This is a genomic window from Streptomyces venezuelae, from assembly GCF_008642275.1.
GTDB classification, from domain to species: domain Bacteria; phylum Actinomycetota; class Actinomycetes; order Streptomycetales; family Streptomycetaceae; genus Streptomyces; species Streptomyces venezuelae_E.
Map to the genome: position 1 here is coordinate 6,306,549 of NZ_CP029189.1, position 57,671 is coordinate 6,364,219.

A 57,671-nucleotide genomic window follows, 5' to 3' on the forward strand; every position below is an offset into this window, starting at 1 on the left:
GATCACGACGTTCCCGTGCTGCAGGTGCCAGCGCAGCACCACCTGAGCGGCGCTGCGGCCGTGCGCGGCGGCGACGGCGGCCACCTCCGGGAGCGTCAGCAGCTCCTTGCCCTGGCCCAGCGGGGACCAGGCCTCGGTGGCGATCCCGCGCTCGGCGTGCACGGCGCGCAGCTCGGCCTGCGGGAAGAGCGGGTGCAGCTCGACCTGGTTCACGGCGGGGACGAGCTCGCTCTCGGCGGCGATCCGCTCCAGGTCGGCGGGGCGGAAGTTCGACACGCCGACCGCCTTGGCGCGGCCGCTCGCCGCGATCTCCTCGAAGGTCTTCCAGATGGCGACGAAGTCGTCGCGCATGGGGCGCGGCCAGTGGATCAGGTACAGGTCGACGTAGTCGAGGCGCAGCTTGGCCAGGGAGTCGTCGAAGGCGCGCAGCACCTGGTCCCGGCCCCACTTCTGCTTCGGGCCGTTCCACAGCTTGGTGGTGACGAACAGCTCCTCGCGGGCCAGCCCGGAAGCCGCGACCGCCTTGCCGGTACCCGCCTCGTTGCCGTAGACGGCGGCCGTGTCGACGCTGCGGTAGCCGGCCTCCAGCGCCGTCCCGACGGCGTGCTCCGCCTCGGAGTCCGGCACCTGCCAGACGCCGTAGCCGAGCTGGGGCATGTGCGTGCCGTTGTTGAGCTTGATGGCGGGGACCTGGTTCACGTCTGGTCGTTCCCTCACGTCGGTGCGGTGGTGGTGGAGCGTCGTACGAGGGGCGACAACCCGCCACCCGTACGACGTATTCCCGCCATCGGCTGCATGTGCGCCGTCATGCGGTCCCGAGGTACGCCTCCCGCACCAGCGGGTTCGCCCGTACCTCGGCCGCCGTGCCCTCGGCGAGCACCGTTCCGAGGTCCAGTACGACGACCCGCGCGCACAGCTCCATCACGAAGGCCACGTTGTGCTCGACCAGCAGCACCGCAGAGCCCTCCCGCTCCGCCAGCCGCCGAACGACCTCCGCGAGCCGGTCGCGCTCGTGAGCGGACATGCCGGAAGCCGGTTCGTCCAGCAGCAGCACGCGCGGCGGATCGGCCACCGCGCGGGCCAGCTCCACCATCCGGGCCCGTCCGACCGGCAGCCCGCCGGCGTACGAGGCCCCCAGCGCGCCGATCCCGCAGTCGGCCAGCACCCGCTCGCCCCGGGCCCGCCGCTCGCGCTCCCGGGCCCGCCGGGCCGGCAGGGCGAGGAGATCGGCGGCCGGCCCGCCCCCGCCGCCCCGCCACTCCTGCGCCACCAGCAGGTGGTCGGCCACGCTGAGCTGCCCGAACAGCTGCTGCCGCTGGAAGGTCCGGCGGATCCCGTGCCGGGCCCGCCACACGGGGGAGCGGCGGGTGACGTCCGTGCCGTCCAACAGCATCCGCCCCTGGTCGGGGCGGCGGATCCCGGACAGCACGTCGAACAGCGTGGTCTTCCCGGCGCCGTTCGGCCCGATGAGCCCGCACACCTCGCCCGCGCGGACCCCGAGATCCACCCCCGTCAGTGCCCGGACACCGCCGAAGCGCACGCCGACCCCACGGGCCTCCAGCACGTACCCGCCCGCGCTCATGTCGCCATCCCCAGGTAGGCCTCCGTGAGCCGGTCCGCCTCCACCTCGGCCCGGGGGCCGCACCAGGAGACCCGGCCCTGCGAGAGGTAGGCCACGGTGTCGGCGACGCCGAGGATCCCGGCCGCCTTCTCCTCCACCAGGAGCAGCGCCGTCCCGGCGTCGCGGAGCTCGGTGAGCAGCGCGTACACCTCCTCCACCACGCGCGGGGCGAGGCCGAGGGAGGGTTCGTCGGCGATCAGCACCGCGGGCGGCCGCTGGAGCAGCGGAGCCAGCGCGAGCATCTGCTGCTCGCCGCCCGAGAGAGCACCGGCGGGGACCGCGCGCCGCTCGGCGAGCCGCGGGAAGCGGGCGTAGACGCCGGCCCTGGCTGCGGCGTCCGGGAGGTACAGGGCCAGGTTCTCCTCGATGGTGAGCGCGGGGAAGATCCCGCGCCCTTCGGGGGCGAGCAGCACCCCGGCCCGCGACCGGCGGACGGCCCCGTCCCGGGTCGCGTCCCGCCCGCCCACGTACACCGCCCCGGCCGAGGCGGGCAGCAGCCCGGCGGCGACCCGGCAGGCGGTGCTCTTCCCGGCCCCGTTGGGCCCCAGTACGGCGAGGATCTCGCCCGCGCGGACGGTGAGGTCGACCCCGTGCAGCACGAGCCCCCCGTCGTACCCGGCGGTGACCCCGCGCAGTTCGAGTGCGCAGGCGGCTTCGCCGGGCAGGTCCGTCCCCGCCGGCGATCGGGGCGCGGGGTCCGGGGCGGAGCCCCGGGAGACGACGGCGCGCGGTGCCGCCGGCCCGGGCCCAGCGGGGATCCGGGCCGGTCGTCCGGCGGCGCGCCGCCGTGCGAGCCGCACCGGAACAGCCGCGCAGTACCCGTCGGGATCGTTGGCCAGGGCCAGTCCCGCCAGCCCGAACAGGATCACCGGCAGGTGTGCGGACCCGGTCACGTGGTCCGCCAGCAGCCGCGGGGCCACGGCGAACACCAGCCCCGCCACCACCGCGTACTGAGGTCTGCGCACACCCGCCGCCACGACCACCGCCAGCCACACCAGCCCGGTCATCGCCGTGAAGTCCGTCGCCGTGATGCGGGTGTTGTACGACGCGTACAGCACACCCCCGAACCCGGCCAGCCCCGCCGACAGCGTGAACAGCAGCAGCTTCGTGCGCAGGACGGAGACCCCCGAGGCGACCGCCGCGGCCGGCGCCGACCGGACCGCGAGCATCGCCCGCCCCGACGGGGAGTTCCGCAGCGCGGTCAGCCCGGCCGCCACCAGCGCGACCAGGACCACCAGGGCCACCCCCAGCGCCCGGTCGTCGGACAGGTCCACCGGTCCGAACACCGGCCGCGGGACCGGCCACCCGGCGTCGCCGTTGCGCAGCCAGCGCATCTGGAACAGCACCTGATCGGCGAGGAAGGCCAGCGCCAGGGTGGCCAGCGCCAGCGACCTGCCGCCCAGCCGCAGCGCCGGGAGCGCGACGAGCGCACCCAGCAGGGCGGCCACGCACGTGCCCACCGCCAGCGCGGCCGCGAACGGCCAGCCCCGGCTCATGAGCAGCCCGGCGACGAGCGCGGCGCCGGTCACGAACGTGCCCTGCGCCAGCGACACCATGGCCCCGAGCCCGGTCACCACCGTGAACGACATGAACACGAGCGCGATGGCCAGTCCCTGCGCGAGCAGGCCGCTCCAGAAGGGGGTGGTCACGGTGTAGAACGCCACGCACAGCGCCGCCGCGCCCGCGGCCCACACCCCCCACCGCCGCCCCCACGAGGCCCCGGCCAGGTGGTCGACCGGCGGCGCGTCCACGGCCGCGACCCCCGCCGTCCGCGCCGTGCGCGTCAGCACCAGCAGCCCGCCGAACAGGATCAGGAACGGCACGGCCGTGCGGAAGCCGGTGACGGACTCGGCGAAGGACGCGTACCCGGCCACCAGGTTCTGCAGCACCCCGAGCCCGAGGCCGCCCGCGAAGGCGAGCGGCACGGAGGCGAACCGTCCGATGACCGCCGCCGTGGCCGACACGAACAGGAACAGGGTGAAGTCGTGCGCCGACAGCCCCAGCAGCGGGGTCGCCAGCACCCCCGCGAGGCCCGCCAGGCCCGACGCGATCATCCAGGCCACCGACGACAGCCGGTCGGCACTGATGCCGCGCAGCTCGGTCAGCGAGCGGTTGTCGACGGCGGCCCGCAGCCGCAGCCCCAGCCGCGTGTGCCGCATCAGCACCCACAGAGCCACCGCCACCAGCGCCGTCACCACCCAGGTGATCAGCTGGTCGGAGTCGATGCCGACACCCTCCGCGAGCTGCCAGGACACCGCGGGGCTGGGCCCCACTCCCGGCAGCCCGAACTGGTTCTCCGCCGGCTTCACCGGCGCGCCCGCCTCCGCCAGCAGTTCCACCAGCCACAGCCCCGCGGCCGGCAGCGCCACCAGCAGCCCGATGGTGGCCACGATCTGCGCGGTCTCGCCGACGCGGGCGAGCTGCCGGAACATCAGCCGGTCCAGCCCCCAGCCGAGACCGGGGGCCAGGACGAGGACCACCAGCAGGGCGGCCGGGACGGCGGGCCAGCCCAGCCCCGAGTGCAGCTCGTAGAAGGTGAGCGCGCACAGGTAGGCGGTGGCCCCGTGCGCGAAGTTGAACAGTCCGGACGCCGAGTACGACAGCACCAGCCCGGTCGCGAGCAGTGCGTACAGGGCGCCGGAGACCAGGCCGCTCAGGACGAAGACGAGCAGATCCCCCATGCCGCGGCCCTACTTGAAGGGGACGGGTTCGTGGCACTTGAACGGGACCGAGACCTCGTAGGCACCGTTCTTCAGCTGTACGAGGGCCCCGCAGCCGAAGCTGTCCTTCTGCCCCTTGGGCTCCGCGCGGTCGCCGACGAGCGTGCCGGTGTCGGAGAAGCCCTGCGCGGCGGCCTGGAAGGACTCGACGGTCAGGTCCTTGCCGGCTTTCTGCGCGATGGAGAGGAAGAGGTCGGCCGACATGTATCCGGTGAGCATGTGCATGTTGAGCGGGACCTCCTGGCCGCCCGCGGCCGCCTTGATGTCGGCCTTGAACTGCGCCATCTTCGGGTCGTCCGACTCGAAGGGCTGGAACTGCAGCAGCACGTGCACCCCGTCGAGGGCCTGCTTGGTGGCGTCCTTGGCGAGCAGCCCGGGGTCGTAGTCGGTCGGGTCGGAGAGCAGCCCCTGGTAGCCGCTGCGCTTGAGGGCGGTGAACAGCCCGATGTTGTTCGGGGTCTGCATGACGGAGACGACGGCGTCCGGGGCCTTGCCGTCGCTGCCCGCGAGGATCTCCTTCACGTACGCGGACCAGTCGCTCGGGACGGCGGTGGCGGGCACGGAGGCCTTGGCGTAGGAGACCGTGAACCCGGCGCTGGCGAAGCCCTGCTGGAAGGTCCGGATGCCGAACTTGCCGGCGTCGCTGTCGTTGGCGATGATCGCGACCGATTTGCCCCGGGCCCCGCCGAGGATCGTGCCGATGCCCTCGGGCCAGGTCTGGTTGAGCGTGCCGCCGGGGGTGGGGACCAGGCAGCCGTTGAAACCGTAGATGTGCTTGGGCCCGCAGAAGGCGGGCAGGGTGCCCCAGCCGAAGGTGGGGACCTTCTCCTGCTCCAGGAAGTCCGCGCCGGAGAAGGTCACCGAGCTCATGGGGGAGACGGCGAAGACCTTGTCCTGCTGGACGAGTTTGCGGGCGGCCGCCAGGTTCTTGGCGGGGTCCTGGCCGTCGTCCTCCGCACCGAGGTAGTCGATCCTGCGTCCGTTGATCCCGCCCTCGGCGTTGGCCCGCAGATAGCGGGCCCTGGCGCCGAGGTCGGTGTCCTTCTTGCTGTAGCCACTGGCGCTGGTCATGGACACGATTCCGCCGACCTTGACCGCATCGGCGCTCACGCCCCGGGAGTTGCCCAGCGCGTCGCCCGGTTTTCCCGGAGAGGTTCCGTTGGTGGAGGCGGAGTTGCAGGCGGAGACGAGTGCGAGGGCTGCCGCGGCGGCGGCCAGGGTGCGGATCGGTCGCAACATGTCGGGAATCCCCTCCGTTGGAATGCCCGCATTCTGTGCGCGACCTGACGGATCGTCAATATTGCTGACACGTGGAAGTGACGATCCGTCAGTTCTGCTTCCCGGCAGCCGGGATACCGCGCGGGGCGCCCCGTCGTCGCATCCCCGGCCGGGCCCGTCTCACGAGGAGTACAGGGCCGCGACCTCCTTCGCGTACGCCTTCTCGATCGCCCGGCGCTTGAGCTTCAGGGAGGGGGTCAGCAGCCCCCGCTCCTCCGTGAACTGCTCACCCAGCACCCGGAACGTGCGGATCGCCTCCGCCTGCGAGACCAGGGTGTTGGCGGCCACCACCGCCCGGCGCACCTCCGCCGTCAGCTCGGGGTCGCCCACCAGCTGCGCCGCCGGCAGCTGCGGCCGGCCGCGCATCGACAGCCAGTGCGCGATCCCGTCCATGTCCAGCGTGAGCAGCGCCGCGATGTACGGCCGGTCGTTGCCCACCAGCACGCACTGCGACACCAGCGGATGCGAACGGACCCGCTCCTCCAGCGCGGCGGGCGCGACGCTCTTGCCGTTGGAGGTCACCAGGATGTCCTTCTTGCGCCCGGTGATGGTCAGGTACCCGTCCGCGTCCAGCCGGCCCAGGTCCCCGGTGGCCAGCCAGCCGCCGCGCAGCACCGCCTCCGTGGCGCGCGGGTCGTTGAGGTACCCGGAGAAGATGTGGCCGCCGTGCAGCCAGACCTCCCCGTCCTCGGCGATGTGCACCGTACTGCCCGGGATCGGCCGTCCCACCGTCCCGTACTTGGTCGCGCCGGGCGGGTTCGCGGTGGCCGCCGCGCACGACTCGGTCAGCCCGTACCCCTCGAACACCGTGATCCCGGCTCCGTCGAGGAACAGTCCCAGGCGGCGCGACATCGCCGACCCGCCCGACATGGCGTGCCGCACCCGGCCGCCCATCGCCTCGCGGACCTTCCCGTAGACGAGCCGGTCGAAGAGCTGGTGCTCCATGCGCAGGGCGGCCGAGGGGCCCGGCCCGGTGCCGAAGGCCTTGCGTTCACGCGCCTCCGCGTACCGTACGGCCGTCTCCACCGCCCGGTCGAAGGGGCCCGTACGCCCCTCCGCCTCCGCCTTGCGGCGGGCGGCCGCGAAGATCTTCTCGAAGACGTACGGGACGCCCAGCACGAACGTCGGCCGGAAGGCCGCGAGGTCCGGCAGCAACTCGGCCGCCGCCAGGACCGGCTGGTGGCCCAGCTTCACCCGCGCCCGGACGGCGGCCACCTCCACCATCCGCCCGAACACGTGCGCCAGCGGCAGGAACAGCAGGGTGGACGGCGCCTCGCCCTCCCGGGCCTGGAAGACCGACTCCCAGCGGCTGACCAGGGTGTCGCTCTCGTACATGAAGTTGGCGTGCGTGAGCACGCAGCCCTTCGGCCGGCCCGTCGTCCCGGAGGTGTAGATCACGGTCGCGGTCGCGTCGGGGGTCACGGCGCTCCGGTGGCGGTGCACGACGTCCTCGGCGACCCCGCGGCCGTCGGCGACGAGCCCGTCCACGGCACCGGCGTCGAGCTGCCACAGCCGGAGCAGGCGGGGGAGCCGGTCGATCACCGACCCCACCGTCATGGCCTGGTTCTCGTCCTCGACGACACAGGCCGTGCAGTCGGAGTCGAAGAGGATCCAGTGCACCTGCTCGGCGGAGGACGTCGGATACACCGGGACCGGCTGCGCGCCGATCGCCCACAGCGCGAAGTCGAAGAGGGTCCACTCGTACCGGGTGCGGGACATGACGGCGACCCGGTCACCGAAGCGCACCCCCTGGGCCAGCAGTCCCCGGGCGAGCGCGAGCACCTCGCAGGCCAGCTCCCCGGACGTCACGTCCCGCCAGACCCCGTCGGTCTTCCGGCCGAGAACCACCCGCTCCGGCTCCTCGCGAGCGTGCTGGAAAACGATGTCGGCAAGGCCGCCGACGGGTGTACCCGTGACGACGGGTGGGACGGTGATCTCGCGCAAGCCCCGCTCCTCTCCGCGCGCCGCGGTGAACGTACCGCACGGTCAACAGGGGGTGACCGGCCATCCGATACCTCCACAAGACCTCCCCAGTGATCACCGTGTTCACGCCGTTGACGTGCGACTGAGCCGGTCCGCGCCGGAGAGCACGGCCGCGGCCAGGGCCTCGGCCGCGGCCGGCGGACGCGGGCCGCGGAGCAGGGCGAACTCCACCGGCCCCAGCTCCGGCAGCCCGCCGACCCGCACCAGCCCCGGCGGGATCAGCCCCCGGACGTGCGCCATCACGCCGAGCCCGGCCCGGGCCGCCGCGATCAGGCCGCTCAGGCTGCCGCTCGTGCACGCGATCCGCCAGGCCCGCCCCTCCCGCTCCAGCACCTCCAGAGCCCGGGCCCGGGTGATGCCCGGAGGTGGGAAGACGATCAGCGGAACAGGGCGCTCCGGGTCCACCCGCAGCCCGTCCGCGCCGATCCACACCATGCGGTCCCGCCAGACGAGCCGGCCCCGCTCGTCCCCGGGCCCCCGCCGCTTCGCCAGCACCAGGTCCAGGCGCCCCGCGTCCAGCCGCTCGTGCAGGGTCCCGGACAGCTCCACCGACAGCTCCAGGTCCACCTCGGGGTGCTCGTGCCGGAAGCTTTCGAGGATCTCCGGGAGCCGCGTCAGCACGAAGTCCTCCGAGGCCCCGAACCGCAGCCGCCCGCGCAGCCGCGTCCCCGCGAAGAAGGCCGCCGCCCGCTCGTTCGCCTCCAGGATCGTCCGCGCGAAACCGAGCAGCGCCTCGCCGTCCTCCGTCAGCCCCACGCTGTGCGTGTCACGGACGAACAGCGGCCGTCCCGTCGCCTCCTCCAGCCGCCGCACGTGCTGGCTGACCGTGGACTGACCCACGCCGAGCCGCCCGGCGGCCTGCGTGAAGCTGAGCGTCTGGGCCACGGTGAGGAAGGTCCGCAACTGGACGGGGTCGTACATACCGCCACGTTAGCCGCTCATCGTGGATCGCGATGGCAGTGAGTGCGGTGTGCGGGTTTCCCGATGAACAGCCACCCCCGACCATGGAGGAAGCACCCCGAGCACCCCGGTCCCCGGGCACCTCGAACACCCCGATGACTCCGAACACCCCGCTCCCCGCGCATCCCGCCCCGGGCGAGCCGGAAAAGCCCCGACAGCAAGTGAGCACCCCGTATGCGCCGCCCGCACCTCCCCGCCCGGCTGCCCCTGGACCCGTACGTCCTGGCCCTGCTCGCCACCGTGGGCCTCGCCGCCCTGCTGCCCGCCCGCGGCCCGGCCGCCACCGCCACCGACCTCGCCTCCACCGCGGCCGTGGCCCTGCTGTTCTTCCTCTACGGCGCCCGGCTCTCCACCCGCGAGGCCCTCGACGGCCTGCGCCACTGGCGGCTCCACCTCACCGTGCTCGCCTGCACCTTCGTGCTCTTCCCGCTCCTCGGCCTCGCCGCCCGCGCCCTGGTCCCCGGCCTGCTCACCGCCCCGCTCTACGGCGGCCTGCTCTTCCTCTGCCTGGTCCCCTCGACCGTGCAGTCCTCCATCGCCTTCACCTCGATCGCCCGCGGCAACGTCCCCGCCGCCATCTGCGCGGGCTCCTTCTCCAGCCTGGCCGGCATCGTCCTCACCCCCCTCCTCGCCGCCGCCCTGCTCGGTGGCGACGCGGGCGGCTTCTCCCCCGACTCCCTCCTCAAGATCACCCTCCAGCTCCTGCTGCCCTTCCTCCTCGGCCAGGTCCTGCGGGCCAGGGTCGGCGGCTTCCTCGTCCGCCACAAGCAGGTCATCGGCCGCGTCGACCGCGGCTCGATCCTGCTCGTCGTCTACGCCGCCTTCAGCGCGGGCGTGGTCGCGGGCATCTGGCACCAGGTGAGCCTCCCGAGGCTCGCCGCCCTGATGCTGGTGGAGGCCGTACTCCTCGCCGTCATGCTCCTCGCCACCTGGTACGGCGCGGCCCGCCTCGGGTTCGCCCGCGAGGACCGCATCGCCATCCAGTTCGCCGGGTCGAAGAAGAGCCTGGCCGCCGGACTCCCCATGGCCGGCGTGCTGTTCGGGCCGCACGCCGCGCTCGCCGTGCTCCCGCTGATGCTCTTCCACCAGATGCAGCTGATGGTCTGCGCGGTCATCGCCCGGCGCCGCGCCCAGGACCCGGTGCCCGAACTCCCGCGCGCCCGTGTGGCGGAGGTCTCCCGCCCGGTCCCGCAGGGGGCCGCCCGGGCCCGCTAACGTTCGGTGGTGACCTGGATACGCCCGCTCGGCGCCCACGCCGAACGCCCCTGCACCCTGGTGGTCTGCCGCGGCTGCTGCTGCGGTGACCCCCGCAAGAACCCCGGCACCGACCACGCCGGCCAGCTCGCCCGGCTGCGCGAGGCCGCCGCCGCCTCCGGGGGCCGGCTGGCCGTCCGTACGAGCGAGTGCCTCGGCCCCTGCGCCCAGGCCAACGTCATCGTGGTCCAGCCCACCACCGAGGCCCGCCGCCGGGGCGCCCGCGCGACCTGGTTCGGCTGGGCCCTCGACGACACCGCGACCGACGAGATCATCGCCTGGGCCGTGTCCGGCGGCCCGGGCACCACCCCGCTCCCGCCCACCCTGGACCTCCACCGCATCGACCCCCCGGCCCCGAAGCCGGCCAAGTCCGCCTCCCGCCGGGGCCGCAGAGCCTGATGTCCGGCGGTGCGCGGGAGTCGCGCGAACCGGCCACGCCGGCCGGGTCCGACCGGTAACGTCACCACCAGTTGTTGCCGACGGGCCGACTCGCTCGCGCCTGATCGGCGTCTCTCGGGGTGCGGGCGTGGGGGTACGGATGCCGGACGTCAACGAATCAGCGGCGGACACTGCGGGGAACGGGAACGGGGACGGGGGCACGGAGACGGCCCGGGCGACCGAGGCGGCCCGGGCGATGGACGCCGTCGAACTGATAGACCAGGTCGTGCAGGTGCTGTCGCGGGCCCAGGACCTGGAACTCTCCTGGAGCGGGCACGTGGACGGCGAAGCGGGCGCCGTGGCCGCCATGCGCCAGGAATGGGAGGCCGTGCGCGGCGGGGAGCTCCGCATGTCGGTGGTCGCCCCCATGAAGGCCGGAAAGTCGACACTGGTCAACGCCATCGCCGGTTACGAGCTCCTGCCCGCCCGCGCGGCCGCGATGACCACGCTCCCCACACGGATCGTGCTCGACCGCTGCCTGACCGAGACGGAGCTCGCGGAGCAGGGCGCCGACGCGTTCCGGCCCGTACTGAAACTGCGCGAGCAGGACGCGGTCCGGTTCGACCTGCTGGTGAAGGCGATCCGCACCCACCTGGCCCCGTCCCAGGCCGAGCAGGAACAGGACCGCTATCCGCACCTCGTGCCCCTCATCCAGGACGTCCTCGCCGAGCGGTTAGCGCCGACGCGGGCCCGCTACGAGGGGCGCGCCGAGGTCCAGGAGGCCCTGACGCGGCTCAACGACCTGATGCGGCTGGCCGGCCGGGTCCTGCCCTCCGGGTGGCGGATCGAACTCTCGGACGTGCCCGTCGTGCACACCCCCTACTGGGCGCCCGCCGCGGGTGAGGACGACGGTCCGGGGCGCCTGGTCGTCGTGGACACGCCGGGCCCGGACGAACACGAGCTGTCGGAGATGCTCGGGAACGTCGTCAGCAGGCAGCTCAGCGAGAGCCACATCGTGCTGGTCGTCCTCGACTACACGAAGATGGGCGGACAGTCCGACGCGCGGATCCGCCAGCTGATGGAGCCCCTGCTGGCCGTCATCGGCCCCGACAAGCTCTTCGCGGTCGTCAACAAGATCGACCAGAAGCGCCACGAGACGGACCTCGGCAACGAGGGCATCGTCCGGTCGGTCACCGCCAACCTCGGACTGTCCGACGCCACCGCCGGCGAACGCATCTACACCACGTCGGCCGAGTGGGCGCTCGCCTCCGTCCGGACGCTGACCTCCCTCAAGGCCGCGCAGCACAACTTCCTCCCCGCCTCCGACGAGTCCGCAGCCCGGCTGCTCAAGCTCGTGTACCCGATGCACTGGGAGGAGGAACTGGAGGACATCCGGACCGAGACACTGACCCGGGTGGCCCAGCGGGCCTGGAAGTTCAGCCAGATCGAGCAGTTCCTCACCTCCGCCGTCGCCCACCTGCGCCACAGCGCCCTGAGCTTCGCCATCGGAGCGGCCCTCACCAAGGCCGTCTCCGAACTCGCGGATCTGGAGATCGCCACCGCGTCACGCCGGGACCTGATCGGCCGCAGGTCCCACGACCTGGCACGGGCGGTGGAACAGATCTCCGACGAGATGGCCGAGATCGCCGGATTCCGCAGCCGGGTCACCGAACCCGCGAAACTGGCCGGGCGTCTCGCCGCCGACATGCACAAGCAGCTGAAGAGCGCCAGGGACGAGGGGGACAAGGTCGTCAAGAGGTTCCACGGCGACCTTCAGGCGGCTGCGCGCTCCGGAGGCACCGGACTGATCGACCGGGCGCTGAAGACCGTCTTCCGCAAGGACGAGGACGCCCTGGAGTTCACCAGCGCCGAAGACGCCTGGGACTACATCCGCCTCCGGACCCTGGAGCCGAAACCACGCCTGGACGCCATCCTGGAGCGCAGCCGCAAGCGGATCGAATCGTCCATCGGGTCTTCCGCGCGGCGCCTGGTGCAGCAGGAGAGCGAGCTCGTACGGCCCGTCGTGGAGCGGGCCGCGGCCAGGGTCAAGGACGACTTCGACCTCGCCTTCACGGTGCCCGAACTGGACCTGGGCGGTTCCGGGTTGGCGGAGAGTCCGATCGTCCCGCAGGCCGAGACCCGGCAGACGACCGTCGAGGTCGAACGTGAGGTCTACGGACGCTCCTGGCGGACCCTGTGGATGTGGCGCACCACCTACTCCAGGACCGTCGAGGAAGTGACCGAGGAGCATGCGTACGTCGTCTCCGTGGACGCCCTCGCCGACAGCGTCCGGCAGTCCTTCCACACGTGCCTCCACGAGATCGAGGAGGCCCTGAGCAGCCACGTCAAGGAGATGGTCACCGTGCAGGTCGACCACTACTACGACGGGGTCGAGGCCTTCCTCCAGCGGTACCGGGGGATCCTCCAGCAGTCCGCCGAGGACAACGAGCTCGAAGAGCTGAAGCAGAACGAGCTGCGGGAGAACCTCAACGTCTTCCTGGCCGCGGTACGGGACCTCCGGGCCGAGGTGGAGCACGTCCGTGCCGTCTAGCAGGACCCCGGCCAGGACCCGTCCCGTACCGGCCCCCCTGCCGCAGCCCCTGTGCCGGATGCTCAGCGGGCTCAGCGCGGCAGCCGTACGCGCCCTCGGCACCCACGACCGCCGCCGCCCGGCGCTGCCCGAACCGACGGCGGGAGGGCTGAGGGCCCTGCTGCCCGACCTGTCCGAGGCGCCTTCGGGGCGCCTCGACTACCGGATCCCCCTCATCGCCCCGATGAAAGCAGGCAAATCCACCCTGCTCAACGCGATCGTCTGCCAGGAACTGCTGCCCTCGCGCGGCCCCGCGATGACGGTCCTGCCCACGCGTGTCGTCCCCGTCGCCCACCACGCCGCGCCCGGGCCGGTCCTCAGCCTCGCGCCCGAAACCGCCGCCCGCATCGACGGCCTCGCCGCCCGGCTCCGCGCCCCCGGGCGGCGCGCGGCGGTGGCCGCGGCGGTGAACCGCCATCCCCAGCTCGCCTCCGTCGCCCGGGACAGGCCCGGCCCGCCCGCCACCGGCGAGGTGGGCCACGAGGGAACGGCCACCGTCCGCAGGGCCCTCGCCGGCCTGAACGACCTGCTGCGGCTCGCGCTCCTGGCACTCCCCGAGGAGGTCGCGCTGCGCGAGGTGCTCGCCCTGCGCGCCCCCGAGGCCGTCGTTCCCGTGCCGTGGCTGGCCTCGGCCCCCGAAGGCGGCCGGCTGGTCCTCGTGGACACCCCCGGCCCGGACGAGGAGCTGCTGCCCGGCGTCCTCAACCACTTCGTGGCGCGCGAGGTCCACCACGCCCACGAGGTCCTCGTGGTCCGTGACGCGACGCGCCGCGGCAGCACGGCCGAGGCGTGCGTCGACCGGCTCCTCGCCGCAGCGGCCCCCGGCACCGGAGCCGCCCCCGCCTTCACGGTGCTGAACAGGGCGGACCTGGTCTCCGCCGACCAGGTCGCACAGGTCTCCGGCCCCGTGTCCGCCGCCGACGGCGCGCCGGGCCGTACCGGCCGAACCGCCGCCCGCCAGGCGCTCGCCGCGGCATCCGTGCTGTGGCCGCGGGCGGACAGCGGGCACGGCGACACGGCGCAGCACGCCGCGGTCGTCGAACTCCTGAGGGGCCTGTTCCCCCTCGACTGGAAGGACCGGGTGGACACCATGCTCACCCGCCAGACCCACGCGGTCGCCCGACGGGCCTGGGACCGCTCCGGCGTGCCCTCGGTGATGTCCTCGTTCGTCCACGACCGGGGCCGCGCCCCGGGCGGATGGGCGCTGGCCCGGCTGCTGGCCCGGCTCGCCCCGCTCACGGGTCCACCCCCGCCGACCGGGCGGTCCGCCGGCCCCCGCGCGCCCCTGGACGACCTGGCGGTCCTGGCCGACCGCCGCCAACGCGTGGCGGACGCAGCCCGGAGCCACTTCGCCGGCCTGGCGATCGAATGGAGGTGACACGGTGCCGGACGACCTGCGCAGCCTCGCCCTCGACGTACCGCTGCTGACCGACCGGGTGCTGCTCGAACTTGCCAACAGCCTGGTGGTGGCCGAGGACCTCACGACGTACCGGCGTGAACAGTCCTTCTCCGCCACCCTGCTCGCCCGGATCGTCGGCCGGGAACGGCAGCGCGAGCTGCTGACGACCCGGGCACTGGTCGACGGGCAGCGTTCCCTGGTCGACTGGGCCACGGAACTCTCCGGCCAGGCCCGCATATCCGACCTGGCACTGGCGCGGGTCGCCGCATGCCTGGGCGAGACACGACGCCGGGTCGAGGAGGTCGGCGGACAGTCGGCGGCGCGGCTGTCCGAACTCGCCGACGTGGTGGCCCGGATAGCCGAGGCGTGCGAGACCAGGTTCACGGAGGCGGAGAGCCGCCTCGCCGCCCTGGAGGAGCAGCAGGCGGCCACGGAGCTGGGGCTCCAGGCCGAGGACGCCCTCGCGATCTCGGTGGGGCGCTGGACGGCCGGCCAGTCGTACAGCGGACTCCCCTGGCCGGTGCAGGTGGTGATGCTGTCGGCCGAGATCGCCGCCGGCCCTGCCGGCGCCCACAGCTTCCGCTCGGGCCGCGACGCCTACGTCGAGCGGCTGATCCACGCCGTCATGAACGTCGTCCGACCGGGCACCCCGCAGGGCCGCTTCATCCTCGTGGACCTGCTCGACGAGGGCTGCTCCACGACGGCGCCGGACCGGCTGCGGCTGGCCGCCGAGATCCTGGGCAGCGGTCTGGCACCCTCCCTCGTCGCACCGGCCGGCCCGCTCAGCGCCGTCGCCGCAACGGCCGTCGAGCTCTGGACCCTGCCGGGCACCGCCCGCCCACCGCGCCCGACCGAGACCGCCGCCGCGCTCGTCCGGCGGCGGCACGGGTGGTGGACCCCGCGCACCGGTACGGCCGGACACTTCGTCGAACGGGTCGTCAAGGAGCAGGCCGCAGCCGCCCGCACCCTGCGCCAACGGGCGGCCCGCGCGGCCACCGAGCCGGTGCCGGCCGCGTACGCACCCGGGGCGGGCACCAGCCACGGCCCGGCCACGACACCTCAGGCACGGGCATGACCGGCCTCACGGACCTCGCGGCCGCCGCACGGCGGGCGGCGGCCGCCGGTCCGGACACCGGCCGGGCCGCCGACAGCGCGCCGAAGCGGGCGACGGCACCCGGCCGGGCCCCCGCGGAGGACCGGGCCCCCGCCCAACTGCCCAGGATCGGCCTGGTGCTGTCCGGCGGCGGCGCCAAGGGCGCCTACCACGTGGGGGTGGTGGAGTACCTGGCGTCGGTCGGCACCAGCGTCCACGCCATCGCCGGTGCCAGCATCGGAGCCCTCAACGGGGCGATCCTCGCCGCCGCCGGCACCCCCGCCGCAGGAGCGGCCGCGCTCACCGCCGTGTGGGAGGAGGTGGCGTGGCAGGCCGGATCCGCCCCACCGGCCGACGGGGCGGGCGGACCGCCCCCGGAGGAGACGACGTGGGAGCGGCTCGCCCGGATCCTGCCACGACTGTCCGCACCCGCCCTCCAGCCGGCGGCCCTGGAACAGCTCGTCGCCGACCACGTGGACCCGGACCGGCTCGGCTCCGGGATCCCGCTGTGGGTCTCCGCGTTCCCGGCACTGGAGGAGATCGACTCCCTGCGCGGCTGGAGCTGGACCCTCGACGTGGTGCGCTCCGGCCTGGGGGCGCGCGCCGAGTGGCTCCACGTCAACGATTTGCCGCGGCGGGAACGGCACCGGGCGGTGCTCGCCAGCGCCGCGCTCCCCGTCGTGCTGCCTCCCCGCCGCGTCGGCCGCAGCCTCTACCGGGACGGCGGGATGGCCGACAACACCCCGGCGGGTGCCCTCGCCCGGTACGCGAGGTGCGACATCGTGATCGTCGTCCACCTGAGCGACGGGGCGTTGTGGGACGCCCACGACCATCCCGCGCTGCGCGTCATCGAGATCCGCCCCCGCCACCGCATCCGCCCGCCCGGCCCGGCCGGCGGCGCGACGGCCCTGGTCGACCTCTCCCCGAAACGCCTCCGCCACCTGCGCCGCCAGGGCTTCGAGGACGCCCGGTGGACCATGGAGCCGCTGCGCGCCGCGCTGTCCGCGGTGGAGGGGGCGAGGACCGCACAGAGCCGGATGCTGGACGCCGTCGCCCGCCTGGACGACGAGGCGCGTCCGGACGACGAGGCCCGGCTGGACGACGAGGCCGGGGAGCCCGGCCTGCCGCCGGGCCTCAGCGGGTGATGCGCTCCTCGCCCGCGTAGATGTTCATGTCCGGGCCCCGCAGGAAGCCGACCAGGGTCATCCCCGAATCCAGGGCCAGGTCCACCGCCAGCGAGGACGGCGCCGACACGGCCGCCAGCACCGGGATGCCCGCCATCACCGCCTTCTGCACGAGCTCGAACGACGCCCGGCCCGACACCAGCAGGACCGCGCCCGCCAGGGGGAGCCGCCCGGACTGGTACGCCCGGCCCACGATCTTGTCCACCGCGTTGTGCCGGCCGACGTCCTCCCGCAGGTCGAGCAGCTCGCCCTGCGCCGTGAACAGCCCGGCCGCGTGCAGTCCGCCCGTACGGTCGAAGACCTTCTGGGCGGCGCGCAGCCGGTCCGGCATGGCGGACAGGACGTCCACGGGCACCCGTACCGGGTCGGCGTCGATCCCCGGGAAGCGGGTCGCCGTACGGACGGCGTCCAGGCTGGCCTTCCCGCACAGACCGCACGAGGAGGTGGTGTAGACGTTCCGCTCCAGCGTGATGTCCGGCACCGGGACCCCGGCGGCCAGCTGTACGTTCACCACGTTGTAGGTGTTCGACCCGTCCTCGGTCGCCCCCTCGCAGTAGGTCACGGCCTGCACGTCCGAGGCGGAGCCCAGCACCCCCTCGCTGACCAGGAAGCCCACCGCCAAGGCGAAGTCGTCGCCCGGCGTACGCATCGTGATCGCCAGCGGTTTGCCGTTCAGCCGTATCTCCAGCGGCTCCTCGGCCACCAGTGTGTCCGGCCGGACACCCGCCCCGCCGTTCCGGATCCGGACGACGCGACGGCGCTCGGTGACCCGTCCCATGGTGATCAGTCCACCCCTTCTGTTCTCGCCCTTGTTCCCGTCGGCTTCCGACGAGCTCATTGTCCCGGTTCCGCTTCCCGCGGCGCCCCCGGCAGGTGGATCCTCGGGAAGCTCCAAAATCCGGGGCCGGAATCCTGTCGGGTCACACGCACACGTACCCACCAGTAGCAGGCAAAGCTGGGTGATCCTGACTTCCGTACAAGGGGGGACCCCGCCCATGACCGGTTCACGCGTGGTGGCGCTAGGGCACTACCAGCCCGCGAAAGTGCTCACCAACGAGGACCTCGCGGCCATGGTCGACACCACCGACGAGTGGATCCGGTCCCGCGTCGGCATCCGCACGCGCCACATGGCTGGCCCGGACGAACCGGTGGACGAGCTGGCCTACCAGGCGGCGGGCAAGGCGCTGGCCGGTGCCGGCCTGACCCCGGACGACATCGACCTGGTGCTGGTCGCCACGTCGACCGCGATCGACCGTTCGCCGAACATGGCCGCGCGCGTCGCCGCCAAGCTGGGCATGGGCGGCGGCCCCGCCGTCATGGACATCAACGTCGTCTGCTCGGGCTTCACCCATGCCCTGGCCACCGCCGACCACGCCATCCGGGCCGGCTCCGCCACCCGCGCCCTGGTCATCGGGGCCGACAAGATGACCGAGATCACCGACTGGACCGACCGCACGACGTGCGTGCTCACCGGCGACGGGGCCGGCGCGGCCGTCGTCGAGGCCTGTGAGGAGCCGGGCATCGGCCCGGTCCTGTGGGGCTCGGTCCCGGAGATGGGCAACGCGGTCCGGATCGAGGGCTCGCCGCCGGTCTTCGCCCAGGAGGGGCAGTCCGTCTACCGCTGGACCACCAGCCAGCTCCCGCCGCTCGCCCGCAAGGTGTGCGAGAAGGCCGGAGTCACCCCGGAGGAACTGGCCGCGGTCGTCCTCCACCAGGCGAACCTGCGCATCATCGAGCCCCTCGCCGCGAAGATCGGCGCCGTCAACGCCGTCGTCGCCCGTGATGTCGTCGAGTCCGGCAACACCTCGGCCGCCAGCATCCCGATGGCCCTGTCGAAGCTGGTCCAGCGCGGCGAGATCCCCTCGGGCGCCCCGGTCCTCCTCTTCGGCTTCGGCGGCAACCTCTCCTACGCCGGCCAGGTCATCCACTGTCCGTGACGGCTGCCACGGCCGCTCCCTCCGCCGGTTCGGCGGGGGAGCGGCGGCCCTCGGCGGCCAGCGCCCCGACGAGGACGCACGCCAGGGCCACCAGCTGGCCGGCTCCCGCCCAGCCCGTCCCCACCGGGACGGTGGCGAGCGCGAGCACCAGGGCCACCGCGCGGTATCGGGCCGGTCCGATGCCGAGCGCGGCACGGAAGGCCAGGTCCCCGGCCAGGTAGAGGGCGACACCTCCCGCCAGCGCGACCGCCGGGCCGGTGTGCAGGTGCTCGCCGAGGTGGCCGATGGTCTTCTTCACACCCGCCGCGAAGACGGCGATGCCCAGGAGCATGGGCAGGAACGCGTAGTAGTAGGCGACCATCGCCAGCTTGAAACGGCGCTCCGGCGGGGTCTGCGCGAACACCTCCTCGGCCCGGCCCTCGTCGCGTACGAAGTACATCCACCACATCGCCGACGCGATCGCCAGGGCCAGGAACGCGCCGCCCGCGATGCCGGGGGACAGCGGCAGCGAGCCCACCCCGATGCCGATCGCGATCACGGACTCACCGAAGACGATGATCAGCAGCAGGCCGTGCCGCTCCACCAGGTGCGCCGCGTTCATTCCGCCGAGCTGGTCGCCGACCGTCGGCTGGGCCGCGTCGGCGGTCACGGCCGCCGCGGGCTCCGCCGCCCCGCTCGCCGTGACCCGCTGCACGACCACCGGCGTCACGAACTGCAGCAGCAGCGCGAGCATCCAGAGACCCCAGGCCGGCAGCCCGTCGAAGGATCCGGCTGCCGTCACCGACAGGGCGCACAGGACGTTGGGCAGCGCGAACCACAGCACCCCGCGCCCGTGCGCCTGCGTGAACAGGGCTCCGTGGACCAGTACGACCAGCAGGTACCCGAGGCCGAAGGCGGTACCGCCGGCTCCGAAGGCCGTCGGTACGGCCAGGGCGCACACCAAGAACGCCCCCATGGCCAGCATCAGCAGCACCCGCCGGACCGTCCGGTCCGGCGGCACCTGGTTGGTCAGGTGCGCGTAGCCCCCGTACATCCAGAACAGGACGGTGAAGATCAGCACCACCTGCCCCGCGCCCCGCAGGCTCAGGTCGTCCGCCAGAAGCACCGTCAACTGCGTGATGGTGAAGACGAAGACGAGGTCGAAGAACAGCTCCAGCGTGCTGACGCGGTGCTCGGATTCCATGCGCGGCTCCCCCCGGACGTGTGCGCAGCCATCCGACCGCCCGGCTCCCCCCGATGTCCAGCCGGTATCAGCATCCGGAAGTCCCCGTGCGGCCCCTCGCCCCGTCCGCCGCAGGGGAGCGGACCCCCTCCGACAGCGGCGAGACAGACCGTCTCGCTACGGCTGTCGACGCATGCGTGCAGGTCAGCCCGGCGTGGCGGAGGATCACCGCCCGGATAAGTGGTCGGAGCCCCGCCGATCCTTTGCTATTGTTGTCCATGTCGCCGCGGGAAACCGGGGCCGACCACCTGGTCCGGGTGGCGGAATGGCAGACGCGCTAGCTTGAGGTGCTAGTGCCCTTTATCGGGCGTGGGGGTTCAAGTCCCCCCTCGGACACCAGCTGAGACCCCACTTCGCGTGGGGTCTTCTGCTTTTCCGGGCGGTGGCGTGACCCGCCACGTGACCGATGGCCCTGCGCATCGTCCTGTCCGGTCACGTACCCAGCACCACCAGGCCCGTCGGGCTGGTCAGGCTGCCCGGGAGGACGGACGTGAAGGTGTGGGGCAGCGACAGGCTGGGCTGGTCGGTGTCCGACACGGCGTCGAAGAGGTAGGCCGCGGCAGCCGCGGTGTCACTGACCAGGTGCGGGCCGCCCGCCGCGACCGTGCCACCGGCGAGCGGGATGCGGAAGAGCCGCCGCAGGTGCCGCAGGGTCTCGGGAGTGACCGGTGTGACCGGAGTGACCGGGTCGGCCGGGGCAGGCATCGGTCGGGGCCGCCCGGCCGGAGTCTGCTCCGCGGCCGCCGCCGGGGCGTCCGGCGGGATCGCGCCCGTCAGCAGCAGGGCCAGGAGCACCGGGACGGCCTTGCGGCGCAGGGTCTCGGTGGCGGCTCCCAGCCGGTGCGCATGGCTCGCGGGCAGCGAGAGCGCGAGGCTCCCGGCGGCGTCCCCGGTGGCGATCGGGACCGCCGAGCAGACGACCCCGGGGGAGTACTCGCGCAGGTCGAACACGGGCGCTCCCGGAGCCACCGCGTCCAGGGCGCTGAACAGGACCCGGCTGTCGGTGATCGTCCGCGGGGTGAGCCGCGCGGGCCGGTGCCGGGCCACGTGGTCGGCGCGGCCGTCGTGGTCGAGCTGGGTCAGCAGGCACTTCCCGACCGCGCTCGCATGCGCGGCGGCCCGGAAGTCGACCCACTCCCGCACCGGCGGGGTCGCCGGCCCGTCCGCCATCTGCGTGATCCGGACCTCGCCCCCGGCGTACCGGCTGAGGTACACCGCGGCGCCCGTGCTGTCCCGCGCCAGGGCCAGGGTGCGCTGGAGCTGCCCGGCCAGGCCGTGCCAGCCGGGGGCGGCGAGCCGGTCCAGTGCGGGGCCGCGCCGGTACACCCCGGCGGCTGGACGCACCGCGTACTCCTCCTCGCACAGCATCGCCAGCAGGGGCCGCAGTTCCCCCTCGGCGAGGCCGGACTCCCGGGCGAGCTGGGCGGCCCGGACCCCCAACGGGCGCCGCTCCAGGACGCGTACGACCGCCAGGGCGCGGCGCGCCTCCGTCAGGGCCAGGCTCGTACCGGCCCGGGCGGCGCTCCCGCGGTTCGCCGCCGTCAGCGCGGGGTGGCGCAGTGGTCCGGCGGCCGGGCGCGGCGCGGCCGGCGGCCGCGCCGCCGAGGCCGACACGGTGACGGGCTGCGGCAGGAACGCGGCCAGCACCCCGGACAGCCCTGGCCTCGGCAGCGGCACCGGGCCCAGGTCGGGATCCTCGAACTGGTCGACGTGGCGCAGTACGGCCGCCTGCGTGCACAGCCGGACCTCGCGCAGATCCCGTCGGCCGCCCGGGCGGAAGCCGCGCCGGCCCAGCTCGCGCGCCCAGTGCCGGGCGTCGTGGTGCTCGCCGCGCCGGGAGTGGTCGAGGAAGAGGCAGTACGCGGCCGCCGAGGTCCGCGGGCTCCCGGACCCTGCGGCGAACTGCCACCAGAAGCGGGCTCCTTCGCGCAGCCCGGCCAGGTGCAGCAGACAGCCGAAGACCACCGCCCCGGCCAGGTCGGTGTGTCCGTCGTCGAGGAAGGAGTCGAGATGCGCCCGTGCCTTCGGCGCGCACGCGGAGGCGAGGCAGACGGCCTTCAGGTCGCGGCGGGCCCGTTCGGCGTCGAGCGGGCAGTCCCGGGCGGGGTCGCTCCAGCCGTGCAGCGACCGGCGCCGGGCGCGGTGTCCGGAAGCGGGCGCGTGCGGTGTGGTGCGCAGCAGCCGGGCCTCGGCGGCGCCGAGGTCGTAGTGCCGGTAGCGGTCGCGGACCCCCGCCCGGGCCAGGAACTCGGCCAGGGAACGGGGGACCGGGTCGCCGTCCTGCCGCTCCGGCCGCTCGTGGCGCCTCATGACCCGGCCGATTCGGCGGAGCCGGGCTGTGACGAGGAGTCCGGCTGTCCCACGGAGTCCGGCTGTGCCACGGAGTCTGGCGAAACCGCGGGGTCGGGCGGCACCGCGGGGTCCGGCGGTACCGCGGACGTGGAGAGCAGCCGGGCGAGCCGCCGGTGGGCCTGTCCGAGGTAGGAGCGGACCGTGGCCTCGTCGACGCCCATCACGGCCGCGGCCTCACCGGGGGTGCACTGGAGCCCGTACCGCAGCAGCACGCAGTCGCGCTGCCGCTCGGCGAGCCGCGAGACGGCGGAGTAGAAGCGGATGGTGTCGGTCAACACCTCGTACTGATCGGCGTGGGCCTCCTTCAGGGCAGCCTCGAAGGCGCTGATGTCCGTCGGCTCCGGGTGCTGCTGCCACGGATGGCGACGGCGCCGCGGGTCGACCAGGCAGTGCTTGAGGACGGTCCAGGCGTAGGCGTCGAGGCGGTCCATGTGGAGCATCCGCAGCCATTCACCCATGATCGAGTCGAAGGCGGCGTCCACCGCCTCCTCCGCCGCCGCGTCGGAGCCCAGCTGCAGATACGCGAAGCGCATGTACGCGGGCCGCCGATTGGCGTGGAAGGCCCAGTACGACAGGCGCGCCGTCGGATCCCACTGGCTCATGGGAGTCGGCCGCCGACGCCGGCTCGGTAGTCCCACGGCCCCACCGGACTCCTCCGGTCCGCCATCGTTCACCGCTCCACCTCATCCCCTGTGCGCTGAACAGGAAAGCAGCGCGGGCGCACTCGGAGGGCGCAGAGAAGAAACCTGGAAGCAATGCGTCGCGGATGATCGACCCGTGATCGATCTCGATCACGCGGGGCTCCAGCCGGCACGTATGCATATGCCCACCGCGAGTGCCGCCGCCTCTGCCAGCGCGAGTGCCGCCGCCGGTGCCGCAGCGAGTGCCCCTTCGGCGGCACCGCCCGTGCCGCCGTCACCGCTCCCGCCGACGCCCCGGCCGTCGTGGCCCGGGCGCCGGTGGGGTGCGCCGCGGTGCGGCTGTAACATGGGCCCGATCGCGAGGGCCGTGACGGAGAGGTCACTGCCCTCGCTTTTGCTTTACGTCCACCCATGAACAAATGCGGCGCGTGGCTTCGCGGCGGTTCGATACGATGAACCGCGTTCACAATCCGTCACGTCACGTCGTACCGCACAGAGGAAATGGAGCATCCGAGGATGGCTCGACACCTGATCACCAGCGCGCTTCCCTACATCAACGGGATCAAGCACCTGGGCAACATGGTCGGGTCGATGCTTCCGGCGGATGTGTACTCCCGGTACCTCCGCCAGCGCGGCCACGACGTCCTCTACATCTGCGCCACCGACGAGCACGGCACCCCCGCCGAACTCGCCGCCAAGGAGGCCGGCATCTCGGTCGCCGAGTTCTGCGCGCAGGCCCACGACGCCCAGAAGGCGGTCTACGACGGCTTCGAGCTGTCCTTCGACTACTTCGGCCGCAGCTCCTCCGCGCAGAACCGCGAGATCACCCAGCACTTCGCGCGCAAGCTGCAGGAGAACGGGTTCATCGAGGAGCGCGCGATCCGGCAGGTGTACTCGCCGGTCGACGGCCGCTTCCTCCCGGACCGCTACGTCGAGGGCACCTGCCCGCACTGCGGCTACGACAAGGCCCGCGGCGACCAGTGCGAGAACTGCACCCGCGTCCTGGACCCCACGGACCTGATCGAGCCCCGCTCGGCCATCTCCGGCTCCACCGAGCTGGAGGTCCGCGAGACCAAGCACCTCTTCCTGCTGCAGTCCAAGCTCCAGCACGAGGTCGAGGCCTGGGTCGCCGAGCACGAGGAGGAGTGGCCGCAGCTCGCCTCCTCCATCGCCCGCAAGTGGCTGACCGAGGGCCTGCACGACCGCGCCATCACCCGCGACCTCGACTGGGGCGTCCCGGTCCCGGCCGACACCTGGCCCGAGCTCGCCGCCGAGGGCAAGGTCTTCTACGTCTGGTTCGACGCCCCGATCGAGTACATCGGCGCCACCAAGGAGTGGTCCGACCTGGACCCGGCGAACCGCGACTACAAGTCGTGGTGGTACGAGGCCGAGGACGTCCGCTACACCCAGTTCATGGCCAAGGACAACGTCCCGTTCCACACGGTGATGTTCCCCGCCACCGAACTGGCCACCCGCGAGCCGTGGAAGAAGGTCGACTACGTCAAGGCCTTCAACTGGCTGACGTACTACGGCGGCAAGTTCTCCACCTCGCAGAAGCGCGGCGTCTTCACCGACCAGGCGCTGCAGATCCTCCCGGCCGACTTCTGGCGCTACTTCCTCATCGCCAACGCGCCCGAGTCCGACGACTCGTCCTTCACGTGGGAGCACTTCCAGGCCACGGTCAACAAGGACCTCGGCGGCACCCTCGGCAACTTCGTGAACCGCGTACTGACCTTCTCCCGCAAGAAGTTCGGTGACGACGTCCCCGCCGGCAGCCCCGCGGGCGAGGCCGAGGCCAAGCTGGGCGAGCAGATCGCCGAGCTGCTGGCCGAGTACGAGGGCCACATGGACACCCTCCAGTACCGCAAGGCCGCGGCCGCGCTGCGCGCCCTGTGGTCGGCCGGAAACGCGTACCTGGACGAGAAGGCCCCCTGGCTGGAGGTCAAGACCGACCTGGAGGGCGCGGCGCTCACCCTGCGCACGGCGATGAACCTGATCCACCTCTACTCGGTGGTCTCCGAGCCGTTCATCCCGGCCTCGGCGCGCGCCATGCGCTCCTCGTTCGCGCTCGCCGACGACACGGCCACCTGGATCACCCCGGAGCAGGCCCGCTCCCTGGACGCGGTGCCGGCCGGTACCCCGTTCACCGTGCCGCCCGTGCTGTTCGCCCGCGTCACCGAGGAGGACCTGGAGTCCTACCGCGAGCGGTTCGGCGGCAACCCGGAGGCCTGAGGCATCCGCAGGGCCCGGTGACAACCGGTCGAGGGGCACGACCCGACGGGTCGTGCCCCTCACGCATGCCCCGGGGGAGGGCGGGCGGGCGAGGGGGAAGGTAGGGAAAACCCCACCGCGGACCGTCCACCTGGCTGTGCAGACCCGGCCGGGCCGCGCGGCTGGAATGGACCCATGACCCTTTCCCCTACCGCCCGGTGGACCACCGGCTGGCTGCTCGCCGCCGCGTGGGCGCTGTCCTTCCCGCTGTTCTCCTCGCTGGCACCGCACCGGCTGTGGGGCTGGTGCGCCGCAGCCGGATACCTCGCGGCCGCCACGGCCACCGCACTCGGCCGCCGTCGCGCCGCGCTCGCCGCCGCCCTGCTGGGGGCCGTCGCCGTACCGCTGCTGTGGCTGGTCCTGACCGGCCAGGGGCAGTCGGAGGTGACGGTCGTCGAACGCTCGGGCCGGCTCCTGCTGGAGTCCGGCCGGCTCTACGTCGACCGGCCCGCGCACGTCGAGGAGTACACCCCCTACCTGCCGGGCATGGCGCTGCTCGGCATACCGCGGGCGCTGCTCGGAGGAGACGGCGACGGGGCCGGCTGGGCGGCGCGGCTGCTGGGGGACGCCCGGATCTGGTGCGCGGCCGTGCTGTTCGGCTGCCTGTGGGCGGCCCGGCGGCTGCTGCACGGCGGGACGACCGTGCGCGGGCCGGGCGGTGGTCCCGGGCGTGGGCCGGGTGTCGGCACCGGACGTGGGCCGGGCCGGCTGCTGCCCGTGCTGGTGGCCTCGCCGGTGGTGGCCCTGCCCCTGGCGGTGAGCGGGGTGGACCTGCCGCTCGCCGGACTCTGCTGCCTGGCGCTGGCGGCCGCGGCCGCCGGGCGGCCCGTCCTCACCGGGGCGGCCCTCGCAGGGGCCTGCGCGCTCAAGTGGACGGCGCTGCCCGCGGTCGCGGTGGCCGTCGCCCTGCTCGCGGTCTGCCGGGGCGGGTGGCCGGCGGTGCGCTGCGCTCTGGTCGCGGCCGGCGGCACGGCCCTGGTGGTGCTGCCGGCCGTGCTGCTCCAGCCGGCGGAGGTGGGACGCCAGGTGTTCGCCTTCCCCACCGGGCGGGCGGCGGTGCCGACCCCGGCGAGCAGTCCGCTGCCCGGTCGACTGCTGGCCGAACTGGGCCCCTGGGGCTGGTACCTGACGGTGGGCCTGCTCCTGGCGGGAGGTCTCGCGGTGGCCGGCTCCCTGCTCGCCAGGCCGCCGCGTACGGTGGCGGCCGCCGCGGACCGCCTCGCCCTCGGCCTCACCCTGGCGTTCCTCCTGGCCCCGGCGGGCCGCTTCGGCTATCTGGCGCTGCCGGTCCTGCTGTCGGTCTGGGCCCGCTCGGTGACCGTACCGGGTGTCTCGCGCGTGGTGACGGGATCGGGCCGGCCCTGGCCCCGGCCGTCGGGCCGGCGGCCGGGGGCGCAGCGGAGCGAGCGGACGGGAGGGCATTTCGCCTGATGACCCCCGCACATTGGATAGTTGCACTATCCTTCCGTCCGTGGATCAGCTGACCGCCGAAGACCCGAACCGTATCGGACCGTACCGCCTGATCGCCCGGCTGGGCGCGGGTGGCATGGGACTGGTCTACCTGGGCCGCTCCGAAGCCGGGCGTACCGTCGCCGTGAAGGTGGTCCAGGCGGAGTACGCCGGGAACCCCGAATTCCGCAAGAGGTTCGCCCGCGAGGTGGCCGCCGCGCGACGGGTGGGCGGCAGCTGGACGGCAGCCGTGCTCGACGCCGACACCGAGGCCGCCGTGCCCTGGGTGGCGACCCAGTACATCCCGGGGCCCGACCTGCAGACCGTGGTCGCCCGGCAGTTCGGTCCGCTGCCCGAGGACTCCGTACGGACCCTCGCCAACCGGCTCGCCCTCGCCCTGCGGGCCGTGCACGAGGCGGGTCTGATCCACCGCGACCTGAAGCCCTCCAACGTGCTCGTCACCGTCGACGGGCCCCGTGTCATCGACTTCGGCATCGCGCGGGCGATGGACAGCCTGACCGGGGACAGCCTGCACACCCGCACCGGCATGCTGATCGGCTCGCCGGGGTTCATGTCCCCGGAACAGGTCCGCGGTCTCGAACTGACCCCCGCCAGCGACGTCTTCTGCCTCGGTGCGGTCCTCGTGTACGCCGCCACGGGACGCATGCTCTTCGGCGCCAAGGACACCGGCCTGAACGCCCACCTCTTCCGGATCGCCGAGGAGGAGGCGGACCTGACCGGGGTGCCGGAGTCACTGGCCGGCCTCGTCGGTGCGTGCCTGCACAAGGACGCGGCCCGGCGGCCGACCCCCGAGGAGGTGGCGGAGCGTACGGCGGCGGACGCCGCCGGGGAGTGGCTCCCGGGCGCGGTGCTGGCCCAGCTGGGGCGCCACGCCGCACGGTTGCTGGACTACGCCCCGGCGTCTCACGCCGGAGCCGGCGGTGGCGGGGCCGGCATGGGTGGGGCCGGAGCCGGCGGCGGGGTCGTGACCGAGAAGGGCCCCGCCGAGCAGGCGCCGGACCCCCGCCTCGTGCCCGCGCAGTCCCGGCAGGACGCCTCCCCGTACGGAACACCGCCCCCGCCTCCCGCGTACGCGCCCACGACCCCCGGCCACTTCGGCCCCGCGGACGGCTTCGGGCCGCCCCCGGGTTCGCTCCCCGCGGACCAGTCCGTCCCCGCGCCCCCGCATCCCCGGCGGTGGTGGGGGCTCGCGGTGCTCGCCCTGACACAGCTGCTGGTGCTGGTCGAAGCAGCGCAGTTCAGCCTGCTGGGGCCGCAGATACACGCCGATCTCGGCATCGACCACCTGGGCGCCGTATTCACCGCCCACCTGGTCGCCCTCGCCGGACTGCTGCTGCTGGGCGGGCATCTCGCCGACCTGTTCGGAGCCCGGCGGATGCTGGTGGCCGGCCTGATCGGATTCGCGGCGGCCGCCGCGTTCGGCGGCGCGGCCGCCGGCACCGGGCCGCTGATCGCCGCCCGCGTCCTGCAGGGCGCCTCTGCGGCCCTGCTCGTCCCGGCCGCGCTGTCCCTGGTGGCCACCGGATTCACCGACCCCAAGGAACGCGGCAGGGCCTTCGGGATCTACGCGGCGGTCGCCGCGGGCGGCGGTGCGCTCGGCGTGTTCACGGGCGGGTGGCTCGCGGAGACCCTGGACTGGCGCTGGGCCCTGTGGTCGGTGGTCCCGCTCGCCGTGCTCGCCCTGATCGGCACGCTCACCCTGCTGCCCGGCCGCCCCGGCCGCACCGGAGCCCGGTTCGACGGACTCGGCGTGCTCCTCGGCACGGCGGGATCCGCCATCCTGGCCTGTGGCCTCGCCGAGGCCCCGGACTGGGGCGTCGTCCAGACCCTGGTCGTTGTCGCGGGCGGCCTCGCGCTGCTCGCCGCGTTCCTGTGGTGGCAGAGGCGAACCTCCGGCCCGCTGCTCCCCGCGTACGTCCTCGCGGACCGGAGCCGCCTCGGCTCCCTCCTGGCCGTTCTCGTCACCGGTTTCGCCGTGGTCGCCCTCCTCCCCGCCCTGGGCTTCTTCGCCCAGCAGATCCGCGGCGAGGGCCCGGGTGCGACCGGGACCGCCCACCTGCCGCTGGCCGCCGCGGCGCTCGTGGCCGCCACCCAGGTCTCCGCACGCCTGCTGCCCCGCGTCGCCCCGCGGGCCCTGCTCCTGCCGGGCCTGGCGGTCACGGCCCTCGGGCTGGCCCTGCTGGCGGGTGTCGGCGGAGCGGCCACGTATGCGACCGGGGTGCTGCCCGGCATGCTGCTCACCGGATTCGGCCTGGGCCTGGCCCTCGTCCCGCTCTACGCCATCGGGACCGCCGGGGTGGCGCCGCACCACGCGGGTGCGGCCTCGGGAGCCCTCGGGGCGGCCCAGTACCTGGGTCAGGCGATCGGCGGGGCGGTGCTCGGCGCCGTCCTGACGAGCCGCCTGCGGCAGATCTCGGAAGACACCGACGTGTTCGCCCGGCTGCTCGACTCCTACACCACCACCCTCTGGTGCGCGGCCGGGGCCGTCCTGCTGGCGGCCCTGCCGGCCGTCCTGCTGATCAGCGCCCCGCGGCGGAACACGGGCGCGGCCTGAGGGCCGTCGCCCGGCTGCCTCCCACCGGACGTGCCGTTTGCCCCGCGGCGGTTGACCCGTTGCCGGCCGCCAGAACGGGGTCAGGGGCCGATGAGGGGGATGAGGCGAGTGAAGCGGTGCCATCCGGCGGTGAGGATGCCGGCGACCGCGGCGGCGCCGGCGATCAGCCAGAGGTGCAGGTCCTTGGGGACGAAACCCAGCTTGGGCAGGACTGCCGCGGTGGCGACGGCCGCGAGGATCGCGGCAAGGATGGCACCGGCGACGTGCAGGGATTCACGGAAGGCCGCGAGAAAGGGAGACGGGAGCGGGACGTCGGCGAGCTTCGCTTCGGGGAGCAGACCTGCCACCTTGCCCTGGGCGTAGTTCTCGCTGATCTCGGCGACCATGACGGCGTAGTCGTGGGCTCCTTGGCGCGGGTCGACGTCGATCCGCATGAGCTGTCGGCGAAGTGCCGCGGCCACGTGCCGGCCGTGCTGCCGCGCAACCGTTCGCCGGGGTGACCGTCGCGGGATGACCCGGGACTCGCGGTACACCTTGAGGACACGTTCCTCCAGCCTGCGCGCATGGTGGTCGAGCTCGTGCAAGGCCTGGAGACGGCCGGTGGGGACCGTGTCGTAGACGTCCGCGCACAGGGCGAGGGCGCGCGCCGAGCGGCCGATGAGGGTGTACGGCATGTCGGGTGCGCGGTTGCGGATCGGCTCGGACAGCAGCGTGACCAGGGCGACGGAGACCGCGTAGACAGTGCCCGCAACGAGGGCGATGGCCACGAGGATCGGGCCGACGGGCTGGCCCTCCCAATCGCTGAACGCCTGCTTCCTGTCCATGAGCGTCTGCGCGTGTCCGGCGAACTCGTCCGAGGTGACCTGGCTCAGAAGATCGATCTCGTAGGGGAAGAGCAGCGCGGCGACACAGAAGCCGACGCTGAAACAGAAAACGACGGTCAACACCGCGTGGAACGCCCTGACATGGGGGAGCGAGTGCCACAACACCAGGCCGACGCGCGTGTGGGGCAGGCTGCCCGAGGGGAACCCGAGGCGGTCGACGGCCCGGTCCAGGCCCTGGAGGGCACACACGGCAGCGGTGCGCCGTGCTCGTCGCTGCCGGAGCCGGTGCTGCGCGCGGGCGCGGATCACGGTCGAGCGGGTTCGGGCTAAGGTGCCGGACACTGGCATGCGTCTGTCATTCCCCCGGGCTGGTGGTGTGTGCTGATTATCAGGGCAGAGCGGGTGGACCTGTCGGGCATCGGTGAAACCGTTCGACGACGTCCTCGCGTCCGGCGCCCGTGCGGTGGGGCCGTCGGGACGCCCGTCCCGAACGCCCTCGTCCTCCCGAGCGCTCCCGGTGATCACCAACGCCTACGCTGTACGCCGTCCGAGTGACTGGAACGGGGTGGGGATCCGCATGACGGAAACGACGAACGGTGACGCGGCAGAGCGGTCGAGACCGCAGGGCGCAAGGCGGTCCTGGCTCGGCGGCCTGATCGCCGTCGCTGTGGTGCTGGCGATCGTCGTCGGCCTCGGCTGGGCGTTCCTGGGCACCTCGGGCTACTGGCCCGGATCGTCGTTGACGACGGCCTGGGAGACCCCCGGCGACAGCCGGGCCCCGGAGGACGGCACCCACCAGGCCTGGATCGTGGACGACACCCTCGTCCGCACCCGGCACGACGCCGTCACGGGATTCGATGCCGGAACCGGCAAGAAGGTCTGGGAGTTCGTCCCGCCCGGCCGCACCGAGATCTGCGCCGCCAGCACCACCGCCGACGGCGCGCACGTGCTGATCGCGTACGACGAGAACACCAGGAGCGCCGCCGAGGGCTGCGCCACCGTCGCCGCGCTGGACCTCGCCGACGGCCGCGAACTGTGGCGCACCGCCCTCGCACCGGCGGGCGGCGACACCGCCGACCGCGTCCGCGCGCTCGCCGTCGGCAGCGGGCTCGGCGTGGTCCTCGACGCCACTGGCAAGGGCGCGCCCGCCGTCCGCGCCGTCGACCTCCGCACCGGCTCCCCCCGCTGGACCGCCGCGGTCCAGGAGGGCTGCACCCCGGACGGCACGGCCACCGCGCCCCGGGAGGTCCTCGCCGTCCTGGCCTGCGGCGAGGAGATGCGGCTGGCCGCCTTCGACCCGGCCGACGGCAGGCAGCTGTGGATCACACCCCTCGACGCCCGCCGGGGGGTCGCCGCCGGCGCGAGCGTCACCTTCACGGCCACCGAGCCCGTCGTGCTGCGCGTCGACGAGGGCGACCGGGGCGTCGACGCCTTCCTCACCTTCGGGCCCGGTGGCCGCCCCGGAGCCCGGATCCAGGCCACCGGCGACGGCCACGGCTCGATCGGCAGCCATGTGACCGTCTCCGACGGACGGCTCTTCGCGCTCACCGACGGCGGCAAGTGGGGGCTGCTCGTCGCCTTCGACCTGACGACCGGCGGCAGGCTCTGGAAGGAGGCCCTCGGCGGCGCCGCCTACGTCGTCCAGGGGCTGCACGCGCAGGACGGCCTGGTCACGGCCGTGAAGGGGTCGACCAGGTACGGCGACAGCCTCTACGCGTACGACGCCGCCACGGGCGACGAGGAGGAGCACCGTGCCTTCCGCGACGACGCCGGCTCCGTCGACGACCTGATCCCGTACAAGGACAGGCTCATCGCCGTGCGTTCGGGCAGCCACGTGAGGCCCTTCACCGCGTTCGAACGCTGGTGACGGCCGGGTCCTGGCGGTCCTGGCCCGACAGGTGGGCCAGGACCGCCAGGACCCGGCGGTTGCCCTCGGTGGCGTCCAGGTCGAGCTTCATGAAGATGCTGGAGGCGTGTTTGACGACGGCGGCCTCGGTGATGAACAGCCGTGCCGCCAGGGCCTGGTTGTTGAGGCCGGAGGCCATCAGCGTCAGCACCTCCCGCTCGCGCGGGGTCAGCCGGGCCAGCGGCCGTTCCTCGGACTGCCGGCTGAGGAGGACCCGCACCACCTCCGGGTCGATGACCGTACGGCCCTCGGCGACCTGCTGGAGGGCGTCGAGGAACTCGGCCACCTCGCCGACCCGGTCCTTGAGGAGATAGCCCAGCCCCGCCGCCGAGGCACCCGTCAGCAACTGGGTGGCGTAGGCCGTGGCCACGTACTGCGAGAGCACGAGCACGGGCAACGCGGCGTCGCGGGAGCGGAGTTCGAGTACGGCCCGCAGGCCTTCGTCGCGGAAGCCGGGCGGCATCCGCACATCCGTCACGACGACGTCCGGCCGCTGCGCCTCCACCGCCCGTACCAGCTCCTCGGCGCTGCCGACGGCGGCGAGGACCTGGTGCCCGCCGCGGGTGAGGAGTTCGGTCAGCCCGGCGCGCAGCAGTACGGAGTCCTCGGCGAGGATCAGCCGGAGCACGGGACCTCCACCCTGAGTCGGGTCGGTCCGCCCACCGGACTGGACACCACCAGCCTGCCCTTCAACATCGCCACCCTGTCCGCGAGTCCTGCCAGGCCCGCTCCCGCGCCGGGATCGGCGCCGCCGCGGCCGTCGTCGGTGACGGTGAGAGTGAGCCGGTCACCCACGACCTTACCGACGACGTGGACGTGCGAGGCGCCGCTGTGCTTGGCCGCGTTGGCGAGGGCCTCGGTGACGGTGAAGTAGGCCGTGACTTCCACCGGTTCGGTCAGCCGGGGCACGTCGAGGTCCACCGTCACCGGTACGGGATGACGCAGGGCCACCTCGGCGACGGCCGCCGCCAGCCCGTGGTCGGTGAGGACCTGCGGATGGATTCCCCGTACGAGGTCGCGCAGTTGCTCCAGGGCGACCCTGGCCTCCCCCCGCCCCCGGGCCACCAGCGCGGCGGCCCCGGCCGCCTGCGGGAGCCCGCGCAGTTCCAGCTCGGCGAGGCCCAGCGTCATGCTGAGGGCGACCAGCTGCTGCTGCGCCCCGTCGTGCAAGTCCCGCTCGATGCGCCGCCGTTCGGCTTCGAAGGCGTCCACCAGGCGGACCCGGGAGCGAGTGAGCTCCAGGATCCGGTCCGCCTCCACCCGTGGCCCGAGCAGCAGCCGGGCCGCCTTCACCTGGGCCCCGGCGAGCAGCGCGCCCGCGTACGCCGCCACCGTCGTCCCGGCCAGCCCGACGGCCGTGCCGCCCAGGGCCTCGACCGGCCCGGAGACCGCCCGGCCGGGGATCAGCATCACCGTGTCCGGTGCGATGGCCCACACGATCACCGGTGTCGCGACGAGGATCAGGGCGAAGGCCAGCAGCGTGATCACGGCGAACCCGGCGGCCCCGAAGACCGGTCCGAGCAGGGCGGCGTACGCGAACTCCCGCCAGGTGGCCCGCTCCCGCAGCCGGGTCCGCAGCCAGGCCGCGGGCCCGGCACCGGCGAGCGAGGTGTGCGGGTCCGGCACGGGCCCGGGCTCCACCCACCGCAGCCGCCACCGCTCCAGCGCCCCCAGCGGCACCCCGGCGACGACGGCGCCCAGCAGGAGCAGCAGGCCGATCCCGACGACCGCCAGCGCCAGCCCGAACCCGAGGAGCAGGACGAGGACGACCAGAACCGGATAGCCGAGGAGGAACCCGCTGGCCAGATACGCCCAGCACCGCCAGGGCCACCACGAGCCGAGGAACCGCAGCGGCCGGCGCATCGCGGCCAGGACGGTGACCGGAGCGAATCCGGCCGGTTCGGGGAGGGGCGTGGAGTCGGACATGTCCCCCCACCCTAAGGGGTGTCCGGCCATGACCCTCGCGGCGGACGTGACGGCCCGTCACATGGCGTGCGCCCAGGGCCAGGAAGCCGCAGATCAGCACGGGCCAGGCGTACGGGGCCGCCCGGATCGGCGGGGCCGGGGGAGCCGTGTCCCCCCGATCATGGAGCGCGGCGGCGGGTGCCGTGGTGGGCTGCGCCTGGCGGGTGAAGCGGCCTGTGGCTGCGGCTGTCAGTCCCCGGTACGCACGAAGGTCCGCACCGCCGTGTCGAAGTAGCCCCGGGCCTCTTCGGCCTGGCGGACCGGCGAGGACACCCACACGTCGTACAGGCGGCCGTCCTCCTCCCAGCACAGGTCGCGGGTGTGCCGGGGACCCTCGGCCGGCGAAAAACCGTCCCAGGTGAACAGCCACAGGGCGGCCTGCAGGCCGTTCTGCGCGGTGGTCGCGACCTCGGCGTCACGGTAACCGGGGTTGGTCCCCGGCCCCTTGGCGTGGGCACGCTGATGGACGGCGAGGGGGCCGCCCGACTCGGGTTCGGCCACCTTGATGCCGATGCGGAAGGTCTCACCGGGTGACATGTAGAAGATCCGCGGACCTTCCACCTTGCGGGTGAAGCCGAGCGGCACCGCGAGTGAAAAACCCTCCGGGTCGGTGACGACGCGGTAGCCCGCGGGCGCGGGCCGGTCGTCGGACGAGGGGGAGACCGTGTCGGTCCGCTCGCCGGTGGCGGCGGAGGAGGCGGGCGTGCTCGCCTGGCCGGCCGCCCCGCTCGTGGACGTCCGCCCTCCCCGCCCGCCGTCGCTCGTGAGCAGCGCGGCGGACACGCCGGCACCGGTGATCGCGGCCAGCAGCAGCCCGGCGATCAGCGCCGCCGCCGGCCGCCGCCTCCCCGGGGCGTGCGGGGGCCCGGGCGCGGGTACCGGGGCCGACAGGGGCGTCGGCGCCGACGCCGGGACCGCCCCGGCCCGTGCCGGACCGTGAGCGGCCGGGGTCTGCGGGACGCTCGGGATCAGCGGGACGTCCGGGGTCCGGGGGACGTCCGGGGTCTGCGGTACCGCCGTGGCCTGCGGGCCGCCCGGGGGTTGCGGCGAGGCGTCCTGCGGGGCCGGAGCGGACTGCGCCGGGTCGTGCAGGGCCGGGGTGTACCGCGTCGGGGTGTACTGCCCCGCCGACTGCGCGCAGTCCCGCAGCATCCGCTCGGCCCGCTCCGCGCCGATCCGCTCGGCCGGATCGCGCTCCAGCAGTCCCCGCACCACCGGCAGCAGCGGGCCACAGGCCTCGGGCGGCCGGATCTCGTCGAAGACCACCGCGTGCAGGATCCCGCCGAGCGAATCCCGCCGGAAGGGGGAGGCGCCGCTGAGGGCCGCGCACAGCAGGGCGCCCAGCGACCACAGATCGGCCTCGGGCCCGGCCGGCGTCCGCCCCGACATCCGCTCGGGCGCGGTGTACTCGGGGGAACCGACGAAGGACCCGGTGGTCGTCAGCGTCGTGGCGCCCGACACCTGCGCGATGCCGAAGTCGGTGAGCACGGGCCGCCCGCCCGGCGCCTCCAGCAGGACGTTCGCCGGCTTGATGTCCCGGTGCAGTACCCCGGCCGCGTGCGCCGTACGCAGCGCTCCGACCAGCGCGGCCCCGATCCGGGCCGCTTCGGCGACGTCCACGGGACCGGTCCGGGAGAGCCGGTCGGCGAGGGAACCGCCCTCGACCAGCTCCATGACGATGTACGGGAGTTCGCCGTCCTCGACGATGTCGTGCACCACGATGATGTGGGGGTGCTTGAGCTGCGCCGCCGCCCGTGCCTCGCGGAGCGTCCGCTCACGCTGCTGGCGGGCCTCCTCCTCGGACAGCGCGGGGTCGAGCGCGACCTCCTTGACGGCGACGTTCCGCCCGAGCAACTGGTCCGTGGCGCGCCACACGATGCCCATGCCGCCGCGTCCGAGCTTGGCGTCCAGCCGGTAGCGCCCTGCGATCACGCGGGCGTTCGCCCCCTCGGTCCCCATGGCGCCATCATGCCGCATCGCGGATCAGCACCCGTTCGCGGCGTGTCGAAGCCGCCCCTTGATCGTTTCTTCAGCGGTGGCCCTTACTTCTGCTGCGGATTTCGGGAGGCGCGCGGTGACCGCTTGGCAGTACTTCGCCGGGGCGGGCCTGGTGGCGGCACTCTGCCCGCTGCACGGCCACGTGGCGGTCGCGGGCGAGGACGACGGCGACGGCTACGGAGCCCGCGTCGACCTGTGCGTGCCGGCCGGGCAGCCGGAGAGGCCGGTCTTCCGGCCGCCGTCCGGGCTGCCCTCGGTCCGGGTGGCCGTGCCCGGCACCGGCCGGCCGACCGTGCGTCACCCGGGGCGGCCCGCGGGGGCCCAAACTGCCACAGCGCGTCCCGTGCGGCCGGCCGAGCCCGCGCGGCCGCGTCCGCCCGGCGCGGTGGTGGAGCCTTCGGCGGAGGCAAGGGCCGAGGGGCCGGAGCCGCGGGAGCCCGCGGCGGGTCCCGGGGGCCGGGACGAGGCGGCCGCGGCCGGCGCACCCGCCCCGCCCGCGGCCAGGGCCGCCGCCGCGCGGGTGAGCGCCTTCCACGTGCGTCCGTACCGTTCGGTGGCCGTCGAGCGGCGCGGCCCGGGCGGGATGTCCACCCTCACGCTCATGGTCGTCGTCACCACCCCTGCCGTACTGGCCGCCGCCGCCCTGCGTCCCCGTTCCAAGAGCCGGGGCTGACCGCCGCGGCCCCTTCCCACCCGTGTCCGCCGACTCACCGATCCACCGATCCACACCGGGAGAATCCACGTGTCCGAATGGCTGGTCCTGGCCATCGCCATGGCGCTCGTCTGCGCCCTCGTCCTCGCCATCACCGCGATCCGGCACCGCCGGGCCGCGGAAGACGAGGACACCAGCGAAACCCCCGACGTCATCGAGTACATGACGATGATGGTGGGCGTGGTCTACGCGATCGTGCTGGGCCTGGCCATCGCGGGCGTCTGGGAGGCGCGCGGCGCCGCCGAGGACAGCGTGCGCCGTGAGGCCCAGGCCCTGTACGAGGTGACGCAGCGGGCCGACGTCTACCCGGCAGCCGTCCGCGACCGGATCCGTGGCGAGGTGGACGCGTACGTCGCCCACACCGTCGCCGTGGACTGGCCGCTGCTGACCTCCGGCGACAGCGCCTCGGCCGAGGGCGCCGCACTGCTCGGCAAGCTGCGCACCGACGTCACGCACCAGAGCCCGGCCAACGAGCTCCAGGCGCAGGCCTACCAGCCGCTGCTGGACCACATCGCCGCGGCCGACGACGCGCGCCACTCGCGGACGCAGAGCGCGGAGTCCACGCTGCCGGGCGTGGTGTGGTTCGGGCTGCTGGTCGGCGGCCTGGTCACGGTGGGGCTGATCTTCACCCTGCAGATCCGCCGCTCCGGACGGGAGTTGCTGCTCGCCGGACTGTTCAGCGCGCTGATCGTGTTCCTGCTGTTCATGGTGTGGAGCTTCGACGCCCCGTACGGGCGGGAGGGGATCGACTCGGCCGCACCGTTCCAGGACCTGTTCCCGGCCACGGCTGCGGCGTCGGTCGCCAGCCGCTGACGGGTTCCGGCAGAGGCCTCGGCCTCGGCAGGATCCGGAAGGGGCGGCTCAGACGGTCGCCTCGCGCCGGACCGCCTGCACCACCGGCGAGTGCCGCAGCGCGTCGGAGATCCGCAGCAGGTCGCGCGGACCGTCGGCGGTGTCGAGGACGGTCTGTTCGTCCTCTCCGGTGGTCCGTCCGTCGGGGTCGGCGGAGCGGGCCCGTACGGCGGCCGCGACCATGGCGGCCTCGGCGACGGCGCGGGCCGTCTCCTCGTCGGCGCCCCCGGCGACGGCGCGCTCGTAGGCGCCGTCGCCGAGGCCCTTGTCGAAGTACGGTCCGAGGTGCAGGAAGCCGTCGTGGATGTCCGACTCGCGCTGGATCACCCGCAGTTCCGCCGCGGACCACCAGGCCATCGGCACGGACGGCGTGCCGCTGGGCGCGGAGATCTGCACCTCGTGCCAGAGCGGGCCGAGCCGGCGGTACGTCGCCCAGGTCAGCCAGTGGTCCGACAGGCGCTGGCAGACGAGCGGGACCACGAAGCCCATCGCGCTGACGAGCGCCCCGAGGGAGGCGAGCGGCGGAGCGACGAAGGTGCTGAGGTCGTCCAGGTCGTGACCGGACCAGCGGGCGACGACCGCGGTCATCTTGGTCGCGTCGTAGGCGAGGTTGAAGACGTAGCCGATGACGATGATCACCAGGCCGATCCGCAGCCAGCCGCGGACCTGGAGCGACCAGCGCCAGCACAGGACCACCATCACGAAAGCCGCCACGCAGTGCGCCAGCAGGTAGAGGGCGATCAGGTGGCCGATGTACGGGGTGTTGGCGTAGTAGGTGTCGAAGTCGCGCAGCCGCTCCACCGGGGTCTCCCCGAGGGCGAAGAGCACGATCAGGACGACGATGACCAGGCTGTAGCCCAGGATCCAGCGGCGCGAGACACGTCGGGTCCGTTCGGGCGGGCCGCCCCGCCAGTTGACCATCAGGACCAGGCAGGAGGCGCTGAACGCGGTGATCAGGCAGTAGACCAGGGGGGCCGAGACGTTCACGATCCCGGTCCAGCGGTTGACCGCCGCGATGGTCGGCGGGGCGGCGAAGGTGAACACCGCTCCGGCCAGGGTCAGCAGGGCGACGACCGACCGGAGGAGCGGGTCCCGCCAGTTGTGCCGCAGGGCCGGCAGCTTGAAGGCGAGTGAGACCGCCATCGCGGCCGCCGGTATGTAGTAGTCCTGGCCGTTCAACGCTCGTTCCTGTGCCCCCGGTAGCCCAGCGAAGCCTCGATCCGGCCCGCCAGTTGATCGCGCTGGACCGGAGCGCGGTGGCCCGCCGATCCGGCGAGCCAGTTCCGACACCGACTACCCAGCAGTAAGCCGAAGGATTCGGCTTCCGTCTCCTCCTGCACGTCGGCGCGTGTGCGCGCGGCGACGCGCCGTACGGTCTCGCCGATGTCGGCCTCGTCGGACAGCAGCCGTGCGGCGACGGCGGCGCCGTCGACGTGGTGACTGCAGTGACCGGCCTTCATGTGCCACAGCTCGTGTCCCAGGATCACCAGTTGGTGGTCCGGCGCGGTGCGTTCCTCGATGACCACGAGATCACGGTCCGCCATGTCGAGCCACAGGCCGCTGGCCGTCCGGGGCGGGAACGAGGCCATCCGGAAGTCCACCCGGCGGCCGCGGTGTCTGCTCATGCCCTCGCAGAGGGCAGCGTAGAGGTCCACGGGTTCCACGGGGGCGTTCAGCCGGATACCGGCCACCAGCTCCCCGCACAACCGCCGCTGCTCTCTGCCTATGCTCACCGTTCTCCCCGTCGGCGCGGATCCGGATCAGGACTCAAGGATCAGACCCAGACTTTCGACTGGGTCAGGATTCATTCGGTTTGACGCTTTCGAGGAGCAGGTCCAGCCATTCGGTCACCTTGTCCCGGTGCTTGTCGCTGGGCAGTTGGGCGGCGCGCCAGGCGATGCCCCGTACGCCGTGGTTCTGCAGGAGTCTTGCCAGCGGATCGCCCGCCGATGCGGCCGGGGCCGGAACGGTTTCGCGCGCCCGCCCCGCGAAGTCCTGGAGCAGCTGTTGCTCGGTCCGCTGGAGCGCGTCGGTGAGGGCGTCGGAGTCGTGCGCCGTGAGGAACCCCGCGTGCACTCCGAAGAACCGCTGGATCGCGTCGCAGTGTTCCATGGTGGGGCGCCGGTCGCCGTTGATCAGTGCTCCGGCCTGCTGCCGGGACATGCCGGCGCCGTCCGCGATCTCCTGCTGCGTGTAGCGGCGGCCGTTCGGTTTGACGCGGGTCCGCCGGAGCAGGTCGAGGCGCTGCAGGAACCGGGTCTGCAGATCGGGCTCGCCGGCCGGCCGGCCGTCGAGCAGGGTCCTGACCACGTCCGTGGGTACGCCGGAGGCCTCGGAGAGCCGCCGCAGGTCGAAGACCTGGTTCAAGTCGCGGCCCATCTTGCCCGCGAGTTCGGCGACACGCGTGATGGTGGCTGCCATGGGTGCGTGGGCCACCGCGACGGGAGCCGGGAAGCCGTCTGTCACCAGTGGTTCTCCTAGATCGCGCGAAGTCGGTATGGGCACATGGTCGGCTTCTGGAATCTAGCCGCTCTCGCCCGTAAGGGCTAGAACGTGCCACAGCTGTGGCGGGAATGAGCTGTCAAGAGGCTGGAATTGCCACAATAGTTGACACTCGAATGAAGTCGGTAGCAGGATCGCCACACGGAAATGAAGATCCAGACCGGAGGAGGGGGAGCTCTCAGTGCCACATCTCGCAGCGGTGGGCCCGTCCGATGGACTCGCCCGAGCCGTTGAAGAGCGCCTGGCGGGCGAAGAACCCGCCCGCGGTGCCGTGCGGTCGGAGCGACGCAAGGAGATTTTGCGCCAGCGCCGCGAGGAGCTGGGCCTGAGCCAGGAAGACCTCGCCGCCCGGCTGCGCATCAGCGTGCGCGCGTACGGGAACTGGGAAAGAGGTCTCGTCAAGGAGTGGACGGACCGTAAACTCCTCGCCCTGGCCGAGGCCTTGGAGATGAGCGAGCGCCAGTGCTTCTGGCTGTTCCGCGTCATGGTCGACCGCGACCCGCCGCCCACGTGGCGGGCCGCCGAGGAGAACCGGCTGCCCGAGGATCCGGCGCAGCGCGACTACCTGTGCGACTACGCGGCCCTCATGGAGTCCGTGCCGTACCCGAGCTTCCTGGTGGACCACCGCTGGGACGTCGCCCTGACCAATTCGGCATTCGACCAGCTCTTCCAGACGGTGAGACCGCACCCGACGGCCCTGCCGGACGACAACTTCCTGCGGTTCGTGCTGTTCCACCCGGACGCGGCGGCGGTGCTGGAGGACCACGAACCGGCCTGGTGCGTACCGCTGCTGGCCCAGTTCGCGACCGCGCTGGCCGGGGCCCCCGAGGACGAGGGGCTGCGCAGCATCCGCCAAGAGGTGGCCCGCGACCCGTTCATGGAGGCGGCCTACCGGTACGGCGTGCCGCACTGGCTGAGCACCCACGGGACCGACGCCGCCGAGCTCGACGGGGCGGTGCGCACGGTACGCCACCCCGACCCGCGGTGGGGCCTGGTGCGGTGCCGGATGGTGGCCGAGACCAGTCGGATGCTGGGCGAGATGGGACTGACCCGGATCACCCTGATCCTCTCCACGCCCACGGGCGCACCGAGGAGCCCGGTCCGCGGCGGCGGAGGCTTCACACAGCATCAGGGCGCCAGGCTGCGCGCCGTGCCGTCGCCGGTGGAGTGACCCGCCGGGGCAGACTGGTGCCGGCGGGCGTGAGCCGTGGCGTCCGCGTCACCGGCCGTGTCGCCGATCGTGGCATCGGCCGCCACGACGGCGCCGGCCACGGGAACTGCACGGGCGAAAGGCGGTAGGGGCGTGCGGCTGACGATCCTCGGCGGGGGCGGCTTCCGGGTCCCGCTCGTCTACGGGGCCCTGCTCGGCGACCGAGCCGAAGGCCGGGTGTCCCATGTGACGCTGTACGACGAGGACCCGGCGCGGCTCACCGCCATGGCCCGCGTCCTCCGCGACCAGGCCGCAGCCGCTCCGGCGGCCGATCCGGCGGTGGACGCCCCGGAGGTCACGGTCACCACGGACCTCGACGAGGCCCTGCGCGGGGCCGATTTCGTGTTCTCCGCCATCCGCGTCGGCGGCCTCGAAGGGCGCGCCGCGGACGAGCGGATCGCCTTGGCCGAGGGGGTCCTGGGCCAGGAGACGGTGGGCGCGGGCGGGATCGCGTACGGCCTGCGGACCGTGCCGGTGGCGCGCGCGATCGCCCGCAGGATCGCCCGTACCGCCCCCGACGCGTGGGTCATCAACTTCACCAACCCGGCCGGGCTGGTCACCGAGGCCATGGCCGAGGAGCTCGGCGACCGGGTGATCGGCATCTGCGATTCCCCCGTGGGCCTCGGCCGGCGCATCGCCCGGCTGCTGGGCGCCCGCCCGCAGGAGGCCTGGATCGACTACGTCGGCCTCAACCACCTGGGCTGGGTGCGCGGGCTGCGCATCGGCGGCCGCGACGAGCTCCCCCGGCTGCTCGCCGATACCGAGGCCCTGGAGTCCTTCGAGGAGGGCCGGCTCTTCGGGGCCGAATGGCTGCGCTCGCTCGGCGCGATCCCCAACGAGTACCTGCACTACTACTACTTCAACCGCGACACGGTACGCGCGTACCAGGAGGCCGGGCAGACGCGCGGGGCCTTCCTGCGCGACCAGCAGCGCGGCTTCTACGCCGAGGCCGGCCGGGCGGGCACGCCGCCCGGGGCGGCGCTGGCCGCCTGGGACCGTACCCGGGCCGAGCGCGAGGCCACGTACATGGCCGAGAACCGCGAGGCGGCGGGCGCCCCGGAGCGCGAGGAGAGCGACCTCGAATCCGGGGGCTACGAGCAGGTCGCGCTCGCACTGATGCGGGCCATCGCCCGCGACGAGCGGACCACGCTGATCCTGAACGTGCCCAACCGCTCCACGCTGTCCGTCCTCGACGCCGAGGCCGTCATCGAGGTGCCCTGCCTGGTCGACGCGAACGGCGCCCACCCGGTGGGCGTCGCACCGCTGCCCCTGCACGCCGTGGGGCTGGTGACGGCGGTCAAGGCCGTCGAACGGGAGGTCCTGGCGGCGGCCGCGAGCGGATCGCGGGCCGACGCGGTCAAGGCCTTCGCGCTCCATCCGCTGGTCGACTCGGTGGGCGTGGCCCGGCGGCTGCTCGACGGGTACGCGGCAGAGCATCCGGGCCTCGGCTACCTGCGCTGATCCCGCTGCACGCGTCCCCGCCCGGCGGGGCGCGCGCGTCCCCCGTTCGGCTCGGCGCGGCATGCGGCCGGGCGGGCGCGCTGTGACAGTGCGAGGGTGACCACTGCCCCCGCCGCGGCTGCCGCGCCCCCCGTGATCGACCGGCGGCGGCGCAACGTCATCTTCGGCACGATCATGCTCGGCGTGCTGCTGGCGGCGCTCGACCAGACGATCGTCGGCACCGCTCTGCCCACGATCGTGGGGGACCTGGGCGGCGGCGACCACATGTCGTGGGTGGTGACCTCCTACCTGCTCGCCGAGACCGTGGCCACCGTCCTGGTCGGCAAGTTCGGCGACCTCTTCGGCCGGAAACTGATCTTCCAGATCTCCGCCATCGTCTTCATCAGCGGCTCGTTCCTGTGCGGTCTCTCCGGCAACATGACCTTCCTGATCGTGTGGCGGGGCGTCCAGGGCATCGGGGCCGGCGGCCTGATGGTCACCGCGATGGCGCTGATCGCCGACGTGGTGCCCCTGCGTGAACGCGGCAAGTACCAGGGCATGATCGGCGCGGTCTTCGGGGTCGCCACCGTGATCGGCCCGCTCCTCGGCGGGTTCTTCACCGACCAGCTGACCTGGCGGTGGTGCTTCTACGTCAACGTCCCGATCGCGATCCTCGTCGTCATCGCGGCGGCCAGGACGATCCCGGCGGTCCGGGCCTCGGGCAAGCCGGTCATCGACTACCTGGGCATCGCGCTGGTCGCCGCCGGCGCCAGCGCGCTGATCCTGGCCACCAGCTGGGGCGGCAACGAGTACGCCTGGACCTCGCCGGTCATCATCGGCCTGTTCGCGGGCGGCGCGGTCGCGCTGGCGCTGTTCTGCCTGGCCGAGACCCGCGCCGTGGAACCGATGCTGCCGATGCGGCTCTTCCGCAATCCGGTCTTCTCCGTCTGCTCCGTCCTGAGCTTCGTCGTCGGGTTCGCGATGCTCGGCGCGATGACCTTCCTGCCGACCTACCTCCAGTACGTGGACGGGGACTCGGCCACGATCTCGGGCGTCCGGACCCTGCCCATGGTCATCGGCCTGCTGATCGCCTCGGTCTTCAGCGGCAACGTCGTGAGCAAGACCGGCCAGTACCGGATCTTCCCGATCGTCGGCAACGCGGTCATGGGCATCGGCCTGTACCTGCTGTCGCGGATGGGGCCGGGGACCAGCACCCTGCTGGAATCGCTGTACATGTTCGTGCTCGGGGTGGGCATCGGCCTGTCCATGCAGGTGCTGACCATCGCCGTGCAGAACACCGTCGACTACGCCGACCTGGGTACGGCCACCTCCGGCGTCACCTTCTTCCGTACGCTCGGCAGCGCCTTCGGGACGGCGGTCTTCGGCACGATCTACGCGAACCACCTGGGGCCCGCGCTGGAGGAGGCGTACGCGGAGGCGGCACGGCTCGCCGGGCAGGATCCGCAGCAGCTGGCCAGGGCCGCCTCCACCCCGGAAGGGGTGCACCGGCTCGACGCGGCGGTCGCGGCCCCGGTGATCGAGGCGTACGCGCAGGCCCTGCAGACGGTGTTCCTGTACACCGTTCCGGTCGCCGTGTTCGGTTTCGTGGTGGCGCTCTTCCTCAAGCAGGTGCGGCTGCGCGACAGCGCCCGCGCCGGGTCCACGGACATGGGAGACGGGTTCGGCTCACCGGCCACGGCCTCGGGCGATTCGGCCAAGCTGCTGGAACTGGCCGTCGGCAAGCTCGTACGGAACATGGGCGCGGACACGGCGCGGGGGATCGTCGAGGGCTCCGACACCCGGCTGGACATCGCGGGTGCCTGGGCGGTGATGCAGGTGGAGCTGATGACCCGGACCATCGGCCACGCCAGCCTCGGGCTGATCGCCGGCCGCCGGTCCCTGCCGCCGGAGGTGCTGGTCCCGGTCTACGAGCGGATGGCGGACGAGGGCTTCCTCAGCCGCCAGGACAGCTTCCTCACCCTCACCGCGGCGGGGCAGCGGGAGGCCGACGTCATCTCGAAGGCGTGGGCCCAGTGGCTCGGGGACCAGCTGGAGAAGGACCGGGGGCGGCCGCGGAGCGCCGAGCTGCGGGTGGCCGCGGACGCGATCGCCAAACGGCTGCTCGCGGAGGACCTGGGGGAGGGGAACTTCGCGCCAAAGGTGGTCGTGCGGAGGTAGACCCGGCCCCGGAACGGAACCTCGCGAGCCGGTCGGTCGTCATCCCCTACGAGGCAGTAGGACAGCCGGACCGACCGGGCGGTAGGGCGGCCGGACCGGCGGACAGGACGATGGGGGAGCCGCACATGATGATCACACTGGCCGAGGAGATCATGCTGCTGTCCCTGGACGACGAGTCCGGGGCGGCGCGGCAGCGGCAGGCGGCGGGCTGGGCCGTGGCGGGCGCACTCCTGCTCGAACTCGTCATGGCGGAGCGGGTGTCGGTGTCGGGCAAGTACCTGGAGCTCAGGAACACCGAGCCCACCGGCGAGGAACTGCTGGACGGCCGCATCCGGTTGATGGAGGCCTGGATGCGCGGCCGCGACAAGCGCCGCGTGACCGACTGGCTGACGAAGGACCAGCCCAAGGCGGTCGGCGCCACCCTGGAGCGCATGGGCGAGCGCGGACTGGTGGTGGCACAGGTCCACAAGGTGTTCGGGGTGTTCCCGCAGCGCCGCTACCCGGAGGCGGACGGCACGGTCGAGCGCGCCCTGCGCGAACGGCTCCGCGAGGCCGTCCTCGGCGGGGCCGAGCCGGACCAGCGCACGGCGGGCCTCATCGCCCTGATCCACTCGGCCAAGCTGCACCAGCTCGCCTTCCCGGACCGGCCGGCCGGCGAGGTGACCGCGAGGACGGCGGAGATCGCCGCCGGCCAGTGGGCCGCCGAGAGCGTCCGGGTGGCCATCCGGGACATGCAGGCCGCGATGGTGGCGGTGACCGCGGTGACGGTCCTGACGGCCACCAGCTGAGGACCGTGCGCCGCGCGCCGTGACCGGGAGGCTCGGCGCGTCGCCGCGGCATCCGGTACAGGGGCCCCGCGGGGCGTACGGCGGATGGGTCAGGTGCCGTGCGCCGGGCCCGAGGTCGGGTAGTCGAACGAGGGGACGCGCGGCAGCGCGGTGAGATCCGGACGCCACGCGTGCAGCACGCCCGCCGACGGGGCGAAGAGGGCCGACGGGATCTCGCCGGGCTCGAACCACTGCCAGCGGGCGATCTTGTGGGGCTCGGTGACGGCCGGGACGCCCTCCGCCGAGGCGGTGACGGCGGCTGCCGTCAGCCGGGTCAGGCCGGCCTGCGAGTCGATCTGCACGGAGAGGACCTGGATGTCCTCCGGGGCGGCCCGCAGGGCCGTCTCCTCGGCGAGCTCCCGGGCGGCGGCCTGCTCGAAGCCCTCCCCGGGGTCGACCTTGCCGCCGGGCAGCTCCCAGCGGCCGTCGTGCGCCTGGCCCAGCAGCACCCGGCCGTCCGCCGCCAGGACGACCAGCCCGACGCCGACGACGGCGTGGGGCCGTGGTGCGGCCCGCTCGGTGCGCTCGTGGAGGGTGCTCATGGACGTCCTTCCGGTGGAGGGGTGGGCCGGGCCCGGACATGGATCCGCTCGCCCTGGGGGCCGAAGAGGCTGAGGAACTCCGCCGGCTGCGGACCCGCGTTGAAGAACGCGTGCGGGGTACGCGTGTCGAACTCGGCGGCCTCGCCGGGACCGAGGACGAGATCGTGCCCGCCGAGCAGCAGCCGGATGCGTCCGGAGAGCACGTACAGCCACTCGTACCCCTCGTGCACCTGCAGTTCGGGCTCGGGCGGCGGACCCTGGAGGGGCGGGAGGATCTGCTTGAAGGCGTGCACCCCGCTGAACTTCCGGGTCAGCGGCACATAGGTGCTGCCGTGCCGGACGAAGGGACGCGGCCGGACCCGGGGGTCCCCGGTCTCCGGAGCGCCGACCAGTTCGTCGAGTGCCACCCGGTGCGCCCGGGCCAGCGGAAGCAGCAGCTCCAGCGTCGGCCTGCGCTGCCCGGACTCCAGCCGGGAGAGCGTCGAGAGCGAGATGCCGGTGGTCTCGCTGAGCTGCGCCAGCGTGGTGCCGCGCTGTCGGCGCAGGGCGCGCAGCCGCGGGCCGACCGCGGTGAGCACGCCGGCGAGTTCCTCGTCCTGCTCCTCGGTGGCCATGGATCCATTTGCCGCTTCGGCAACAACATTTGTCAAGCGGGCAGCAGGAGCGGACCCTCGCAGGTATGGACGAGGCAAGGGACAGCGACAACTCCTTCGACGTGGTGGTCGTGGGCGGCGGGGCCGCCGGGCTGGCCGGGGCACTCACCCTGGTCCGGGCCCGCCGTTCGGTACTGGTCATCGACTCCGGCAGCCCGCGCAACGCCCCGGCCGCGCACATGCACGGGTACCTGGGGCAGGACGGCGAGAGCCCCGCCGCCCTGCTGGCCAGGGGGCGCGCGGAGGTGACCGGCTACGGCGGGGAGGTCCGGCCGGGCACGGCCCTCGCCGCGGACCGGCTGCCCGACGGCGGTTTCCTGGTCCACTGCGGGGACGGCAGGACCGTACGGGCGCTCCGGCTGCTGATCGCCACCGGCCTGGTGGACGAGCTTCCCGCGGTGCCGGGCCTCGGCGCGCGCTGGGGGCGGGACGTGCTGCACTGCCCGTACTGCCACGGCTGGGAGGTCCGGGACCAGCCGGTCGCCGTGCTGGCCGACGGGCCCCTCGCCGTGCACCAGGCCCAGCTCTGGCGGCAGTGGAGCGAGCGGACCACCCTGCTCGCGCACACCTGGCCGCTCACCGCCGGGGACCGGGAACTGCTGGCCGCGCTCGGTGTCCGGGTCGTCGAGGGCGAGGTGACCGGACTCGCGGTCCAGGACGACCGGCTGACCGGGGTGACCCTGGCGGGCGGCACGGTGGTGGAGTGCCGGGCCCTGGTGGTCGCCCCGCGGTTCACCGCACGTTCGGGTGTCCTGACCAGCCTCGGCCTGCCCACGGTGGTGGTGGAGCGGGACGGCAGTGCGATCGGCACGTGCGTCGAGTCGGATCCGGCCACCGGAGCCACCGTCCTGGACGGGGTCTGGGTCGCGGGCAATGTGACCTCGCCGCAGGAGAAGGTACCGGGCACGGCCGCGCAGGGGGTGCGGGCGGCGATGGCCGTCAACGCCGACCTGATCGAGGCGGAGAGCCGGCGGGCCCTGCGGACCCTCCGCGCGCGTGCCGACGCGTGAGCCGGGGCTCGGCACGGGGCGGGGCGGGGGGCGTGGGGGTGTCCCGTGGTGCCGGGAGGTGTGGGGCGCGTCGAGGTCGGCGAGGGCCGGTGCCGGAGCGATTTCGGACATCCGTGCGGGTTTCGGTCGGCTTCAGTCCGTGCAGGCTCTGGGCGGTGTGATCGTCGTACGGTCCAACGGCTCGGGGGGACGCTCCATGGCACATGTGCTGGTCATCGGCGGAGGCGTCGCGGGGGCCGCCACCGCGCTGCTCGCGGCGCGGCACGGACACACGGCGGAGGTCTTCGAACGCGACACCCGGGCCCCGGGCACGGCACTCGACCGTGACTTCTTCGGCTGGCGGCGGCCGACCGTACCGCAGGCGGCCCAGCCGCACGTGCTGCTCGGTGCCGCCCGCAGCGTCCTGCGCGGTGATCTGCCCGACGTCCACGAGGAGATGCTCCGGCTCGGCGCCCGTGAACGGCACGAGCTGGACTGGTTCGACGTCCGTCCGCCCGCACGGCCGGGCGACGACGACCTCGTGATGCTGCAGGCCCGGCGCATCGTGCTGGAGAGCGCGCTGGCCACGGCGCTGCGCGCGGAGCCGGGAGTCGTCGTCCGGTACGGGGAGCCGGTCACCGGGCTGATCACGGCTCCGGGCCCGTCCGAGGGAACCGGGGTGCAAGTGACCGGAGTGACCACCGAGTCCGGAAGTCACCCGGGGGACCTCGTCGTGGACGCCGGCGGGCGGCGCGGGGGCACCGAGCGCAGGCTGGCCGAGGCGGGCTGCCGCCCGCCCGTCGTGGAACGGCACCGCACCGGGCTCGCGTACTTCTGCCGCTGGTACCGGCTGCCGGCGGGCATGGACGAGGGGCCGCGCCGGCCGTGGGCGGTGACCGGCGGGCCGTTCGCCGGTTGCGCCGTCTTCCCGGCGGACAACCGGATGTTCGCCGTGACGCTGTTCGTGCACACCGCCGACTCCACGCGCTCGGCGCTGCGCGACCCCGCCGTCTTCGAGGCGGCGGCGCGCGCCTTCCCGCCCGGCGCGGCCTGGCTGGGGCTGGGCGCCGAGCCGCTGTCGGGCGTCCTGGCCACGGCGAGCCTGGACAACCGGTGGAGCGCGCTGGTCGACGAGGAGGGTCCGGTGGTGACCGGGCTGGTGCCGGTCGGGGATTCGATCGCGCACACCAATCCGACCCTCGGGCAGGGCACCTCGCTCGCGCTGTGGGCCGCGCGCAGGGTGGCCCGTACGGCGGACCGGGACCCGGGATCGGCGCGGTACGCCGCCGATCACCATGCCTGGGCGGTGAAGACCCTGAAGCCGTGGTTCGACTTCCAGGTCGTCGCGGACGCCGCCGTCGGGGAGCGCTTCGCGACGCGGGCGGTGCGCGGCGGGACGGCGCGCGAGGTGTCCGCACTGTTCGAATGCGCGCTGGAGGATCCGGAGGTGATGCGGGCGCGGTCGAGGGTCCGGCACCTGGCGGACCCGCCGGGGCGGGCCTACGCGGACCCGGAGATCCGTGCCCGGGTGGCCCGGTGGCTGGCGGATCGGCCGCACTACGTGCCGAACGCGGTGGGGCCGGACCGGGAGGAGTGGGAGAAGCTGACGGCGGGCTGAGGCGGGGCGGTGGCGGCCCGGGGTGGGGCGGTGGCCTGAGGCGGGGCGGTGGCCCGGGGCGGGGAGATGGCCCGGGGCGGGGCGGGGCGGTGGCCCGGGGCGGGGCGGTGGGGCCGGTCGGTGGGGGTGGTGACGGCCGGTCAGCCGGAGTGGTGGTGGCCGGTCAGCCGGGCCCGTCGGCGGCGGTGGGGCCGAGCACCTCGGCGAGGTCGTAGCCGACGACCTCCTCCAGCTGGGCGTAGGTACAGCTCTCGGGGGTCCGGTCGGTCCGCCAGCGGCGGAACTGGGCGGTGTGCCGGAAACGGTCGCCCTCCATGTGGTCGTACTTCACCTCGACGACCCGCTCGGGTCGCAGCGGCACCCAGGACAGGTCCTTCTTGCCGGTCCAGCGGCTCTGCGCGCCGGGCAGCCGGGCACTCTCGTGAGCGGACTCCTCGGCCCAGGCGGCCCACGGGTGGCCGGTCGGGTCGGGCATCCGCAGGGGTTCGAGTTCCTCCACCAGCTCGGCGCGGCGCTTCATGGGGAAGGCGGCGCACACGCCCACGTGCTGGAGGGTGCCGTCGGCGTCGAACAGGCCGAGCAGCAGCGATCCGACAATCGGACCGCTCTTGTGGAAACGGAATCCTGCGACGACGACGTCGGCGGTACGTTCGTGTTTGACCTTGAACATGAGGCGGGCATCGGGCCGGTAGAGGAGATCGAGCGGTTTGGCGATCACCCCGTCGAGCCCGGCGCCTTCGAATCGCTCGAACCACTCCTGCGCGAGCGCGGGATCGGTGGTCGCGGGCGCGAGATGGACGGGGGGCCGAGCGGTGGAGAGGGAACGGGCAAGGGCGGCACGGCGGTCGGCGAGCGGGGTGTCGAGCAATGCGTCGTCGCCCAGGGCGAGCAGGTCGAAGGCGACGAAGCTGGCGGGGGTCGTCTCGGCCAGCAGGGTGACGCGGGACTGCGCGGGATGGATCCGCTCGGTCAGCCGGTCGAAATCGAGGCGCCCGCCATGAACGATGACGATCTCGCCGTCCACGACGCAACGGCTCGGCAGATTGTTCTTCAGGGCCGTCACCAGCTCGGGGAAGTACCTGGTCAGAGACTTGCCCGTGCGGCTTCCGAGTTCGATCTCATCGCCGTCGCGATGCACGATGGCCCGGAAGCCGTCCCATTTGGCCTCGTACTGCATCCCCGGCGGGATCTTCGCGACGGATTTGGCGAGCATCGGTTTCACGGGCGGCATCACTGGCAGATCCATGCCCTTGATTCTGCGGTGGTACGTCCGGACCTGCCCGGTATGCGCAGGTAACCGCCTCCGCCTACCGTGGCGCACATGGGTGCTGCCGGTAATGCGATCGAGCTGGACGTGGGCGGGCGGACGGTACGGCTGTCCAGTCCGGACAAGGTGTACTTCCCGGAGCGCGGCCTCACGAAGCGGCACGTGGCCGAGTACTACCTGGCGGTCGCACCCGGCATCACACGCGCCCTGCGCAACCGGCCGACGACCCTGGAGCGCTTCCCGGACGGGGTGGAAGGCGAGTCCTTCTTCCAGAAGCGGGCACCCAAGAACCTTCCCGACTGGATCCCCACCGCCCACATCGCCTTCCCGAGCGGCCGCACGGCCGACGAGATCTGCCCGACCGAGCCGGCCGCCGTCCTGTGGGCGGCCAATCTGGGGTGCCTCACCTTCCATCCCTGGCCGGTGCGGCGCGAGGACACCGACCACCCCGACGAGCTCCGGATCGACCTGGACCCGCAGCCGGGCACCGACTACCACCACGCGGTGGCGGCCGCCCATGAACTGCGAGCACTGCTGGAGGAGTTGGGACTGCGCGGCTGGCCCAAGACCTCGGGCGGCCGCGGACTGCACGTCTTCGTGCCGATCGAGCCGCGCTGGACCTTCACCGAGGTCCGGCGGTGCGCCATCACCCTCGGCCGGGAACTGGAACGCCGCATGCCGGGCAAGGTCACGACGGCCTGGTGGAAGGAGGAGCGCGGCGAGCGGATCTTCGTCGACTACAACCAGACGGCGCGCGACCGCACGATCGCCTCCGCCTACTCCGTCCGCCCCCGCCCGCACGCTCCGGTGTCGGCGCCGCTGCGCTGGGACGAGGTGGACGACGCGGAACCCCGCGACTTCGACATCGTGACGATGCCGGCGCGCTTCGCCGAACTGGGTGATCTGCACGCGGACATGGACGAGCACGCCTTCGCCCTGGACGCCGTACTGGAACTCGCGGCCCGCGACGAACACGAACACGGCCTGGGGGACATGCCCTACCCCCCGGACTACCCGAAAATGCCGGGCGAGCCCAAGCGCGTCCAGCCCAGCCGGGCGAAGCACGAGGACTGACGGCAGTCGCCGACGTCCTGCCCCGGGAAGGAGACGAGCCCGGGCTCGGTGGCGGACGGCGCCGGCAAACGTGCACTGCACCAGCCAGGTGCAGGCCCCCGCTGACGCAGCGATGTCCTCCTTGGCGCTCCGGACCGCGGCCTCGCCGCCTGAACCTACTGGCCGACGCGCCGGTCGAGCCAGGACTTCTCCAGTTCCGACAGCGGTGGCGGTGGCACCGGTCCGGCGTCGTCGTAGAAGGCGATGGGATCGTCCGGATCGGACCACGACCCGACCGTCACCGGCCGGTACACGAACGCGCCGCTGTCTGGAAGCGAAGCCGTCATCGTCACGGGCGCGGGCGGGCCGGGGATGCAGCGGCCGGCGTCCTCGCCATACGGTCCACCGCCGAAGACGGCGTGCATCCAGCCGTTCGGCAGTCGTCCAGTCAGACATCACGTCCGGCCGGACAGCTCCTCGCCGCGCCTCAGCAGGCGCTCTCCACATCGGTGGCAAGGCCGCGTCGGCGGGGCCCGCCTCCCCCGGGTGAACCGGGGTGCGGCCGGCAGGTACCAGTCGGCCACGACACGTTGCTCTGCGGACGGTCAGCCGTGACGGCGTACGGGCTCAAACCGAGGCCCCACCCTGGGCCCGCACCCCACCGATCAGACGCCTCGTTCTGCCTCGTCCCTCACCAGAGCGCTGATCGCCCGGCGACGCCAACGCGTGGCGGCCACAACGGAGATCACACCACCCAGCAGAGCCACCAGCGGAACACCCCAGGCCGCGGCAGCGAACAGACTCCCCAGCGATTCCATGACACCCCCTCATGCGGGAGCGTACTGGACCGCACCGGCGCCCTCCGCCCAGCGGGTTCTCGGTTCGGCGGAGGACGATCGCACGGCGCCGCGCAGACATCCTCGGGCACGGTTCGCGGTCATGGCCGGCGCGCCCGCACGGGGCGTATGACGTGGTGTTGATCAGTCGTTGATCGGACGTCCATCGACGGCAGTCAGGATCTCCGGCATGTCGATCAATACCACTGCCGCAACCACTGACACCGCTTGGTACGACCTTGCCCTGTGCGCCCAGACGGGCCCCGGCTTCTTCTTCCCGGAGCCCGGCTCCTCGCTGCGCGACGCGAAGCGGCTGTGCGGGGCCTGCGAGGGGAGGGCGGCGTGCCTGGAGTACGCCCTGGCCAATGACGAGCGCTTCGGGGTCTGGGGCGGCCTCTCGGAGGCCGAGCGCCTGGCCCTGCGTTCCCGCCGCCGCTGATCAGGTGCGCGTCCCCTTCCCGCTCGCCCGCACCAGCCCCACCCGCCGCGCGAGGTCGAACCCCTCGCCACCGCACTCCTCCCTGCGCGGCGTGTGGGGCACGACGCGCACGGGATAGTGCCCCCCGACGGGAGACACCACCCCACCGAACCGGGGGTCCCCCGCGAACCAGATCCGATCCGGGTGGTCGTCCTCCATGATCGCCACCGGGACCGGGAAGGGGATGACCCGGAACATGGCCGTGAAGTCCTCCCGGAACGGGATGGCGATGGTCGCGGGGCTTCCTGGGGGCCTGCGTGGGTGTCGGCACGGCCACTCCTGCCAGCGGTAGGCCTTGAGCACGGTGGCGACCCGGCGGCGCCGGAAGTACGTGACGATCACCCAGGGCAAGTAGGGCGCGACAGCGATGATCATGAGGATGAAGGCCCATGCCGCGCGGCGGCTGAATCCGGAGCAGGACAGGGCGACCAGGGGAGGGACGCCAAGACTGAGCACCCAGATGAGCCGACGGGTGACCAGCTTCTTGTACCCGACCACTGTCGGAGGGTGGTCCCAGGCCGCCTTGGTGAGGGTGACGCTCACAGGAGTACCTCCAGGATGCGTGAGGTCCCCGGGACCGTCGGTTCGTGCGCAGCGGGGTCGGGGTCGGAGAAGTTGAGGGTGTGCGTGACCGCTTCGAGGATGTCCGTGTAGGCACTGGCGTGCTGGGTGGACGCACTGGTCAGGTCGAGGACGAGCAGGTGGAGTCCGTCCGGATGCGCGGTCACGGCCCTGGCCTGAAAGGGGCATTGGTCCGCGTCAGGAAGGGACATCGTCCCGGCGACGAGACAGCAGGGAAGAGCGGACGGCAGCTCGATGAACCTGCGGTCGGTGCTGGTCCACAGGGGGGATTGGGCCATCGCCAGGGCGGCTCGTGCCACGGCGAGCCGGGGGTTGGGCTGCTCGATCCGCCGTATGGTCAGGGAGAACAGTGACGTGGCGACGCCGGCCTGCTCCTCGGGGTGAAGCCCGATCGCGGTGTGCACGACCGCGTGGTCTGCCAGCCCTTCGAGCCCGTCCATGAGCGTGGACAGCTGCCGCTGGGCTTCGGGGCCGCCGAGGACGTCGGAGAAAGCGTCCAGGGCCGCTCTGTCCTCGGGGCCGATGTCGTAGAAGCCTGGAGGAAGGCGGAACCACACGGTCGGCAGGCTGCTCTGATGCGTCATGGCCGCAACACCGACAGGACATGGCCCGACTTCCTGATGGCCGAGGGCCCGTCGTCCAGCACCCCTCGGGTGCCGTCCACTGCCGTCGAGCCCTGATCGAGCGTCTCACTATCCGAGGCGTAGTCCCCTCCAGCGGTGACCGCGCCAGTCGTTGCCACCGCCACGCCTACGCGATCCCTCGCGTCCTGAGACGACGACCGCATGGCCCATCCGGTCAACGGACTGTCCAGCTGACGCAGGTCGTCCGAGGTGCTCCAGGCCGCTTGCCTGAACGCGCTGGCTCCGGGGGCGAGTCCCACGACCGCGCTGCCCTCCGGCGCCGCCGCCATCGCCGCTCGGGCGGCTGCCGTGCCGGCCTTGGCGCCGGAGGCCACCGCGGCGACGCCTGGGACGGCGCCGGCGGTGTCTCCGAGGAGCGTCACGCTGCTCTTCCAGAAGTCCGCGTCGAACTGGCCCTTCGTAAAACCGTCGGACAGGGACTTGCGGAACTTCGGGTCCGAGGTGTGCATCGCCAGGGCGGCCAAGGACAGGCCGCTTCCGACGAGCATGATCGCGAGGCCCGCCGGCGGGAAGACCAGTGCGATGCCTGCGCCGATCGCGCCCAGGATCGCCGACGCGTTCGACATCGCATCCGCCGGATCCTCGACGATCTTGTTCCAGATGGAGCCCAGCAGGCCCGGTTCCTTCGGGGCCAGTCGGTCCGTCGCCGCGTTCAGGGTCCTGGCCACCCGGCGGGCCGCCGTGCCGTGCTCGGTGGCGAGTTCGCGGGCCAGGCCGCGGGCGTCCGCGAGGGCCTCGGCCGTCTTCGCCGCCGCGGCCTGGGTCTCGTACCGGGCGGCCAGTGCGCGGTGCGAGACCAGGGTGTCGTGCCACCCCGTCAGCCGGCGGGCCGCCTCCGCGAGGGAGGTGTGGGCCGCGCCGAGGTAGCGGGGGAGGTCCTTCGACAGGGAGGCGCGGAAGGCGGTGGCGGCCTCGCCCTGCCAGGCCGAGCTGTGCGCGACCAGGTCCTTCATCACCCGGGAGGCCTCCCCGAGGGAGGCGGCCGAGGCGCTGAGCTTCTTGGCCAGGGCCAGGACCGTCGCGGGGTTTCCGGGGGCGGGGTCGAAGCCCAGCGCCGCGTACTCAGTCACGCGCGGCCACCCGGAGGAAGGCCGCGCGCACGGCCTGGTCCAGCTCCGCGTACTCCGCGGCGCTGCGGTCCACGCCCTCCCGGACGTCCTTGACCCGTTTGGTCAGCTCCCGCGTGCCGTGGGCCCAGCGTTCCTGGAAGCCGTCACACGCCGCGTCGAGGTCCGCCGTGCCCAGCTGGTCGGGCCGTACGTGGTCCAGTGCGCGCCGGGCCTCCCGCAGGGAGACCAGCGAGGAGTCCAGGACGCGGGTCAGACGGGTCAGCTGGTCGATGTCCACCTGGAGCGAGGTCATGACGCGAAACCCTGGCAGAGCACGGCTCTGCCAGGGCAATCGGCATCACTCGCCCGAGCGAGCGGAAATCGGTCAGCCCTTGCGGGCGGCGAGACGGGCCGCGCGGGCGGCCAGCTTCTCGTCGAACTTGCGGGCCTCGGAGTCCAGACCGTTCATGAACAGCCCGAGCTCCTCCTGGGCCTTGTGGCCCTCGGGGCCGAGGCCGTCGATGTCCATGATCTTGAGGAAGCGGATCACGGGGCTCAGTACGTCGTCGTGGTGGATCCGGAGGTTGTAGACCCCGCCGATGGCCATCTGCGCGGCCATCCGCTCGAAGCCGGGCATGCCGTGTCCGGGCATCCGGAAGTTGACGACGACGTCCCGCACGGCCTGCATGGTGAGGTCCGGGGCGATCTCGAAGGCCGCGCCCAGCAGGTTGCGGTAGAAGATCATGTGCAGGTTCTCGTCCTGCGCGATGCGGGCCAGCATCCGGTCGCAGACCGGGTCGCCGGACTGGTGGCCGGTGTTGCGGTGCGAGATGCGGGTCGCGAGCTCCTGGAAGGCCACGTAGGCCACCGAGTGCAGCATGGAGTGGCGGTTGTCGGACTCGAACCCCTCCGACATGTGCTGCATGCGGAAGGCTTCCAGCTTGTCCGGGTCCACGGCGCGCGAGGCCAGCAGGTAGTCGCGCATCACGATGCCGTGGCGGCCCTCCTCGGCGGTCCAGCGGTGCACCCACGTGCCCCAGGCGCCGTTGCGGCCGAAGAGCGTCGCGATCTCGTGGTGGTAGCTGGGGAGGTTGTCCTCGGTCAGCAGGTTCACGACCAGCGCGATCTTGCCGATGTCGGTGACCTTGGACTGCTGCGGGTCCCAGGCTTCGCCGTCCTCGAAGAATCCGGGGAAGTTCCGGCCCTCGCTCCACGGGACGTACTCGTGGGGCATCCAGTCCTTGGTGACCTTCAGGTGGCGGTTGAGTTCCTTTTCGACCACTTCTTCCAGCGCGAACAGCAGCTTGGCGTCCGTCCACGCCTCCGAGCTGCCGAGGTGGGGAGAGGTGATCGTCACGGGTACTCCTGGGTGTAAAGCGAACTACCTACGGTTCCGTAGCCTACGGAGTCGTAGGTTAAGCGCGGCATCAAGGCGAGCCAACCCCCGACCAGGTGTATGTCCGGTTACATCCAGTTATCTGTGCAGTTTATAGAGGGCCTGAGCAGGGTTTGAGGGGCCAAAATCACGCCGACAGGTGGTTTGCCGCGTCCCGCTTTGACGAAAAAAATCGGTTCCGCTTCTTCTGGGGCCGCGCTGCCGCAGCCCGGGCGCAGACCGGTGACGACACCGGCGGCGGGTCCGGAACCGGACCCGCCGCCGACTGTGCTCACTCACCCGACCACAAGGTCTCCCGGACCTCCTCGGCCGTCGTCGGCAGCAGCTCGCCGTCCAGCAGGAGCCATCGCGTGATGCCGATCGACTCCAGGAACGGCACGTCGTGGCTCGCCACCACGAGCGCGCCCTCGTACGACTCCAGGGCGTCGGTCAGCTGCCGCACGCTCGACAGGTCCAGGTTGTTCGTCGGCTCGTCCAGCATCAGCAACTGCGGAGCCGGCTCCGCCAGCAGCAGGGCCGCCAGCGCCGCCCGGAAGCGTTCGCCGCCCGACAGCGTGCCGGCCGGGCGGTCCGCCCGGGCGCCCCGGAACAGGAAGTGCGCGAGCCGGGCCCGGATCAGGTTGTTCGTGGCCTGCGGGGCGAAGCGCGCCACGTTCTCCACGACCGAACGGCTCTCGTCCAGCACGTCGAGCCGCTGCGGCAGGAACCGCGTCGTCACATGCGCCACCACCTCCCCGGACACCGCCGGGAGCTGCCCCGCGATCGTGCGCAGCAGCGTGGTCTTGCCCGAGCCGTTGCGGCCCACCAGGGCGATCCGCTCCGGTCCCCGCAGTTCCCACTCACCCGGTACGGCGGCCCCGTGGGCCAGGCGCAGATCGCTCAGGGTCAGCACCTGCCGCCCGGGTGGGACCTGGGTGGCGGGCAGCTGGATCCGGATCTCGTCGTCGTCGCGCACCGCCTCCACGGCCTGGTCCAGGCGTTCCTTCGCCTGCGCCAGTTTCTCCGTGTGCATGATCCGGTGCTTGCCCGCCGACTCCTGGGCGGCGCGCTTGCGCGCACCCATCACGATCTTCGGCTCGCGCTTGTTGTCGTACATCTTCTGCCCGTACCGCTTGCGCCGGGCCAATTTGACCTGTGCGTCCGCCAGTTCGCGCTTCTGCCGCTGTACGTCGGCCTCGGCGACGCGGACCATCCGCTCGGCCGACTCCTGCTCGGCGGCGAGCAGGTCCTCGTAGTCCGTGAA

47 protein-coding genes, 1 tRNA gene and 1 pseudogene (2 of these 49 cut by a window edge) are annotated in these 57,671 nt (G+C 73.1%); 22 read left to right on the top strand and 27 right to left on the bottom strand.

The annotated features are described in order from the left end of the window. From DEJ51_RS27900 to DEJ51_RS27925, 6 genes are all read right to left on the bottom strand, one after another. Positions 1-699: the 5' portion of an aldo/keto reductase gene (locus DEJ51_RS27900; protein WP_150260338.1), read on the bottom strand. It extends 150 nt beyond the left edge of the window; the window shows 699 of its 849 coding nt (coding positions 1-699); the start codon lies at positions 697-699; its stop codon lies beyond the left edge, outside the window. Between the two features lie 106 nt (positions 700-805). After that, positions 806-1,582 carry an ABC transporter ATP-binding protein gene (locus DEJ51_RS27905; RefSeq protein ID WP_150260339.1) on the bottom strand — a complete coding sequence of 259 codons (777 nt, stop codon included), beginning with the start codon at positions 1,580-1,582 and terminating at the stop codon, positions 806-808. After that, on the bottom strand, positions 1,579-4,302 hold the full coding sequence (locus tag DEJ51_RS27910) for an ABC transporter permease subunit (RefSeq protein ID WP_150260340.1): 2,724 nt from the start codon (positions 4,300-4,302) through the stop codon (positions 1,579-1,581). The genes DEJ51_RS27905 and DEJ51_RS27910 overlap by 4 nt, the downstream gene beginning before the upstream one ends. A gap of 9 nt (positions 4,303-4,311) precedes the next feature. Continuing rightward, complete coding sequence (locus tag DEJ51_RS27915) at positions 4,312-5,580, bottom strand: ABC transporter substrate-binding protein (RefSeq protein WP_150260341.1); 1,269 nt, start codon at positions 5,578-5,580, stop codon at positions 4,312-4,314. Positions 5,581-5,739: 159 nt separating this feature from the next. Then, positions 5,740-7,563: an AMP-dependent synthetase/ligase gene (locus DEJ51_RS27920; protein ID WP_150260342.1), complete on the bottom strand. Its 1,824-nt coding sequence runs from the start codon at positions 7,561-7,563 to the stop codon at positions 5,740-5,742. 102 nt (positions 7,564-7,665) lie between these two features. Continuing rightward, on the bottom strand, positions 7,666-8,523 hold the full coding sequence (locus tag DEJ51_RS27925; protein WP_150260343.1) for a LysR substrate-binding domain-containing protein: 858 nt from the start codon (positions 8,521-8,523) through the stop codon (positions 7,666-7,668). A gap of 213 nt (positions 8,524-8,736) precedes the next feature. Here DEJ51_RS27925 and DEJ51_RS27930 point away from each other — a divergent pair, with 213 nt between their 5' ends. The 6 genes from DEJ51_RS27930 to DEJ51_RS27955 all read left to right on the top strand — a co-directional run bounded on the left by DEJ51_RS27930 (position 8,737) and on the right by DEJ51_RS27955 (position 16,421). After that, positions 8,737-9,777 carry a bile acid:sodium symporter family protein gene (locus DEJ51_RS27930; protein WP_150260344.1) on the top strand — a complete coding sequence of 347 codons (1,041 nt, stop codon included), beginning with the start codon at positions 8,737-8,739 and terminating at the stop codon, positions 9,775-9,777. Between the two features lie 9 nt (positions 9,778-9,786). Continuing rightward, positions 9,787-10,215: a (2Fe-2S) ferredoxin domain-containing protein gene (locus DEJ51_RS27935; protein ID WP_150260345.1), complete on the top strand. Its 429-nt coding sequence runs from the start codon at positions 9,787-9,789 to the stop codon at positions 10,213-10,215. Positions 10,216-10,450: 235 nt separating this feature from the next. Beyond that, positions 10,451-12,745, top strand: coding sequence for a dynamin family protein (locus DEJ51_RS27940; protein ID WP_190620682.1), 2,295 nt, complete (start codon positions 10,451-10,453; stop codon positions 12,743-12,745). Beyond that, a complete protein-coding gene (locus tag DEJ51_RS27945; protein ID WP_150260347.1) occupies positions 12,735-14,162 on the top strand; it encodes a hypothetical protein in 1,428 nt (475 codons plus the stop codon). Before DEJ51_RS27940 ends, DEJ51_RS27945 begins: the two co-directional genes overlap by 11 nt. Positions 14,163-14,166: 4 nt before the next feature. Then, the gene (locus tag DEJ51_RS27950; protein ID WP_150260348.1) at positions 14,167-15,258 is read left to right on the top strand and encodes a hypothetical protein; all 1,092 of its coding nucleotides are present in this window, start codon (positions 14,167-14,169) and stop codon (positions 15,256-15,258) included. Next, complete coding sequence (locus tag DEJ51_RS27955) at positions 15,255-16,421, top strand: patatin-like phospholipase family protein (RefSeq protein ID WP_150260349.1); 1,167 nt, start codon at positions 15,255-15,257, stop codon at positions 16,419-16,421. Before DEJ51_RS27950 ends, DEJ51_RS27955 begins: the two co-directional genes overlap by 4 nt. Here DEJ51_RS27955 and fdhD read toward each other — a convergent pair. After that, a complete protein-coding gene (fdhD, locus tag DEJ51_RS27960; RefSeq protein WP_150262192.1) occupies positions 16,411-17,238 on the bottom strand; it encodes a formate dehydrogenase accessory sulfurtransferase FdhD in 828 nt (275 codons plus the stop codon). The two genes, DEJ51_RS27955 and fdhD, sit on opposite strands and share 11 nt — an antisense overlap. Positions 17,239-17,455: 217 nt before the next feature. On the opposite strand from fdhD, the gene DEJ51_RS27965 reads away from it, so the two are divergent. After that, positions 17,456-18,397, top strand: coding sequence for a beta-ketoacyl-ACP synthase III (locus tag DEJ51_RS27965; RefSeq protein ID WP_150260350.1), 942 nt, complete (start codon positions 17,456-17,458; stop codon positions 18,395-18,397). Here DEJ51_RS27965 and DEJ51_RS27970 read toward each other — a convergent pair. Next, entirely contained in the window at positions 18,381-19,580 is a 1,200-nt protein-coding gene (locus tag DEJ51_RS27970; protein ID WP_150260351.1) for a low temperature requirement protein A, read from the bottom strand. The genes DEJ51_RS27965 and DEJ51_RS27970 overlap by 17 nt on opposite strands. A gap of 290 nt (positions 19,581-19,870) precedes the next feature. Here DEJ51_RS27970 and DEJ51_RS27975 point away from each other — a divergent pair. Continuing rightward, positions 19,871-19,958 (top strand) — tRNA-Leu (locus DEJ51_RS27975). A 435-nt stretch (positions 19,959-20,393) separates the two neighbouring features. On the opposite strand, the pseudogene DEJ51_RS35240 reads toward DEJ51_RS27975, so the two are convergent. Next, positions 20,394-21,119: pseudogene (locus tag DEJ51_RS35240) on the bottom strand (IclR family transcriptional regulator); the annotation flags it as partial. Positions 21,120-21,925: 806 nt separating this feature from the next. Then, a complete protein-coding gene (locus tag DEJ51_RS27985) occupies positions 21,926-22,573 on the bottom strand; it encodes a sigma factor-like helix-turn-helix DNA-binding protein (protein ID WP_223835991.1) in 648 nt (215 codons plus the stop codon). Between the two features lie 555 nt (positions 22,574-23,128). Here DEJ51_RS27985 and metG point away from each other — a divergent pair. From metG to DEJ51_RS35890, 3 genes are all read left to right on the top strand, one after another. Continuing rightward, positions 23,129-24,844 (top strand): methionine--tRNA ligase, encoded by a 1,716-nt coding sequence (gene metG / locus DEJ51_RS27990; RefSeq protein ID WP_150260354.1) that lies wholly within the window; start codon positions 23,129-23,131, stop codon positions 24,842-24,844. A gap of 174 nt (positions 24,845-25,018) precedes the next feature. Further along, positions 25,019-26,314, top strand: a complete 1,296-nt coding sequence (locus tag DEJ51_RS27995; RefSeq protein WP_150260355.1) for a glycosyltransferase 87 family protein — start codon at positions 25,019-25,021, stop codon at positions 26,312-26,314. Between the two features lie 40 nt (positions 26,315-26,354). Beyond that, a complete protein-coding gene (locus tag DEJ51_RS35890; RefSeq protein ID WP_150260356.1) occupies positions 26,355-28,907 on the top strand; it encodes a bifunctional serine/threonine protein kinase/MFS transporter in 2,553 nt (850 codons plus the stop codon). 80 nt (positions 28,908-28,987) lie between these two features. Here DEJ51_RS35890 and DEJ51_RS28005 read toward each other — a convergent pair whose 3' ends face one another. Continuing rightward, on the bottom strand, positions 28,988-30,040 hold the full coding sequence (locus DEJ51_RS28005) for a hypothetical protein (RefSeq protein ID WP_190620684.1): 1,053 nt from the start codon (positions 30,038-30,040) through the stop codon (positions 28,988-28,990). Positions 30,041-30,308: 268 nt separating this feature from the next. Here DEJ51_RS28005 and DEJ51_RS28010 point away from each other — a divergent pair, with 268 nt between their 5' ends. Next, positions 30,309-31,598, top strand: a complete 1,290-nt coding sequence (locus DEJ51_RS28010) for a PQQ-binding-like beta-propeller repeat protein (protein WP_150260358.1) — start codon at positions 30,309-30,311, stop codon at positions 31,596-31,598. On the opposite strand, the gene DEJ51_RS28015 is transcribed toward DEJ51_RS28010, so the two are convergent. The 3 genes from DEJ51_RS28015 to DEJ51_RS28025 all read right to left on the bottom strand — a co-directional run bounded on the left by DEJ51_RS28015 (position 31,576) and on the right by DEJ51_RS28025 (position 35,561). After that, the gene (locus DEJ51_RS28015) at positions 31,576-32,265 is read right to left on the bottom strand and encodes a response regulator (RefSeq protein WP_190620686.1); all 690 of its coding nucleotides are present in this window, start codon (positions 32,263-32,265) and stop codon (positions 31,576-31,578) included. The two genes, DEJ51_RS28010 and DEJ51_RS28015, sit on opposite strands and share 23 nt — an antisense overlap. Beyond that, a complete protein-coding gene (locus tag DEJ51_RS28020; RefSeq protein WP_223835992.1) occupies positions 32,253-33,563 on the bottom strand; it encodes a sensor histidine kinase in 1,311 nt (436 codons plus the stop codon). Before DEJ51_RS28020 ends, DEJ51_RS28015 begins: the two co-directional genes overlap by 13 nt. Before the next feature lie 228 nt (positions 33,564-33,791). Further along, the gene (locus DEJ51_RS28025) at positions 33,792-35,561 is read right to left on the bottom strand and encodes a protein kinase domain-containing protein (RefSeq protein WP_150260359.1); all 1,770 of its coding nucleotides are present in this window, start codon (positions 35,559-35,561) and stop codon (positions 33,792-33,794) included. Between the two features lie 115 nt (positions 35,562-35,676). Between DEJ51_RS28025 and DEJ51_RS28030 the strand changes: the two genes are divergently transcribed. Together DEJ51_RS28030 and DEJ51_RS28035 are read left to right on the top strand one after the other, a co-directional pair. Continuing rightward, positions 35,677-36,273 carry a hypothetical protein gene (locus DEJ51_RS28030; RefSeq protein ID WP_150260360.1) on the top strand — a complete coding sequence of 199 codons (597 nt, stop codon included), beginning with the start codon at positions 35,677-35,679 and terminating at the stop codon, positions 36,271-36,273. A gap of 69 nt (positions 36,274-36,342) precedes the next feature. Continuing rightward, on the top strand, positions 36,343-37,125 hold the full coding sequence (locus tag DEJ51_RS28035; RefSeq protein WP_150260361.1) for a DUF4239 domain-containing protein: 783 nt from the start codon (positions 36,343-36,345) through the stop codon (positions 37,123-37,125). 48 nt (positions 37,126-37,173) lie between these two features. Here DEJ51_RS28035 and DEJ51_RS28040 read toward each other — a convergent pair whose 3' ends face one another. From DEJ51_RS28040 to DEJ51_RS28050, 3 genes are all read right to left on the bottom strand, one after another. Beyond that, positions 37,174-38,343, bottom strand: a complete 1,170-nt coding sequence (locus DEJ51_RS28040; RefSeq protein WP_150260362.1) for an MAB_1171c family putative transporter — start codon at positions 38,341-38,343, stop codon at positions 37,174-37,176. Continuing rightward, entirely contained in the window at positions 38,340-38,897 is a 558-nt protein-coding gene (locus DEJ51_RS28045; protein ID WP_150260363.1) for a toxin-antitoxin system, toxin component, read from the bottom strand. Before DEJ51_RS28045 ends, DEJ51_RS28040 begins: the two co-directional genes overlap by 4 nt. 64 nt (positions 38,898-38,961) lie before the next feature. Further along, positions 38,962-39,630, bottom strand: coding sequence for a helix-turn-helix domain-containing protein (locus tag DEJ51_RS28050; RefSeq protein ID WP_150260364.1), 669 nt, complete (start codon positions 39,628-39,630; stop codon positions 38,962-38,964). A gap of 334 nt (positions 39,631-39,964) precedes the next feature. Between DEJ51_RS28050 and DEJ51_RS28055 the strand changes: the two genes are divergently transcribed. The 4 genes from DEJ51_RS28055 to DEJ51_RS28070 all read left to right on the top strand — a co-directional run bounded on the left by DEJ51_RS28055 (position 39,965) and on the right by DEJ51_RS28070 (position 45,282). Beyond that, positions 39,965-40,837: a helix-turn-helix domain-containing protein gene (locus tag DEJ51_RS28055; RefSeq protein WP_150260365.1), complete on the top strand. Its 873-nt coding sequence runs from the start codon at positions 39,965-39,967 to the stop codon at positions 40,835-40,837. A gap of 132 nt (positions 40,838-40,969) precedes the next feature. After that, on the top strand, positions 40,970-42,337 hold the full coding sequence (locus DEJ51_RS28060) for a 6-phospho-beta-glucosidase (RefSeq protein WP_190620688.1): 1,368 nt from the start codon (positions 40,970-40,972) through the stop codon (positions 42,335-42,337). A gap of 174 nt (positions 42,338-42,511) precedes the next feature. After that, positions 42,512-44,494: an MDR family MFS transporter gene (locus DEJ51_RS28065; RefSeq protein ID WP_150262196.1), complete on the top strand. Its 1,983-nt coding sequence runs from the start codon at positions 42,512-42,514 to the stop codon at positions 44,492-44,494. Between the two features lie 125 nt (positions 44,495-44,619). Further along, entirely contained in the window at positions 44,620-45,282 is a 663-nt protein-coding gene (locus tag DEJ51_RS28070) for a GOLPH3/VPS74 family protein (protein ID WP_150260366.1), read from the top strand. 89 nt (positions 45,283-45,371) lie between these two features. On the opposite strand, the gene DEJ51_RS28075 is transcribed toward DEJ51_RS28070, so the two are convergent. Beyond that, a complete protein-coding gene (locus DEJ51_RS28075) occupies positions 45,372-45,863 on the bottom strand; it encodes a nucleotide triphosphate diphosphatase NUDT15 (RefSeq protein ID WP_150260367.1) in 492 nt (163 codons plus the stop codon). Further along, a complete protein-coding gene (locus DEJ51_RS28080) occupies positions 45,860-46,477 on the bottom strand; it encodes a helix-turn-helix domain-containing protein (protein ID WP_150260368.1) in 618 nt (205 codons plus the stop codon). The genes DEJ51_RS28075 and DEJ51_RS28080 overlap by 4 nt, the downstream gene beginning before the upstream one ends. A 65-nt stretch (positions 46,478-46,542) precedes the next feature. On the opposite strand from DEJ51_RS28080, the gene DEJ51_RS28085 reads away from it, so the two are divergent. After that, positions 46,543-47,526 (top strand): NAD(P)/FAD-dependent oxidoreductase, encoded by a 984-nt coding sequence (locus DEJ51_RS28085; RefSeq protein WP_150260369.1) that lies wholly within the window; start codon positions 46,543-46,545, stop codon positions 47,524-47,526. A gap of 196 nt (positions 47,527-47,722) precedes the next feature. Then, complete coding sequence (locus DEJ51_RS28090; protein WP_150260370.1) at positions 47,723-49,123, top strand: FAD-dependent oxidoreductase; 1,401 nt, start codon at positions 47,723-47,725, stop codon at positions 49,121-49,123. Positions 49,124-49,286: 163 nt separating this feature from the next. On the opposite strand, the gene DEJ51_RS28095 is transcribed toward DEJ51_RS28090, so the two are convergent. Further along, on the bottom strand, positions 49,287-50,369 hold the full coding sequence (locus tag DEJ51_RS28095) for an ATP-dependent DNA ligase (RefSeq protein WP_150260371.1): 1,083 nt from the start codon (positions 50,367-50,369) through the stop codon (positions 49,287-49,289). A gap of 75 nt (positions 50,370-50,444) precedes the next feature. On the opposite strand from DEJ51_RS28095, the gene ligD reads away from it, so the two are divergent. Further along, entirely contained in the window at positions 50,445-51,464 is a 1,020-nt protein-coding gene (gene ligD, locus DEJ51_RS28100; RefSeq protein ID WP_190620690.1) for a non-homologous end-joining DNA ligase, read from the top strand. A 155-nt stretch (positions 51,465-51,619) separates the two neighbouring features. On the opposite strand, the gene DEJ51_RS28105 is transcribed toward ligD, so the two are convergent. After that, complete coding sequence (locus DEJ51_RS28105; protein WP_150260372.1) at positions 51,620-51,868, bottom strand: hypothetical protein; 249 nt, start codon at positions 51,866-51,868, stop codon at positions 51,620-51,622. Between the two features lie 601 nt (positions 51,869-52,469). Between DEJ51_RS28105 and DEJ51_RS28110 the strand changes: the two genes are divergently transcribed. Further along, positions 52,470-52,718, top strand: coding sequence for a WhiB family transcriptional regulator (locus DEJ51_RS28110; RefSeq protein WP_150260373.1), 249 nt, complete (start codon positions 52,470-52,472; stop codon positions 52,716-52,718). Here the strand turns inward: DEJ51_RS28110 and DEJ51_RS28115 are convergent, their stop codons facing one another. The 6 genes from DEJ51_RS28115 to DEJ51_RS28140 all read right to left on the bottom strand — a co-directional run. After that, on the bottom strand, positions 52,719-53,300 hold the full coding sequence (locus DEJ51_RS28115; protein WP_150260374.1) for a hypothetical protein: 582 nt from the start codon (positions 53,298-53,300) through the stop codon (positions 52,719-52,721). Next, entirely contained in the window at positions 53,297-53,923 is a 627-nt protein-coding gene (locus tag DEJ51_RS28120) for a hypothetical protein (protein ID WP_150260375.1), read from the bottom strand. Before DEJ51_RS28120 ends, DEJ51_RS28115 begins: the two co-directional genes overlap by 4 nt. Beyond that, positions 53,920-55,053: a hypothetical protein gene (locus tag DEJ51_RS28125; protein WP_150260376.1), complete on the bottom strand. Its 1,134-nt coding sequence runs from the start codon at positions 55,051-55,053 to the stop codon at positions 53,920-53,922. Before DEJ51_RS28125 ends, DEJ51_RS28120 begins: the two co-directional genes overlap by 4 nt. Then, positions 55,046-55,345, bottom strand: a complete 300-nt coding sequence (locus tag DEJ51_RS28130; RefSeq protein ID WP_150260377.1) for a hypothetical protein — start codon at positions 55,343-55,345, stop codon at positions 55,046-55,048. Before DEJ51_RS28130 ends, DEJ51_RS28125 begins: the two co-directional genes overlap by 8 nt. A gap of 72 nt (positions 55,346-55,417) precedes the next feature. Beyond that, positions 55,418-56,389 carry an acyl-ACP desaturase gene (locus DEJ51_RS28135; RefSeq protein ID WP_150260378.1) on the bottom strand — a complete coding sequence of 324 codons (972 nt, stop codon included), beginning with the start codon at positions 56,387-56,389 and terminating at the stop codon, positions 55,418-55,420. A gap of 310 nt (positions 56,390-56,699) precedes the next feature. Further along, positions 56,700-57,671 carry the 3' portion of an ABC-F family ATP-binding cassette domain-containing protein gene (locus DEJ51_RS28140; RefSeq protein WP_190620692.1) on the bottom strand. It continues 672 nt past the right edge of the window, so the window shows 972 of its 1,644 coding nt (coding positions 673-1,644); its start codon lies off the right edge, out of view — the gene reads right to left on this strand; it ends in the stop codon at positions 56,700-56,702.

Coding starts and splice junctions, on each gene's coding strand:
- DEJ51_RS27905 (WP_150260339.1), bottom strand. CDS start 1,582: ATGAGCGCGGGCGGGTACGTGCTGGAGGCCCGTGGGGTCGGCGTGCGC.
- DEJ51_RS27910 (WP_150260340.1), bottom strand. CDS start 4,302: ATGGGGGATCTGCTCGTCTTCGTCCTGAGCGGCCTGGTCTCCGGCGCC.
- DEJ51_RS27915 (WP_150260341.1), bottom strand. CDS start 5,580: ATGTTGCGACCGATCCGCACCCTGGCCGCCGCCGCGGCAGCCCTCGCA.
- DEJ51_RS27925 (WP_150260343.1), bottom strand. CDS start 8,523: ATGTACGACCCCGTCCAGTTGCGGACCTTCCTCACCGTGGCCCAGACG.
- DEJ51_RS27930 (WP_150260344.1), top strand. CDS start 8,737: ATGCGCCGCCCGCACCTCCCCGCCCGGCTGCCCCTGGACCCGTACGTC.
- DEJ51_RS27940 (WP_190620682.1), top strand. CDS start 10,451: ATGGACGCCGTCGAACTGATAGACCAGGTCGTGCAGGTGCTGTCGCGG.
- DEJ51_RS27955 (WP_150260349.1), top strand. CDS start 15,255: ATGACCGGCCTCACGGACCTCGCGGCCGCCGCACGGCGGGCGGCGGCC.
- fdhD (WP_150262192.1), bottom strand. CDS start 17,238: ATGGGACGGGTCACCGAGCGCCGTCGCGTCGTCCGGATCCGGAACGGC.
- DEJ51_RS27965 (WP_150260350.1), top strand. CDS start 17,456: ATGACCGGTTCACGCGTGGTGGCGCTAGGGCACTACCAGCCCGCGAAA.
- DEJ51_RS27970 (WP_150260351.1), bottom strand. CDS start 19,580: ATGGAATCCGAGCACCGCGTCAGCACGCTGGAGCTGTTCTTCGACCTC.
- DEJ51_RS27985 (WP_223835991.1), bottom strand. CDS start 22,573: ATGAGCCAGTGGGATCCGACGGCGCGCCTGTCGTACTGGGCCTTCCAC.
- metG (WP_150260354.1), top strand. CDS start 23,129: ATGGCTCGACACCTGATCACCAGCGCGCTTCCCTACATCAACGGGATC.
- DEJ51_RS27995 (WP_150260355.1), top strand. CDS start 25,019: ATGACCCTTTCCCCTACCGCCCGGTGGACCACCGGCTGGCTGCTCGCC.
- DEJ51_RS28010 (WP_150260358.1), top strand. CDS start 30,309: ATGACGGAAACGACGAACGGTGACGCGGCAGAGCGGTCGAGACCGCAG.
- DEJ51_RS28020 (WP_223835992.1), bottom strand. CDS start 33,563: ATGTCCGACTCCACGCCCCTCCCCGAACCGGCCGGATTCGCTCCGGTC.
- DEJ51_RS28025 (WP_150260359.1), bottom strand. CDS start 35,561: ATGGGGACCGAGGGGGCGAACGCCCGCGTGATCGCAGGGCGCTACCGG.
- DEJ51_RS28065 (WP_150262196.1), top strand. CDS start 42,512: ATGCTCGGCGTGCTGCTGGCGGCGCTCGACCAGACGATCGTCGGCACC.
- DEJ51_RS28070 (WP_150260366.1), top strand. CDS start 44,620: ATGATGATCACACTGGCCGAGGAGATCATGCTGCTGTCCCTGGACGAC.
- DEJ51_RS28075 (WP_150260367.1), bottom strand. CDS start 45,863: ATGAGCACCCTCCACGAGCGCACCGAGCGGGCCGCACCACGGCCCCAC.
- DEJ51_RS28080 (WP_150260368.1), bottom strand. CDS start 46,477: ATGGCCACCGAGGAGCAGGACGAGGAACTCGCCGGCGTGCTCACCGCG.
- DEJ51_RS28085 (WP_150260369.1), top strand. CDS start 46,543: ATGGACGAGGCAAGGGACAGCGACAACTCCTTCGACGTGGTGGTCGTG.
- DEJ51_RS28090 (WP_150260370.1), top strand. CDS start 47,723: ATGGCACATGTGCTGGTCATCGGCGGAGGCGTCGCGGGGGCCGCCACC.
- DEJ51_RS28095 (WP_150260371.1), bottom strand. CDS start 50,369: ATGGATCTGCCAGTGATGCCGCCCGTGAAACCGATGCTCGCCAAATCC.
- ligD (WP_190620690.1), top strand. CDS start 50,445: ATGGGTGCTGCCGGTAATGCGATCGAGCTGGACGTGGGCGGGCGGACG.
- DEJ51_RS28105 (WP_150260372.1), bottom strand. CDS start 51,868: ATGCACGCCGTCTTCGGCGGTGGACCGTATGGCGAGGACGCCGGCCGC.
- DEJ51_RS28110 (WP_150260373.1), top strand. CDS start 52,470: ATGTCGATCAATACCACTGCCGCAACCACTGACACCGCTTGGTACGAC.
- DEJ51_RS28120 (WP_150260375.1), bottom strand. CDS start 53,923: ATGACGCATCAGAGCAGCCTGCCGACCGTGTGGTTCCGCCTTCCTCCA.
- DEJ51_RS28130 (WP_150260377.1), bottom strand. CDS start 55,345: ATGACCTCGCTCCAGGTGGACATCGACCAGCTGACCCGTCTGACCCGC.